The organism is Mesorhizobium sp. M0140 (genome assembly GCF_040322475.1).
GTDB lineage: Bacteria > Pseudomonadota > Alphaproteobacteria > Rhizobiales > Rhizobiaceae > Mesorhizobium.
Genome location: NZ_JAMYTM010000009.1, coordinates 55,991 through 112,940 on the forward strand (window position 1 = coordinate 55,991; position 56,950 = coordinate 112,940).

Below are 56,950 nucleotides of genomic sequence, written 5' to 3' on the forward strand. Positions count from 1 at the left end.
TGGTGCCGCGGGTCGACGTGGTCGAACGCAATGTCCCAGCGGTCTTGCCGGTCGTGATGGCGCGGCTGTCGATCGCGCCTTTTCTATGATCCGTTCCGGGTTTTTTGCTGCAATGCGTCAAAATGGCATGTGCCTGCGCAATTTTGGGCTTGTCAACGGGCCGTGCGTCGACAAGATAGCGCTCCCGCCGCCTGGATTGGCTGGCGAGCATAAAATGCGCCTGTGAAGCGGCGATGACGGGAGCCACCAAAGAATGATCGGACTCGTGCTTGTAACGCACGGTCAACTGGCCACCGAGTTCCGACATGCCGTCGAACATGTCGTCGGGCCACAAGACAATTTCGAAACCGTGGCGATCGGTGCCGACGACGATATGGAGCAGCGTCGCCGCGACATCGTCGACGCTGTTGCCCGTGTCGATACCGGGGCGGGCGTCATCGTGCTGACCGACATGTTCGGCGGCACGCCCTCCAACCTTGCCATTTCGGTGATGGAATCCGGCCGCACCGAGGTGATCGCCGGCATGAACCTGCCGATGCTGATCAAGCTCTCCTCGATCCGCAAGGGCGACAATATGGCCGCCGCGCTCGATGAGGCTCAGGCCGCCGGTCGCAAATACATCAACGTCGCCAGCCAGCTTCTGAGCAGCAAATGAACGCCCTGTCCCCGGAAAAAGATCAGATTGTCCGGGACTTTCCCATCATCAACCAGCGTGGCCTTCATGCCCGCGCTTCGGCGAAGTTCGTCCAGCTGGCCAGCGGCTTCGATGCCTCGGTGCATGTCGAGAAGGATGGCGTCAAGGTCGGCGGCACCTCGATCATGGGCCTGATGATGCTGGCGGCAAGCCCCGGCTATTCGATCCGCGTCACCGCCAGCGGGCCGGAGGCCCGGCAGGTCATCGACGCCCTGGAGCAGCTGGTGGCGTCCCGCTTTGGCGAGGAATGCTGAGTGCAGATGCGCGCCTGAGAGACATGCAGGGATAAAGATTTCTTTATATCCCATTGTCGACCCTGCTCCGATCTGCTAGTCAGGCCGGCAATTCGCGCCCTTCGACGCGCCGACCGGCGCGGGCGTGTCCGCAACAAATTCGCAAGCACAACATTCGCATCGGAGTACTGCCATGACGGGTAGCAAGGACTATGTGGTCGCCGACATCTCGCTTGCCGGCTGGGGCCGCAAGGAACTCGAGATCGCCGAAACCGAAATGCCGGGCCTGATGGCCTGCCGTGAGGAATTCGGTCCCAAGCAGCCGCTCAAGGGCGCGCGCATCACCGGTTCGCTGCACATGACGATCCAGACGGCGGTGCTGATCGAGACGCTGAAGGAGTTGGGCGCCGATATCCGCTGGGCCTCCTGCAACATCTTCTCGACCCAGGACCATGCGGCCGCGGCCATCGCCGAAGCCGGCATCCCGGTGTTCGCCGTCAAGGGCGAGTCGCTCGAGGAGTATTGGGACTACACCGACAAGATCTTCCAGTGGGCCGATGGCGGCCTCTCCAACATGATCCTCGATGATGGCGGCGACGCCACCATGTACATCCTGATCGGCGCCCGCGCCGAGGCCGGCGAGGATGTGCTGTCCAACCCGCAGAGCGAGGAAGAGGAATACTTCTACGCCCAGGTCAAGAAGCGCCTGAAGGCTTCGCCCGGCTTCTTCACCAAGCAAAAGGCGGCGATCCGCGGCGTCACCGAAGAGACGACCACCGGCGTCAACCGGCTCTACCAACTGCAGAAGAAGGGCCTGCTGCCCTTCCCCGCCATCAACGTCAACGACTCGGTCACCAAGTCGAAGTTCGACAACAAATATGGCTGCAAGGAATCGCTGGTCGACGGCATCCGCCGCGGCACCGACACGATGATGGCCGGCAAGGTCGCTGTCGTGTGCGGTTATGGCGACGTCGGCAAGGGCTCGTCGGCCTCGCTCAAGGGCGCCGGCGCCCGCGTCAAGGTCACCGAGGTCGATCCGATATGCGCCCTGCAGGCGGCGATGGACGGTTTTGAAGTCGTCACGCTGGAAGATGCGGCCCCCACCGCCGACATCGTCATCACCACCACCGGCAACAAGGATGTCGTCACCCTCGACCATATGCGCTCGATGAAGGACATGGTCATCGTCGGCAACATCGGCCATTTCGACAATGAGATCCAGGTCGCCGCGCTGCGCAATTTGAAATGGACAAACGTTAAGCCGCAGGTCGACATGATCACCTTCGCGGACGGCAAGCGGATGATCCTTTTGTCGGAAGGGCGGCTGCTCAATCTCGGCAACGCCACCGGCCACCCGAGCTTCGTCATGTCGGCATCCTTCACCAACCAGGTGCTGGCCCAGATCGAGCTCTACACCAAGCCCGGCCAGTACGAGAACCAGGTCTATGTCCTGCCCAAGCATCTCGACGAAAAGGTCGCGCGCCTGCATCTCGACAAGCTCGGCGCCCGCTTGACCGAACTGTCGGGTGAACAAGCCGCCTATATCGGCGTCACGCCGCAGGGTCCGTTCAAGCCGGAACACTACCGCTATTAACCAAAGCTAAAATTACTACCAGATATTGAGGCCGGGCGATTGACTTTTCGCCCGGCCATATTTTTGCGCGCCATCAGCCTTCACGTCGATTCGGCGAGGGGTTATTGTCAGGTGATTCGGCGATGCTTCCAGCCCAAGAGGGTCAAGAGAAGCACGCATCAGGGCGGTCTTGCATTCAGGCGGCGGAGAGGACCAAGACATGCCGGGGCAACACCCGCACAGGGCGGGACGGGCCGTTTCCGGCGGCCATGACGATTCGGGGATTGCTGGCTCCGCCCTGGAAGGCGGGAGCCTGTCCTGGTGCGCCCGCGCGTCGACATTCCTTGCCACCGCCGCGCTCGCGGTCCCCTTGACAGGCGCCGTCGCGCATGCCGAAACCGCTGCTGCCAGCGTGGCTGGACTGTCGCTGAGCGCCATCGAGGTCATGCAGCTTGCCGTGTTCGTCGGCGTGACTGGTGCCGCACTGATATCGGCCATCGTTCTCATCCGCGAAAGAGCCCGCACCTCGGCGGAGAATGTCGAACTCAGGAGCCGCCTCGCCGACATCAACGCGGCGCTCCGCCGCTCGGAGGCGCTGCTCAATCTGCGCGACCAGCGCGTGGTCGTCTGGGCGGCGGAAAACAAGAAGCCCGAGCTCATCGGCACATTGCCCGTCGAAAGCGGCGCTCCCGAGGATAGGGCCGCTTTTCTTGCTTTCGGCCGCTGGCTGATGCCGCGTTCGGCGGCGGCACTCGAACATGCCGTCGCGGGATTGCGCGAGAAGGCCAAACCCTTCGACCTCGTCATCGAATCGCAGGCCGGTGCGCCGCTCGAAGTGCATGGCCGCAAGAGTGCCGCGCATGTGCTCGTGCGTTTTGTCTCGCTCTCGGAGACGCAGCGCAGCCAGGCCAGGCTGAAGATCGAGAACCAGCGGCTGGCCGCCGACCACGACACGATGATCGGCCTGCTCGACGCGCTGAACATGCCGGCATGGCTCCGCGGCGAGGACGGCGGGCTGAAGTGGGTCAACCGCGCCTATGCCGATGCCGTCGAAGCCGAAAATGCCGAAGCCGCGGTTCGGGAGAAAAAGGAGTTCCTCGGCGGTCAGGCGCGCGATGCGATTGCCGCCCAGCACAAGACGCATCCGGTTTTCGAGCAGTCGCTGTCCACGGTGATCGAAGGGGATCGCCGTGTGTTCGCGGTCACCGATTTCGCCGGCAGCGATGGCTCGGCCGGCCTTGCCTGCGACACCAGCGCCATCGAGACCGTTCGCGGCGAATACGAACGGACCGTCAGGAGCCACGCCGACACGCTCGACCAACTCAATACGGCGGTCGCCATTTTCGATACCGACGAGAAGCTGCGGTTCTTCAATCAGGCCTTCCAGAAGCTTTGGGGCCTCGATGCAGGCTTCCTGCACAGCGCTCCCGACAATGCCTTGCTGCTCGACCGGCTGCGCAGCGAAGGCAAGATCGCCGAACAGCCTGAATGGCGCCGCTGGAAGGAAGGCCTGCTCGGCGCCTATCGCGCCGTCGAATCCCAGGAACATTGGTGGCATCTGCCGGATGGCAAGACCATTCGCGTCGTCGCCAATCCGCAGCCCAAGGGCGGCGTGACCTGGGTGTTCGAGAACCTGACCGAGAAGATGGACCTCGAAAGCCGCTACCAGACAGCGGTGCGGGTTCAGGGCGAGACGCTCGACAATCTTGCCGAAGGCGTGGCGGTGTTCGGACCCGACGGCAGGCTCCGGCTGTCGAATCCTGCCTTTGCCACTCTCTGGGGATTGAGCGGTGAAGCGGCCAAGCCCAGCGTCCATGTGTCGGCGATACGTGACCTCTGCGACCGGCAGGCTGCGGACAGCCCCTGGCCCAGCTTCGTTGCCGCCATCACCGGCTTTGACGACGAGCGCCGCGACCGCCACGGACAGACCGAGCTCAACAACGGCAATGTGCTGAGTTACGCCATGATCCCGCTGCCCAACGGGCAGGTGATGATGACCTTCGTCGACGTTACCGACAGCGTCCATGTCGAGCGGGCGCTGAAGGACAAGAACGAGGCGCTGCAAAAATCCGACCAGCTCAAGAATGAATTCGTCCAGCACGTCTCCTATGAACTGCGCTCGCCGCTGACCAACATCATCGGCTTCACCGAACTCCTGTCGCAGCCCACGACCGGTCCGCTGTCGCAGAAGCAGCGCGAATATGTCGAGCATGTCAGCTCGTCCTCCTCGGTCCTGCTCACCATCGTCAACGATATCCTCGACCTGGCGACGGTGGACGCCGGCATCATGCAGCTCGACATTTCCGAGGTGCAGGTCGATCGCACCATCGCCGCTGCGGCCGAACTGGTGGCCGACCGGCTGGAAGAGCATTCGATCAGTCTCCAGGTCGACGCCGTCGCGGCGCCGAAGACGTTTCATGGCGATGAGGTCCGCGTCCGCCAGATCCTCTACAATCTGCTCAGCAACGCCGCCAATTACGCTCCGGAAGCCAGCATCATCCGGCTCACTTGCCGCCATCTGGCGGATGGGGTGGAATTCTCGGTTCATGACGACGGCCCCGGCATGCCGCCGGATGTGCTTGATTCGGTGTTCCGCCGTTTCGAGCCGCGCGCCAATGGCGGCCGCCGGCGCGGCGCCGGCCTCGGCCTGTCGATCGTCAAGAGCTTCGTCGAGCTGCATGGCGGCAGCGTTCGCATCGAAACCGGCAAGGACAAGGGCACGACCGTCATCTGCACCTTTCCAGACATGCCGGGCATCCGCGCCGCGGCCGAGTAGCGCGTTCGATGACCGGATTGCTGCTGGAGCGATTACTCGCCGACGAGACCCACACAGCGCGGCTGGGCGAAGATCTGGCGCTGTCGCTGCGCCCGGGCGACGTGCTCGCCCTCAAGGGCGATCTGGGCGCCGGCAAGTCGACGCTGGCGCGGGCCTTGATCAGGACCCTGGCCGACGATGCCGGCCTCGACGTTCCGAGTCCGACCTTCACATTGGTGCAGAGCTACGACACCCGCATTCCGGTCCATCATTTCGATCTCTACCGCCTGTCCTCGGCGGACGAGCTCGATGAGCTTGGGTTCGACGAAGCCCTGGCGCAGGGTGCTGCTTTGGTCGAATGGCCGGAACGGGCGGAAGCCCATCTGCCGAAAACCACGATCCTGATAGAGCTCGTCCAGCATGGCCACGGCCGGCTGGCGCGATTGTCAGGGCAGGGTGATGCCTTCGATCGGGCGGCACGATCGCTGGCCATGCGCGACTTTCTCGTGAACGCAGGCTGGGGGGAAGCGCAGCGCCGCCATTTCATCGGCGATGCTTCGGCCCGCTCCTACGAGATCGTTTCGCTGCCGGACCAAAAGCCGCGGGTCTTAATGAACTCGCCACGGCTGGTTCTCGGCCCCCCTGTGCGCGACGGCAAGCCCTATGCCGAGATCGCGCATACCGCTCAGTCGGTCTCCGCCTTCGTTGCCATCGACCGCGCCTTGAAGGAAGGCGGCGTCAGCGTTCCGGAAATCCATGCCGAGGACCAGGAGCAAGGTTTCCTGCTTCTCGAACATCTTGGTTCCGAAGGTTTCCTCGGCGGCGATGGCCAGCCGCTGGCCGAGCGTTACGCAGCGGCGGCTGAGCTGCTGGCCATGATGCACGGCAGGGCCTGGCCGCAGCGCCTGGAAACAGGGCAAGGCGGCTTCCACGATGTGCCGCCTTTCGACCGCGACGCCATGATGATCGAAGCCGATTTGCTGGTCAACTGGTACGTGCCGGCGATATCGGGCGGCCCGCCAAGTGACAGCTTGCGCGCCGGTTACCACAGGGAATGGAACGCGCTCCTCGACCGGCTGCAAGGCCGCGAGTACACGCTGATGCTGCGCGACTTCCATTCACCCAACATCATCTGGCGCGGCGACCGTTCAGGGAATGATCGGCTGGGCATTGTCGATTTCCAGGATGCGCTGATCGGCCCTTCGGCCTATGATGTCGCCTCGCTCGCCATGGACGCGCGGGTCACCATCTCGCCCGAGATCGAGAAACAGACGCTGGATGCCTATGTCGCGGCGCGCTACACAGCCGGTGCTTTCGACGAAGCAAGCTTCCTGGAATCCTACGCCATCATGGCGGCGCAGCGAAATTCCAAGATCCTCGGCATCTTCGTCCGTCTCGAAAAACGCGACGGCAAGCCCTACTATCTGAAGCACCTGCCGCGCATCCGCGATTATCTGCGCCGGGCCTTGTCTCATCCGGCGCTGGCAAGCCTGCGCGAGTTCTACGACGCCCACGGTTTGCTGGAGGAGCGAGCGCTGTGACAGCAGGACCCGACACCGCCATCGTACTTGCCGCCGGGCTCGGCAAGCGCATGCGGCCGATTACCGACACCATCCCCAAGCCGCTGGTCAGGATAGCCGGCAAGACGTTGCTCGACTGGAGCCTCGACAGCCTGGCCGCCGCCGGCGTCGGCAAGGCGGTCGTCAACGTCCACTATTTTCCCGAACAGATCGTCGCCCATGTCGCCGCGCGCCGCGCGCCAAACATCGTCATTTCCGACGAGAGCGAACAACTGCTCGATTCCGCCGGCGGCATCGTCAAGGCGTTGCGGGAACTGGGCGATCAGCCCTTCTACATCCTCAACGCCGACACGTTCTGGATCGATGACGGTCCTCTCAATCTCCAGCGCCTCGCCCTTGCATGGGACGCGGCGAAAATGGATATTCTGCTGATGCTGGCGGATCTCCAACAGGCGACCGGACACTGCGGCAGCACCGATTTCCTGGTGGCGCCGGATGGCGGCTTGCGGCGTTCGAAAGGCGACCCGGCGGGGCTGATCTATGCCGGGGCGGCGATCGTCCATCCGCGCCTGTTCGAGGGTGCACCGGCCGGGCCGCACTCGCTCAACGCCTATTTCGATTCCGCCATCGCGGCCGGCCGCCTGTTCGGCATGCCGATGCATGGCCACTGGATCACCGTCGGCACGCCCGATGCCGTACCGCTCGCGGAAGCGGCGGTCGCCGGTGCGCTCATCGAGTCGCAATGAGCGGCTCCAGCCGCGTTTTCTCGATCCCGCCCGGAGCGCCGTTTCTGCCGACGCTTGCCGAGGCGCTGCTTGCCGGCCGTCTTGTCCCGGGGTTTCGATTTGACGGCGACCCGCTCGCTTTGGCCGATGTCACCATCTATGTGCCGACACGCCGTGCTGCGCGCGCTCTGCGGGGTGTCTTCGTCGACAGCCTGGCGGCACGCGGCGGCGGCGGCTCGGCGATCCTGCCGGTCATCCGGCCACTGGGCGAGTTCGACGAGGATGAGGCCGCATTCGAGACGGAGGCATCGGCGGCCATCGATCTCGCGCCGCCGATTTCGGCAACCGAACGCCTGTTGCTGCTGACGCCGCTGGTTCGGGCCTGGAAACGCCGGCTGCCGGCGCATGTCGCCGCCCTTTTCGCCGAGGAGATCGTCATCCCGGCTTCCACCGCCGACGCAATCTGGCTGGCGCGCGATCTCGCCCGGCTGATGGACGAGATCGAGACGGAAGGCACCGACTGGGCCAAGCTCACAGATCTGGTGACCGGCAATCTTGCCGGATGGTGGCAGGTGACGCTCGAATTCCTCGGCATCGTCACCGAAGCCTGGCCGAAATTCCTCGCGGAAAGCGACCGCTCCAATCCGGCCGCGCATCGCAGTGCGCTGATCCGCGCCGAGGCGGCGCGGCTGCTGCGCAATCCGCCCGCCGGCCCCGTTATCGCCGCGGGCTCGACCGGCTCGATACCCGCCACGGCCGAACTGCTTGCCGCCATCGCCGGCCTGCCCGGCGGCGCCATCGTGCTGCCCGGCCTCGACCGTACGCTGGACGAAGCGTCGTTCCAGGCAATCGCCGCGCCAGGCGCGCGTCCAGCCGTGCTCGGCCACCCGCAATATGGCCTGGCCAGATTGATCGCCAAGGTCGGCGGGCTGCGCGGTGACGTCGACGAGCTCGGCGTGGCCGAGCCGCGTCTGGCGCTCCGCGCCGCTCTTGTCGGCGAAGCGCTGCGGCCGGCCGAGACCACCGAACTCTGGGCCGAGACACGTGCGGGCTTCCCGGCCTCCGATATGGCCGGCGCCTTCGCCGGGGTGACCTTGCTCGAAGCTGCAAGCGAACGTGATGAAGCCGTCGCCATCGCCGTCGCGCTCAAGCGCGCGGTTGAACAGCCCGGCCAAAGGGCGGCTCTCGTCACCGGCGACCGCGCGCTGGCGCGGCGCGTCTCGATCGAGCTCCAGCGCTTCGGCGTCGCCGCCGACGATTCCGGTGGCACGCCGCTCGCCAACACCCCCGCGGCCAGCCTGCTCAGGCTGGCGCTCGAGGCATTATTCAGGCCAGGCGATCCGGTCGGCCTGCTGTCGCTGCTCAAGCATCCGCTGCTTGGCCTTGGCCTCGAACGGGCCGATGTGCGCCACGCGGCGGAACTGGTCGAGCTGGTGGCGCTGCGCGGCGGCACCGGCCGCCCCGACATCGTTTCGCTGCCGGAACTGTTTGAGGCCCGCCTCACCGGCCTGGGCGGCGGCAGCCGGCAGCCCTTCTGGTTTTCCCGGCTGACCGTGCGCTCCATCGAAACCGCCCGGAATTTGCTTGAACGTCTCAAGCAGGCGCTGGCGCCGCTCGCAGCCTTCCGCGGCCGGGACGATGCCGACCTTGCCGCGCTTGTCAGGGCCAGTGTCGCCATCCTCGAAAATCTCGGCCGCACCGTCGATGGCGGCCTTGCCGAACTCTATGCCGGTGACGCCGGCGAGAAGCTTGCCGAACTGCTGCGCGGGCTGGTCGCGGCTTCGGCTTCGCTATCCTTCGCGGCGACCGAGTGGCCCGATATCATGGCGGCGCTGATCGCGCCTGAAACGGTCAAGCCGGCACACGGCACCGACCGGAACATCGCCATCTGGGGCGCGCTGGAAGCGCGCTTGCAGACCGTCGATACGCTGGTCATCGGCGGGCTCAACGAGGGCGTGTGGCCGCGCAAGCCAGAGAGCGACCGCTTCATGTCGCGGCTGATGAAGACCGGCATCGACCTCGAACCGCCGGAACGGCGCATCGGCCTTGCCGCGCATGATTTCCAGATGGCCATGGGGGCTGGGAAGGTCGTGCTGTCCCGCTCGGCGCGTGCCGGCGACGCACCCGCCGTGCCATCACGCTGGCTGCAGCGGCTGTTGACCTTCATCGGCAACGATCAGGCAGCAGAGTTGCGCCGGCGTGGCGACGAACTGCTCGCCTGGGCGCGCGCGCTGGATACAGGCCCAAGGCAGGATTTCGCGCCACGGCCGCAGCCGAAGCCGCCCTTGTCGGTGCGCCCGACGCATTTCTCGGTCACCGAGATCGAGACCCTGCGCCGTGACCCCTACGCCGTCTATGCAAGACGCATCCTCGGCCTGATGCCGCTCGGTCCGGTCATTCGCGATCCTGGTGCGGCCGAGCGCGGCACGCTGTTTCACGCCATCCTGCACCTGTTCTCAGGCAGCGTCGCCGATCCGCGCGCGCCCGATGCGCTTGCCGGCCTTATCGCCGCCGGTCACGCCTGCTTTGCCGAAGCCGCCCTTCCTGCCGATGTCGAGGCGGTGTGGTGGCCACGTTTCGAGAAACTCGCCGCAAACATCATCGAGTGGGAGCGCACGCGCGCCGATGCGGTGACAAGGCGCCATGCCGAGGAGCGCGCCGGAAAGACCGTCGTCGGCCAGTCCGGCGTGACGCTGTCCGGCTACGCCGACCGCGTCGATCTGCTGGCCGGCGGCATGGCCGACATACTGGATTACAAGACGGGGTCCTCGCCGTCCAAGGCGCAGGCGCACACACTGCTTGCGCCGCAACTGGCGTTGGAGGGCGCGCTGCTCAGGCGCGGCGCCTTCAAGGATCTGGGCGCGCGCGAGCCCTCTCAACTGGCCTTCATCAGGCTGAAGCCGAATGGCGAGGTGTTCGAGGAATCCATCCTCGAACACAATCGCCAGCCGCGGACCGCGACCGATCTTGCCGAAGAGGCCTGGGCGCGGCTGGAAAAGCTGTTGATCCACTATGCCGATCCTGCGACGGGTTATCTGTCGCGCGCGCTGCCGTTCCGCGAAGGCGAGACCGATGGCGACTACGACCATCTTGCCCGCGTGCTCGAATGGTCGGCAGGCGGCGATGCCGGTGACGAGGGAGGGGAGGCATGAAAAAGGCCTATCCGATCCCCAGCGACACCGCGACCAGCCAGGCCCGCGCCGCCGATCCCGGCAATTCCGCCTGGGTGTCGGCGAATGCCGGATCCGGCAAGACCCATGTGCTGGCCCAGCGCGTCATCCGGCTGCTGCTGCGCGGCACCGATCCGTCAAAGATACTGTGCCTGACCTATACGCGTGCCGCCGCCGCCAACATGTCGAACCGGGTGTTCTCGACGCTGTCGGAGTGGACGACGCTTGGTGACGCGGACCTTGCGGCAAAGGTCGAGGCGCTGGAGGGCCGCCGGCCCGATCTCGAGACCATGCGCCGGGCGCGGCGCCTGTTCGCCGAGGCGCTGGAAACACCCGGCGGGCTGAAGATCCAGACCATCCACGCCTTCTGCGAATCGGTGCTGCACCAGTTCCCGCTGGAAGCCAATATCCCGGCCCATTTCGAGATGCTCGACGGCCAGATGGAGGCATCGCTTTTTGCCGCGGCGCGCCGCGAGATGATTTCGGGCACATCCGCCGGTGACAGGGATCTGGCCGAGGCTTTTGCCGCCATTCTCGATCGGGGCGGCGAAGCCGGGCTAGACGCCTTGCTGGGTGAGATCGTGCGCAAGCGCGACGGCTTGCGCAATTTCATCGACGCCGTCGGGCGTGACGGCACGCGCTTCCAGGCCCTGTTCGACGAATTCCATTTCCACCCAGGCCAGACGGCCGAGGGCATAGCCGCTTCGGTATGGCCGTTGCCGGGTTTCCTGCCCGACTATTTTGCCGGCTTCGCCCACGCAGCCGAGGCCACCGACGCCAGATCGGTGCTGAACAACATCTTGCCCTATGCGCGGCAGGCTTTCGCCGAGGGCGATCCCATTCGGCGCCTGCAACTGCTCGCGCGAGCCTTCCTCAAGACGGATGGCGACGCCTACGACCCGGCAAAGGCCTTCAAGAAGGCCCTGGTCGACCGGCTGCCGGATCTGGCGGAGCGCTATCTCTCGGCCGCCAACGCCATCGTCGAAACCACCGACCGGCTGGCCCTGTTCCGGATGCTGGAGGGCACAGCTGCCGCGCTGACCATCGCCGACTGGCTGATCGCCCGCTACGAAATGCTGAAGCGCAGCCGCGGCTTTCTCGATTTCAACGACCTGATCACCCGCACCGTCAACCTGCTGGCGCGACCAGACGCCGGCCCCTGGGTGCAGTACAAGCTCGACCAGGGCATCGACCATATCCTGCTCGATGAAGCGCAGGACACCAGTCCGGACCAATGGGAAGTGGTGAAACGGCTGGCGGAAGAATTCTTTGCCGGCTTTGGCGCGCGCGACAGGGTCCATCGCACGGTCTTCGCCGTCGGCGACGAGAAGCAGTCGATCTATTCGTTCCAGGGTGCCGCCCCGGACTCCTTCGCCGACAGCCGGCTGTTGTTCGCGGGACGAGTGCGCGACGCAAAGGCGTCCTTTGCCGACCTCAAGCTGACCTGGTCGTTCCGCTCGACCGACGATGTTCTGACCGCGGTCGACCGCGTCTTTGCCGACGCGAGCGTGCGGCGCGGCATCAGCCATGATCCCGATCCGCTGCGCCACCAGGCGATCCGCACCGACGCACCGGGCTATGTCGAGGTGTGGCCGTCAGTCGGCGCCGATGTCGTCGATGAGCCCGACGACTGGACGCAAGCCATCGACCATGCGCACGCGCCGGCGGTGCGCGTGGCCGAGAACGTCGCCGCCACCATAGCCGGCTGGATCGGCACCGGTGAGATCATCGAGGGTCGCGGCAAGCGGCTGCGGCCGGGCGATGTGCTGGTGCTGGTGCGCAAACGCGATCGCTTCGTCCATGCGCTGACCCGCGCACTCAAACGCCGCGACATTCCGGTCGCCGGCGCCGACCGGCTGAGCCTGCCCGGGCACATCGCGGTCAAGGACCTGATTGCGCTCGGTCACCTCCTCATCCAGCCGCAGGACGATTTGTCGCTCGCCGCGGTGCTGCGCAGCCCGATCTTCGATCTGCCGGAAGAGACGCTTTTCACGCTCGCCGCGCAGAGGCCGGCTGGCCTGTCGTTGATCGCATCGCTGCGCCAGCACGCCGGCGAAAGCGAGAGAATGGCGAAGATCGTCGCTCAGGTCGACATCTGGACGAACGAGGCCGCCTTCAAACCGGTGTTCGAGTTTTACGCTTGCCTGCTGGCGCGCGATGGCGTGCGCCGCAAGATGATCGCGCGGCTTGGGCCCGAAGCCGGCGACATTCTCGACGAGTTCCTGAGCTTCTGCCTTGCCGAGGAGCGAACCGGCCTGCCGGGGCTGGAAGCCTTCCTGTCGACGCTGGAAAACGCCGGTCCCGAGATCAAGCGGGAGATGGACCAGACCCGCGACGAGGTCCGGGTCATGACCGTGCACGCTGCCAAGGGGCTGGAAGCGCCGGTCGTGTTCCTGGTCGATGGCGGTTCCGCCCCGTTCAGCGACCAGCATTTGCCGCGCCTGATGCCCTTCGACGGCTCCGGCGCGAATTGGGACGGCAAGGGCTATCTCTGGCGCTCGGCCAGCGACGTCGCCAACGGCTTTTCCAAAGCAGCGGCAGCGCGGGCACGGGAACTCGCCGACGACGAATACCGCCGGCTGCTCTATGTCGGCATGACCCGTGCCGAGGACCGGCTGATCGTCTGCGGCTATCACGGCAAGCGGGCGCCGAACGCCGGCACCTGGCACTCGATCGTCAGCCGCGCGCTGATCGGCGCGCCGGAAAGCGAACAGCGTGCGCATCCCGCCGGCGGCGAGCCGGTGCATCGTTTCCATGTCACCAAGCTGCCGCCGGTCGCACAGGCTTCCAGCGAGCAGGCGCGGCGGACGGATGCTTTCGGACCTTTGCCGGCGACTTTGTTCCGGCCCTTGCCGCCCTTCGAGGATCTGCCGCGTCCGCTGTCGCCATCCGGTGCCTCGGCGCTGATAGACGAAGGCAAGGAAGCTGTGGTCGACAAGACGTCTCCGGTGCTGGACGCCGATGCCGAGCCGGGCTTTGCCGTGCTGCGCGGGCTTGCCCTGCACAAACTGCTGCAGATGTTGCCCGGCATTGCCGAGCCCGAACGCCAGGGCGCGGCGGAACGCTATCTCGCACGAACCGGTGCAGAATGGCCTTCGTCAGAGCGTGAAAAGGCCCTGGCTTCGGTCACATCAATCCTTGCCGACGTCAGCTTCGGTCAGCTGTTTGCACCGACGTCGCGCGCCGAGGTCGCGATCATGGGCAGCCTGGAGGTCAAGGGCAAGAAGCGCTCGATTTCCGGCAAGATCGACCGGTTGGCGGTGACATCGGACAGTGTGTCGATCGTCGACTACAAGACCAATCGGCCGGCGCCCGGCTCTCTGGCCGAGGTTACGCCGGCCTATGTCCTGCAGCTCGCGCTCTATCGCGCCTTGCTGCAACCGCTCTATCCCGGCCGCACGGTCAAGGCGGCCTTGCTGTTCACCGAGGCGCCACGGCTGATCGAACTGCCGGCCAGCGCCATGGACGACGCTCTTGCTCGACTCACGCGAGCGTGACACAACACCTGCTTGAAGAAGGGCGCGATCGCCACCACATTTGGTGGTACAAAAACTTTCAAAAGGATTTTTCCATATGGCAACCGTGAAGGTCGACAAGAGCAACTTCCAGGCTGACGTGCTTGACGCCAACGTACCGGTCGTCGTCGATTTCTGGGCGGAATGGTGCGGCCCCTGCAAGCAGATCGCTCCGGCGCTCGAAGACATCGCCACCGAACTCGGCGCCAAGGTCAAGATCGCCAAGCTGAACATCGACGAGAATCCCGAGCTTGCCGCCCAGTTCGGCGTGCGCTCGATCCCGACGCTGATGATCTTCAAGGGCGGCGAAATGGCCGACATGAAGGTGGGTGCGGCGCCGAAGACCGCGCTGTCGCACTGGATCAATGGCAACCTCGCCTGACCTGTCTGAAATTCCTGATATCAAGCCCGGCCTCGCGCCGGGCTTTTTGTTGGCGTCATTGGTAACAGGCTCTGGCCCTCACATCCGGGCGATCCATGTCTTCTGTTGGCAGCGCAAGCAGGGAGAAATGATATGACCGGATCCGCCAAGGCCACCGTCTTCATCGACAATGAGCGCGTCATCGTCACCGAATACCGCTTCCAGCCGGGCGACAATACCGGCTGGCATCGCCATGGCCATGAATATGTCGTGGTGCCGCTGATGGACGGCAAGGTGAAACTGGTGACCAAGGATGGCGAGAGCTTCGCCGAGATGAAGAAGGGCGCGCCCTATTTCCGCAAGGAAGGCGTCGAGCACGACGTGATCAGCGCCAATGAGGGTGAATACGCCTTCATCGAGATCGAGCTGAAGTGATGGCGTGCCATCATCTGCCATCTAGATGGCAAGGGCAGGAAAGGCTATATCTTTTCAAAAGGGAATTTGAAATGGCCGAACCCCAGCTTTCCGTCCGCAGCGCAAAAGCACGTGAGCTTGCGCATCGACTCGCTCGTCGCGAAAACCGCTCAATAGCTGATATCGTCGAACGCGCGCTTGAATCCTATGAGATTCGCGAGGCCGGGCGAGAACCGGCATCCGCCTTCTACTCCCGCCTGACGGCAAGCGTTGGCGTCGACATCGATCTGGAAGAAATCATACGGGAAAACCGCAAGGTCCATACAGGGCCGGAGCTTTGATTTTCGTCGACACTAATGTGATTTCTGAGAGCCTTAGAAAGGCGCCTGACGCGGCTGTCATGGCTTGGCTGGTTCGCAACGATACCGAACTGGCGCTTCCCACGGTGGCGATTGCCGAAATCGCTTTCGGTATCCAAAAGATACGACCTGACGAGCGTGCCGATCGCCTGGAGCAAGGTCTCTCCCAATGGCGCCATCGCTTTGCCGGTCGCATTTTTGGGCTGACGGAGGAGGCGGCTCTGGCTTATGGCGAGATTATGGGAACGGCGACGCGCAAGGGCCGGGGCATGTCGGCACCCGATGGCATGATTGCAGCGATAGCGCGCGTGAATGGCGGTCGGCTGGCAACGCGTAACCTGAACGACTTCGGCCCGGCCAACCTCGAGCTGATCTCACCTTGGGATTTCTAATGCATGTCGCCCAAAAGTGATCTCGGTTTTGGGAAGACGACATGCATAAAAACAATGGCCTAAAGCGGGTCACCTGAATTCGTTCAGACGCGACACGCGTTAGGGCGTTTCACCGTTTCACGGAAAAGGAGGAATGCTCTACCAATCGGCGATGCGGTCGCCGCCGGCGAACTGTGCGCTTTTGCCGGTGTATTCGAACAGCTCGATCTTCACGCCGTTGGGATCGCGGATCCACGCCTGGAAAGTGTCGTCGCAGGCGTGCTTCTTGGCCGTGACGTCGATGCCCTTCGATTTGATGTGATCGATCGCAGCATCGATGTTTTCCACCTCGAGGCAGAAATGGTTGATCTGGTTCTGCTCGGTGTAGGCCGTGCCGTCCTTCTGGGAACACCTCGATATGGCTGCGCCCGCCGCAATTGAGGTAGAACCCGAAAATCTTGCCGTCGCGCAGGAAATTGAACTGCGTATCCAGGCCCAGCACGTCGCGATAGAAGCTTCGCGTTGCCTCCAGGTCATGCGCGAAGATGCAGACGTGAGCGAGCTGCTTGACCTTGATCATGACGGGTTCCTCGCAACTCCGACCTCAGGTCGGCGGAGTGCCGTTCTCGGCCAGCACCGCGCCGGTCAGATACAACGAACCGCTGATCAGGATGCGTGGCGCCGGGCCGTCCCAGGTGTCGCGCAGCAGCATCAGCGCGCTGGCGACGGAACTCACCGGCTCGGCGGTCAGCCCGGCTTCCGTCGCGCGGATCGCCAGTTCGTCATTAGGCACGCCGGCCTCGCTGAGGCTCACCGGCACCGTGTAGACATGCCGGGCGAGGCCCTTGAAGGCACGGAAATAGCCGCTCTGGTCCTTGGTGTTGATCATGCCCGAGATGAGGAACAGCGGACGCGGGTTCTTCTCTTCCTGCTCGGCCAACGCTTCGGCAACCACCACGCCGGCCCCCGGATTGTGGCCACCGTCGAGCCAGATATCGGCGCCCTTGGGTGCCAGTTCGGCCAGCCGGCCCTGCATCAGCTTCTGCATGCGGCCAGGCCAGGCGACATTGATCATCGCCTTTTCGGCGGCGCGATGGCTGATCTCGAAACCGGCCGCCTTGACCGCGGCAATCGCCGCCGCCGCATTGGCGAACTGGTGGCGGCCGGGCAGCCTGGGCGGCGGCAGGTCCATCAACCCGTCTTCGTCCTGGTAGACCATGCGGCCGTTTTCCTCGAAGGCAAGGAAATCCTGGCCGTAGACGAAGGTTGGGCATTCAAGCCGCTCGGCGGTTTCGATCAGCACCTGCAGCGCAGTCTCGCTCTCCTGCGCGCCGATGACCACCGGACAGCCGGGCTTGATGATGCCGGCCTTTTCGGCCGCGATCAGTTCGACCCGGTCGCCGAGATAGGCCTCGTGGTCGAGCGACACCGGCATGATCACCGACACGGCCGGCTCCTTGACGACATTGGTCGCGTCGAAGCGGCCGCCGAGCCCGACCTCGATGATGGCGGCGTCGGCCTGGTGTTCGGAAAACAAGAGGAAGGTGACTGCGGTGAGGATCTCGAAGACGGTAATCTTCTCGCCCTCATTGGCCCTGGCGGCACGAGCAATAGCATCGGCGAAAACCCTGTCTTCGACCAGCCTGCCGCCGCCATCGGCGGCCAGCCGGTAACGCTCATGCCAGTTGACCAGATGCGGCGAGGTGTGGACATGGACGCGGTAGTCCGCGGCCTCGAGCAGGGCGCGCGAAAAGGCGGCGCACGAGCCCTTGCCGTTGGTGCCGGCGATGTGGATGACCGGGGGCAGCCGGTCCTGCGGATTGTCAAGCCGCTCCAGCAGCCGCGAAATGCGGTCGAGCGAAAGGTCGAAGCCTTTCGGGTGGAGCGCCATCAGGGCTTCGATTTCGCGGTCGGCGGCAAGCGTCGTCATGGCAGAATCCCAGCACATGAGCCTGAAAACCAGAATCGGTCTCGGATGGCCATGGCAATCAAAAAGCTACAGCGCCCCGAAGCCGTCGTGCAATCGCGGTCGCGGCGCTTCGTGTCGCTTCAGGCTTGCGGCCGAGCTTCCGCGGCGACCGCTGCCGGCGGCAGGATTTCCGGCTCCAGCGGCTTTTGCTCCTCCGGCAGCTTGAGCAGCATCTTGAGCAGGCGCGCGATGGTTTCGCGCAGTTCCAGCCGCGACACCACCATGTCGACCATGCCGTGCTCCATCAGATATTCGGAGCGCTGGAAGCCGTCGGGCAATTTCTCGCGGATCGTCTGTTCGATGACGCGCGGTCCGGCAAAGCCGATCAGCGCGCCGGGCTCGGCAATGTGCACGTCGCCCAGCATGGCGTAGGAGGCGGTCACGCCGCCCGTGGTCGGGTTGGTCAAAACGACGATGTAGGGCAGGCCGGCTTCCTTCAGCCGGTCGACACCGACCGTTGTCCGCGGCAATTGCATCAGGGACAAAATACCTTCCTGCATGCGGGCACCGCCGGAAGCAGCGAACAGGATCAGCGGCCGCTTGCGCTGCAGGGCCACTTCGAAGCCATGCACGATGGCGTCGCCGGCGGCCATGCCGAGCGAGCCGCCCATGAAGGCGAAGTCCTGCACCGTGACCACCACCGGCAGACCCTCGACGGTGCCCAGCGCATTGATGATCGCGTCCTCAAGGCCGGTCTTGGCCTTGGCGTCCTTCAACCGGTCGACATAGCGCTTCTCGTCGCGGAATTTCAGCGGATCCTGCATCACCTTGGGGTTGTCCAGGGTCTCGTATTTGCCGCCATCGAAGAAGAATTTCAGCCGCTCCTTGGCCGAGATCTTCATGTGATGGCCGGAGGACGGAATGACGAACTGGTTGGACTCCAGGTCCTTGTGGAACACCATCTCGCCGGTCTCCGGATCCTTGATCCAGAGGTTCTCGGGCATGTCGGTGCGCCGGCCGAGCATCGAATTGATTTTCGGGCGAACGTAATTGGTGATCCAGTTCATCGCTTCGGCTCCTGTCCTGACGAGGATTGGGAAGAGGTAGGAGAACTATTCGGCAGCAGCAAGGCGGGCCGAGCGCACGCCTTGCGCAAGGCCGCTGACCAGCGTGGCGACGGCTTCGGCCGGATCGGCGGTCTTTTCGCCCTTCGGTCCCAGCACATTGGCCACCGCATTGACGATCGCGGTGCCGACGACGACGCCGTCGGCATTGGCGCCGATCACCCGGGCCTGCTCGGCGGTCTTGACGCCGAAGCCGACGCAGACCGGCAGGTCGGTGTGGCCCTTGATGCGCTTGACCGCCGCCGCCACCTTGCCGGTGTCGGCCAGCGCCGAGCCGGTGATGCCGGTCATCGAGACGTAATAGACGAAGCCCGACGTGTTCTGCAGCACTTTCGGCAGGCGCTTGTCGTCGGTGGTCGGCGTCGCCAGCCGGATGAAATTGATGCCGGCCTTGAGCGCCGGAATGCACAGTTCCTCGTCCATCTCGGGCGGCAGGTCAACGACGATCAGCCCGTCGATGCCGCTGGCGATCGCGTCCTTGAGGAAGCGGTCGACGCCATAGATGTAGATCGGATTGTAATAGCCCATCAGCACGATGGGCGTCTCATTGTCGCCAGCACGGAAGTCGGACGCCATCTTCAGCGTCTTGACCAGCGTCTGGCCGCCCTTCAGCGCCCGCAGGCCCGCTGCCTGGATCGCCGGGCCGTCGGCCATCGGATCGGAGAACGGCATGCCGAGCTCGATGATGTCGGCGCCAGCCTTGGGCAGTGCCTTCATGATCGACAAAGAGGTGTCGTAGTCGGGGTCGCCGCCCATGAAATAGGTGACGAGCGCCGGGCGGCCTTCGGCTTTCAGTTTTGCCATGCGGCGGTCGATGCGGGTCACCATGATCAGATCTCCATGCCCAGCATCGAAGCCACCGTGTGCACGTCCTTGTCGCCACGGCCGGACAGGTTGACGATGACGATCTGGTCCTTGTCCATGGCGGGCACGATCTTCACCGCATGCGCAATGGCATGCGCGGATTCCAGCGCCGGGATGATGCCTTCGACGCGCGTCGTCAGCTTGAAGGCCTCCAGCGCTTCGTCGTCGAGGATCGGCACATATTCGACGCGGCCTGAATCACGCAGCCACGAGTGCTCCGGGCCGACACCAGGGTAATCGAGGCCGGCCGAGATCGAATGGCCATCCATGATCTGGCCGTCAGAGTTCTGCAGGAGATAGGTACGGTTGCCGTGCAGCACGCCGGGCGCGCCGGCATTCATCGACGCGCAATGCTCGATGCCGTCGAGACCGCGCCCGCCGGCTTCGATGCCGATGATGCGGACATCCTTGTCGTCGAGGAACGGATGGAACAGGCCGATGGCGTTGGAGCCGCCGCCGACAGCGGCGATGATCGTGTCCGGCAGCCGGCCCTCCTGTTCGAGGATCTGCGCCCGCGCCTCGATGCCGATCACCGACTGGAAATCGCGCACCAGCTCCGGATAGGGATGCGGGCCCGCAGCGGTGCCGATCAAGTAATAGGTGTCCTCGACATTGGTCACCCAGTCGCGCAACGCCTCGTTCATGGCGTCCTTCAGCGTGCCGTGACCGGCGGTCACCGGCCGCACTTCGGCGCCGAGCAGCTTCATGCGGAAGACATTGGGGCTTTGCCGGGCGACGTCGGTGGCGCCCATATAGACGACGCAGGGAAAGCCGAAGCGGGCCGCGACCGTGGCCGACGCCACGCCGTGCTGGCCGGCGCCGGTCTCGGCGATGATGCGCTTCTTGCCCATGCGCTTGGCCAGCAGGATCTGGCCGAGGCAATTGTTGATCTTGTGCGAACCGGTATGGTTCAGATCCTCGCGCTTGAAATAGACCTTTGCGCCGCCGAGATGCTTCGTGAGGCCTTCGGCGAAATAAAGCTTCGACGGCCGTCCGGCATAGTGGGTCGACAGGTCAGTCAGCTCGGCCCTGAAATCCGCATCGTTCTTGACCTCGTTCCAGTGCCGCTCCAGATCGAGGATCAGCGGCATCAACGTTTCGGCAACGAAACGACCGCCGAAAATGCCGAACATGCCCTGTTCGTCGGGTCCGGTGCGGAAGGAATTAAGTGTCGCCGGCTTGTTCATCGCCGATCTCCTGGCTTGTCGTTTACAGCACGCTCAGGCTGCGCGGGTGTTCCGCGCGGCCCTGACGGCCCGGAAAAACTGTTCGATCAGCGCCGGATCCTTGATGCCCGGCGCGCTTTCCACGCCTGAGGAAATGTCTATTCCGGGCGGGTCGGCAAGCCGAAGGGCATCGCCGATATTGGCGGCGTTGAGCCCACCGGAAAGCATGTAATCGACGCTGCCGTCAAGGCCGGCGAGGATGTGCCAGTCGAAGGCCACGCCGTTGCCGCCCGGCAGTTGCGAGCCTTTCGGCGGCTTGGCGTCGAACAGGAACCGGTCGGCTATGCCGATGAACGGCTTTATCCGTTCGAGATCGGCGGCCTCGCTGAGCGGCAGCGCCTTCATCACCGGCAGGCCATAGCGGGCTTTGACCTCGGCGACGCGATCGGGCGTTTCCGCACCATGCAGCTGCAGCATGTCAGGCTGCATTTTGGCAACGATTTCATCAAGGAAGGCGTCGCTGGTATCTACGGTGACGGCAACCGCCATCGCCTTGCCGCGCGCAGTCTCGCGCAGACGGCCAGCCTCGGCAGGTTCGACATAGCGCGGGCTTTTGGCGAAGAAGATAAACCCGACATGGCTGGCGCCGCCGGCCAGCGCCGCGGCCATTGCCCCGTCGGTCTTCAAGCCGCAGATCTTGATGTCGAGTGCCATGGCGCGGGAATTGGCATGAAAAGCGAAAAGAGTCGAGAAAAAGCATGCTGTTTGCCGACACGGCCAAAGGCGCTACCTATGGATGAACAGGACACGGCGGGAGCACGATCATGACCGACAGGACAATTGCCGAACTCAGGCAGAAGGTCGCGCAGGCGCGCGAGGTCATCGCGCACCTGATCGACAAGGCTGCCTTCAACGGCGCCGAAGCGCACCGGGCGCTCGACTATTTCGGCGGCGATGAATTCGACGGCAATTTCCTGCCGTGGCCGCATCATGGCGATGAGGGGTTGCGGCCTGAGGACTTGAACGCCGCAAACGACGACTGAGCGATCTACTCGAACATGATCGCCTGCAGCGCACCGCCATTGCGCTTCAGCCAGTCCTTGCAGCGATCGGTGTCGGGGCAGAGCTTTTCGCACAATTTCCAGAATTTCGGACCATGGTTCATCTCCTTGAGATGCGCCACTTCATGCGCGACGAGATAGTTGATGACCGGCGACGGCGCCATCATGATGCGCCAGGAGAAGGACAGATTGCCTTCGGAGGTGCAGGAGCCCCAGCGGCTCGACGTGTCCTTGAAGCGGACGGCCTTGGCGCGTTTGCCTAACGCCTGGGTGTGCTTGAGCACCAGCTTCTCGATGTCCTTCTTGGCCTCGCGCTTGAGGAAGTCGGCGATGCGGCGCGGTAGGTGTATGCGATCGCCGTGCACGATCAGCAGCGGGCCGCGCTCATCGCTCGACACCGTCACGGTCCCGCGCTTTGATGGCTCATGGACGATGCGGTGCGCCACGCCACGCACCGGGATCCTGATGCCGGGCCGCACCTGCGGCCGCGTCGGCACCTTGGCCAGTCGCTGCTCCAGCCAGTCCTGGTGCCGCTCGAGGAACCTGTCTACCTCGCCGCGGCGCAGGCCTGGCGGCACGGTGATGCGCAGACCCTGGCCGCCTGAATCGATGCGCAGCGTCATTCGGCGCGCCCTGGCGCTCTCGACGATCTTGAGCGGCAGCGTGCGGCCGGCGATGCAATATTCGCGTTCCACGACAGGCGTGGGCTTGGGCTTTGTCAGATTGCGAAAGAAGCCGAGAGTCATGGCGGGACGATACGCGATTCGAGAAAAACGACTAGAACAAAAAAGAAACGGCGCCGCTCGCGCGACGCCGTCGTCATACCTTGGCCTGTCCTACAGCGCCGCGCGTCCTCTGGGACGCGCAAAGGACGCTGTAGCACTTTAAGTTGGCGCATGACCCGAAAACCGGTTCCGGTTTTCGGGGTTATGCGTCGGGCCTCAGTCGTCAAGCAGGTTCGAACCCTTGCCACGCTTGGTGGTCGTCGTTCCGGCGCCCGGATCGGTCTTCGTCGGAGCCGTCGACTTGTTGCGGTTGGCCATGAACCGGTCGAACTCGTCCTGATCCTTGGCGCGGCGCAATTCGCGGGCATACTCGTCGAACTGGGTCAGCATCTCGTCGAGCTTGCGACGCTCTTCGTTCAGGCGCTCCAGTTCCTTTTCGCGCCAGTCGTCGAAAGCGACGTTGCCGGTGCGGGCGGAGCCATTGCCCCAGCGCGCGGCCTTGTCGGAACCGCGGCGGCATCCGGCGAAGATGCCGTCGGTCGCGCGGTTGACGTCACGCTTTAAGCCATCGAGGCGGTCGCCCCAGATGATGTAGGCGAGCATGGCGAAGCCGAGTGGCCAGAACACCATGAAACCCACAACCATCAACGCGATGGTTGCGGGCGTCCAGGCCGGACGGATCAATGCGGATGTGTTCATTTTCTCCCATTCCTTCGGTTGGAGACAGCCAAACCCGGCTGCGTGGAATCGAAATGGGAAGAGAAAAACGGCGATTCAAGACAATGTCCGCCAAATCCGGACAAGCATCTGAAATGATTACCGCTTTTTGATCATATCGAGGGAAAGCACGACCAACCCGGCAATCAGGCCCCAGAATGCGGCGCCAACGCCGAACAGCGTCAGGCCCGACGCGGTGACGACAAAGGTGACGGTGGCGGCCATGCGATCCGCCTCTTCCTTCAGCGCGATAGACAGCGCGTTGGCGAGCGACGCCATCAGCGCCAGGCCTGCCACCAGCACGATCAGGCTCTGCGGCAGCACCGCGAAGATCGCCACCAGCGAAGCGCCGAAAATAGCAAAGATGAGATAGGCGAGCGCATAAAACGGCCCGGTCTTCCAGCGCTCGGCGGGATCGGGGTGGACGTCCGGCCCGGTGCAGATCGCCGCCGAGATCGCCGCCAGATTGGTCGTCGAGCCGCCGAACGGCGCCGACAGCAGCGAAAACAGGCCCGTGACACCGATCAGCGGGCCGGGCTCCGGGTGATAGCCGGCGGCGCGCAGCACGGCGAGGCCGGACAGGTTTTGCGACGCCATGGTGACGAGGTAGAGCGGCAGTGCCAGGCCAATCACCGCCTTGGTGGTGAAGTCAGGCGCAATCAGCGTCAGCGTCGACAGTTCCGGTGTCGGCAGGCCACCGACACGGCCGGTGAGGAAAGCGGCGAGGCCACCGCCGATCAGAACCGCCAGCACCGACAGCGCCGGGTTGAACAGCCTGATAACGAAGAAGACGGCGATCAGCGGCAGGATCAGCCACGGGTCGATCGGAATGGTCTTCACCGCATTGAGCGCGAAGGTGACGACGATGCCGGCCAGCATGCCCGAGGCGACGGAGGGCGGTATCCTCGAGATAAGCTTGGTCAGGGGCCGAAACAGCCCTGTGGCGATCAGAAGGACGCCGGTGACGATGAAGGCGGCGACGGCCTCGCTCATCGAAAAGCCGCTCGATGCCGCGATCAGCGCCAGGCCCGGCGTCGACCAGGCGGTGATGACAGGCATTTTCGTGCGCCATGACAGCCACAGGCTCTCGATCGCCATGGCCAGGCAGATCGTCGTCACCCAGCTTGCCGTCTCGATCTGCGTCGCACCGACTGCGGTGGCGGCTGCGATGACGATGGCCAGCGTGCCGCCGAAGCCGACGATCGCCGCGACGAAGGCGGATATCGGGATGGAAAGGCGCATCAGTTTCCCCTCTGCGCCATCGCATCGACGGCCCGCACCAGCATGTCGAGATCTTGGGGTCGCGACAAGCGATGGTCGCCGTCGGGGATCAATGACAGTGTCACGTCGTCGGCGGGCAGCAAGCTGACCAGCTTCAGTGCGTGGCTTGCAGGCACGTCCGCATCGGCCAGGCCCTGCAGGATGTGCACCGGGCAATGGGTGTCGATCGGGCCTGTCATAACCCGGTTGTAGCGCCCGTCCTCGATCAGGGCGCGGGTGTAGATGTAGGGTTCCGTGGAATAGTCCGACGGCTCTTCGAAGAAACCTTTTTTGGCGAGATCGCGCTTCTGCGCCTTGGTCAGCACCGGTTCGACCAGGTCGGCGGTGAAATCCGGGGCTGGCGCCAGCAGCACCATGCCGGCGACGTTGCTATCGCCTGCCTTGCGCAATTCCTGCACCATGCGCAGCGCGATCCAGGCGCCCATCGAGGAGCCGACCAGGATCTGGCTGCCCCGGGTGAAATGCCGGAACACGGCAAGGCTCTGCGCAAGCCATGTCGAAATCGTGCCGTCGGCAAAGGCGCCGCCGGATTCGCCATGGCCAGAATAATCGTGGCGCAGGAAGGCGCGGCCTTCTTTCGCCGCCCAGTCCGTCAGCGTCTGCGCCTTCGTGCCCAGCATGTCCGACTTGTAGCCGCCGAGCCAGACGATGCCTGGCGCAGAGCCAGCAGTATGGCGCACCGCGATGCGCGATCCATCTACATCCAGAAAGATTGGGGGCGTAGCAGTCATGGCTTTTCCTCAACGCGGGTCTTGTGACACAGCCGGTGGCGTGGCGAAAAGTGCTCACGATGTTGTTTGTTTGGTGCAGAGCAGCGATCAGGGTGATTTTCTGTCAATGCTGTGCTATTGACTCCGCCCGCGCGCTCACCACATTGCGCGTCCACGCATCAACACTGACGAACCTGAACGAAACGGCCAAGGAGACCACGACCATTCGCAGACCTTTCAAAGCAGCGGCGCCGACCAAGGATGGCCCGCGCTCCAACCGTGACATCCGGGTTCCCCGGGTCCAGCTTATCGACGCCGATGGCCAGAACCGCGGCGATATTTCCATCAACGATGCGTTGCTGCTCGCCGAAGAGGCTGGGCTCGATCTCGTCGAGATATCGCCCAATGCGGTGCCCCCCGTCGTCAAGATCCTCGATCTCGGCAAGTTGAAATACGCCAACCAGAAGAAGGCGGCCGAGGCGCGCAAGAACCAGAAGGTCATCGAGATCAAGGAGATCAAGATGCGCCCGAACATCGACAGCCATGACTACGAGACCAAGATGAAGGCGGTTCGCCGCTTCTTCGAGGAAGGCGACAAGGTCAAGCTGACGCTGCGCTTCCGTGGCCGCGAGATGGCGCATATGGAACTCGGCATGCAGCTTCTGAACAAGGTCCGCGAGGAAGTGGCGACGATTGCCAAGGTCGAAGCGGAACCGAAGCTCGAAGGCCGCCAGATGATGATGGTGCTGTCGCCGCGCTAGAGCGATCCCCGTCAAAAGCAAAGGCCGCTTCGGCGGCTTTTGTTTTGTTTTGCCTCCGCCATGATTTCTCCGCAAGTTGCTTCGACAAGGATTCTGGTTGCCGGTCCTCGCGGCGAAAGGATTCTCCCATGACCGCTGCGGCACGTTCTACAAGTGAAATGGGTCGCTATCAGCGGCGCCGGCGCGTCCTGCTGGCGCTGCTAATCGGCGCTTTTTGCGCTTTGCTGATCTTCGGCGGCTCCCCGCACGATGAACTGACCCACGAACGCATAGAGGCGCACGGGATCGCCCTGATACTGATCGGAATCGGCGGCCGGCTCTGGTCGATCCTCTATATCGGCGGCCGCAAGTCGGCCGAAGTGGTTGCAACCGGCCCATATTCGGTGATGCGCAACCCGCTGTATTTTTTCTCCACCGTAGCGGCCGTCGGCATCGGCACCCAGACCGGCAGCGCGATCGTCGCGGTAGCGTCGGCGGTTTTGTGCGCGGCCGCGTTCCACATCGTCACGCTGCGCGAGGAACGGCATTTGACGACCGTGCTCGGGGCGCCGTACAAGGACTACGTTGCACGGGTGCCGCGTTTTTTTCCCAATCCCCGGCTTTATCGCGATCAGGCCGAGGTCACCTTCACACCGCGCATCTTCAATCACACGCTGCGCGACGGCTTGATGTTTCTGGTTTCCATACCGTTTTTCGAACTCATCGAGTCCGGACAGGAAAGCGGTGTAATTCCCGTCCTCTTCTGGCTGTATTGAGCTGCGGTAGGCAGTCAAAAGAGGCGACATGCATTAAATCCGCCTGAATTATCCTGCAAGCCGTCCCAACGATCGGCGGGGCCCTGTTTTCTTGGCCAGAAGCTGCGATCGCCGGCAAGTTTTTCGACGATCGGATTCCGCCATGGTCAATGAAATCAAGTCTGCGCCCGTCGAGGCACACGGGCTGGGCAACTACCAGCATATGCGCCGCATGGTGCTTGCGGTGCTGGTGGTGGTGCTGTTTCTGGCACTGCTGTTCGGCCAATCGACGTTTCCGCCTGAAACCTGGGTGCATGAGTCGATCGAAATGTTCGGCGTGCTGCTGATTTTCCTCGGCATCGTCGGGCGCCTTTGGGCGACGCTCTACATAGGCGGGCGCAAATCTTCCGAGGTGGTGACCGGCGGGCCTTACTCGATCACCCGCAACCCACTTTATGTGTTCTCGACCGTGGCCGCGGCGGGCGTCGGCGCCCAGATCGGCTCGTTCTCCGGCATCATCCTCTTTGCGCTGCTGTGCGCGGGTGCCTTCCACATCGTCATCCTGCGCGAAGAGAAGTTCCTCAAGGAAGCGCTCGGCGCGCCGTACCAGGCCTATCTGGAGAAGGTGCCGCGCTTCTTCCCGAAGCTGTCGCTCTACCAGGAGGGCGATACGGGCAGCTTCAAGCCCCGCCTGTTGCTGACCACGCTGCTCGACGGCCTGGTCTTCCTCGTCGCCCTGCCGGCCTTCGAGCTGATAGACGGAGCCCAGCTGTCAGGCATGTTGCCGGTCTGGTTCACGCTGCCCTGACCAAGGACACAGCGCCGCATCTCCACAGGTGTTGCACGCGGGCCGTCTTTGACGTATAGCACCGCCGTTCAAGAAAACCGCCCGGCAGGGCATGCCGTGGCGGTTTCATTTGCTTTTCGGGCTTTGGTCGGCCCGAAGCGAACAAGAAGCGCGATAGTGCGCCAACAATACGGAGTAGCAAAATGCCCAAGATGAAGACCAAATCGGCCGCCAAGAAGCGGTTCAAGATCACAGGTACGGGTAAAGTCCTGTCGGCTGCGGCCGGCAAGCGTCACGGCATGATCAAGCGTTCCAACAAGTTCATTCGAAATGCCCGCGGCACGATGGTTCTGGCTGAACCGGATGGCAAGAAGGTCATCAAGAATTTTCTGCCGAACGGTCTCTAGGGAATGATGCCAAAAAGTTGCAGACTTTTTGGAAAACATCATTCGCCAAAATAAGATCATTCGGTCCGGACACGCATTTGTTTTACGCAATTCCGAACGGAAAACCGCAAGGCACTTTTCCTGGAATTGCTTTTAAGGAGATCATGACATGGCACGCGTAAAAAGAGGCGTCACTTCGCACGCCAAGCACAAGAAGGTCCTGAAAGCCGCCAAAGGCTTCTACGGCCGCCGCAAGAACACCATCCGCATCGCCAAGCAGGCGGTGGAAAAGTCGATGCAGTACGCGTATCGCGACCGCAAGAACCGCAAGCGCTCGTTCCGCGCGCTGTGGATCCAGCGCATCAACGCCGCGACGCACGAGCATGGCCTGACCTATGGCCGCTTCATCGACGGCCTCAACAAGTCGGGCATCGAGATCGACCGCAAGATCCTGTCGGACATGGCCATCCATGAGCCGCAGGCTTTCGCAGCCCTGGTCGCCAAGGCCAAGGTGGCGCTCGAATATCTGAAGAACACCACGCCGAACGCTTTTGAAAGCGCTGTCGCCTAAGACCAGCGCTTCCCAAGCATTCGCAATTCTGATTTGGGGAACCCGCGCTGGCACGGCTGGCGCGGGTTTTTCTTTTGCCTGAACTTTCAACTTAAAAGTGACTTTCACTTTGAGCTGATTTCCAACGTAGCGAGTTTGACCGTGAACGACGCAACCACTGGCCTGGATACGCTTGAAAACTCACTTCTGGCCGAAATCGCCTCGGCCGCCGATGAGCCGGCCATCGAGGCCGTGCGCATCGCTGCTTTCGGCAAGAAGGGCGCCGTGTCCGAGATGCTGAAGACCCTTGGCGCCATGACCGCTGAGGAGCGTCAGGTCAAAGGCCCCGCAATCAACGGACTCAAGAACCGCGTCACAGATGCGCTGACGGTGCGCAAGGCCGAGTTGAAAGATGTGGCGATCACCGCCCGCCTCGCCGCCGAAAGGGTCGATGTGACGCTGCCGGTGCGGCAGTCGCCGGCCGAGCGCGGCCGTATCCACCCGATCAGCCAGGTCATCGATGAGATCGCGGCGATCTTCGGCGACCTCGGGTTTTCCATCGCGGAAGGTCCCGATATCGAGACCGATTACTACAATTTCACTGCGCTGAATTTCCCCGAAGGCCATCCGGCGCGCGAGATGCACGACACCTTCTTCTTCCAGCCGGACGAGAAGGGCGAGCGCAAGCTTCTGCGCACCCACACTTCGCCGGTGCAGATCCGCACCATGGAGACGAAGAAGCCGCCGATCCGCATCGTCATTCCGGGCAAGACCTACCGCCAGGATTCGGACGCCACTCACTCGCCGATGTTCCATCAGGTCGAGGGGCTGGTGATCGACAAGACGGCCAACGTCGCCAACATGAAGTGGGTGCTGGAGGAGTTCTGCAAGGCCTTCTTCGAGGTGCCGCAGGTCAAGATGCGCTTCCGGCCGTCCTTCTTCCCGTTCACCGAGCCGAGCCTCGAGGTCGACATCCAGTGCGACCGCTCCAGGCCCGGCGAAGTGCGCTTCGGCGAAGGCTCCGACTGGATGGAGATCCTCGGCTGCGGCATGGTCCATCCCAACGTGCTGCGCCATGGCGGGCTTGATCCGGACGAATATCAGGGCTTTGCCTGGGGCATGGGCATCGACCGCATCGCCATGCTGAAATATGGCATGCCGGACCTGCGCGCCTTCTTCGACGCGGACGTCCGCTGGCTGTCGCATTACGGCTTCAGGCCGCTCGACATGCCGACGTTGTTCGGAGGCCTGAGCGCATGACAGCGCCCTACGCCGGCGGCTGCCGCTGCGGCGCCGTGCGGTTCGAAGCTTCCGTCGAACCGCATCACGTCAGCTATTGCCATTGCGGCGATTGCCGGCGGGCCAGCGGCGCGCCGGTGTCGGCCTTTGTCGGCTTCCTGGTCGATCAGGTCGCGTTCACCGGCAAGGCGCTGAAGATGTATGAGAACGGCCCGGTGACGCGCTCGTTCTGCGGCACTTGCGGCTCGCCCATCGCCTATGTCGACGAGCGGCTGGAAGACGACATCTACTTCATGCTCGGCGCCATGGACATGCCGGCCGATTTTGAGCCGACGCAGCATGCCTATGTCGGCGAACAGCTTGCCTTCCTGCATATATCCGACGACCTGCCGAGACATCTGAAAACAAGCGTCAAAAGACCAGACGGAACAGTCCCATGAAATTCACCCTCTCCTGGCTCAAGGACCACCTAGAGACCGACGCCACGCTCGACGAGATCGTCGAGCGACTGACCTCGATCGGCCTCGAAGTCGAGCATGTCGACGACAAGTCGAGCCTGAAGCCCTTCGTCATCGCCAGGGTGCTGACGGCGGTCCAGCATCCCGATGCCGACCGGCTGCGCGTGCTGACCGTCGATACGGGCGACGGCAAGTCACCCGTGCAGGTCGTCTGCGGCGCGCCAAACGCCCGCGCTGGCCTGATCGGCGCCTTTGCTGCGCCCGGCACCTATGTGCCCGGCATCGACGTGACGCTGGCGGTCGGCAAGATCAGGGGGGTCGAGAGCCACGGCATGATGTGTTCCGAGCGCGAGCTGGAACTGTCAGACGAACACAACGGCATCATCGACCTGCCCGAGGATGCGCCGGTCGGCACCAGCTTCGCCGCTTATGCGCATATCGACGATCCGGTCATCGAGATCAATTTGACGCCGAACCGGCCGGACGCCACCAGCGTCTATGGCGTCGCCAGGGATCTGGCGGCGAGCGGGCTTGGCCGCCTCGTCGGCGGCGCCATCATGCCGCATGTCGGCAACGGCATGTGTCCGGTCAAGGTAACGATCGAAGCGCCGGAGCTTTGCCCTGGCTTCGCGCTCAACCTGGTCAAGGGCGTCAAGAATGGGCCGTCGCCGAAATGGCTGCAGCAGCGGCTGATCGCCATTGACCTGAGACCCATCAGCGCGCTGGTCGACATCACCAATTACGTCACCTTCGACCGCGGCCGCCCGCTGCATGTGTTCGACGCCAGCAAGGTTGCCGGCAATCTCGTCGTGCGCCGCGCGCGCGATGGTGAAAAGGTGCAGGCGCTCGACGGCCGCGAATACACGCTGACGCCGGAAATGTGTGTCATCGCTGATGACAATGGCGTCGAGTCCATCGCCGGCATCATGGGCGGCGAGCATTCGGGCTGCGACGAGAACACGACCGACGTGCTGATCGAATCCGCCCTTTGGGATCCGATCACCACGGCGCGCACCGGCCGCACGCTCGGCATCATCACCGACGCGCGCTACCGCTTCGAGCGCGGCGTGGACCCCGAATTCATGGTTCCCGGCGTCGAGTTGGCAACGAAACTGGTGCTCGATTTCTGCGGCGGCACGCCGACCGAAATGGAAGTCGTCGGTTATGCCGACTATCAGCCGAAGATCGTTTCCTTCCCGCTGGCGGAAGTGAAGCGGCTGACCGGCATCGAGGTCGACGAGGATGAGAGCCTATCTATCCTTGAGCGCCTGGGTTTCAGTGCAGAGCCAACCTATCGACCCCATGCCAACTATGTTGCTCCGCCGCCCGGCACACGAGATTTCTCGTCTCAAGAAAAGATATCGGGCGTCTTCGACGTCGCCGTGCCGTCCTGGCGCCCCGACGTCGATGGCAAGGCAGATCTGGTCGAGGAAGTCATGCGCATCCACGGCGTCGACAACATCGCGCCGCAGCCGCTCGGTGCGCATGACGCGGTCAACGCCAGGATACTCACCACGCTGCAGGTCCGTACCCGCACCGCCAAGCGCGCGCTTGCCGTGCGCGGCATGATGGAAGCCGTCACCTGGTCGTTCATTCCGGCCAAGCATGCCGAGCTGTTCGGCGGTGGCCAGACCGCGCTGAAGCTCGCCAACCCGATCGCCGCCGACATGTCCGACATGCGGCCGTCGCTGCTGCCCGGGCTGATCGCCGCTGCACAGCGCAATGCCGACAAGGGTATTGGCGACGTGGCGCTGTTCGAAGTGTCGGGCACCTATGAGGGCGACGGCGCCGACCAACAGCGGCGCGTCGCCGCCGGTGTGCGTCGCGGCACCGCCAAGCTCGACGGCTCCGGCCGCAACTGGGCCGGCAATTCGGGTGCGGTCGGCGTGTTCGACGCCAAGGCCGACGCGATCGCCGCGCTCGAAGCCTGCGGTGCGCCGGTCGAGCGGCTGCAGATCGAGGCCGGCGGTCCAGCCTGGTACCATCCCGGCCGTTCCGGCACCATCAAGCTCGGCCCGAAAACCGTGCTCGGCACCTTTGGCGAATTCCACCCGAAGACGCTGGAGGGGCTCGATGTTTCCGGGCCGCTGTGCGGCTTCGAGGTGTTCGTCGATGCGGTGCCCGAACCGAAGGCCAAGCCGACGAAAACCAAGCCGAAACTGGAACTGTCCCCCTTCCAGGCGGTCAAGCGCGACTTCGCTTTCGTCGTCGACAAAACGGTCGAGGCCGGCACGCTGGTCCGCGCGGCGCTCGCCGCCGACAAGAAGCTCATCACGGGCGTTTCGGTCTTCGACATCTTCGAAGGCGCTTCGCTCGGCGAGGGCAGGAAGTCTATTGCCATCGAAGTGTCGATCCAGCCGGTCGAAAAGACGCTGACCGACGAGGATTTCGAGGCACTGGCCAAGCGTATCGTCGAGAATGTCGGCAAGCAGACGGGCGGCGTTCTGCGCGGCTAAGACTTGCGAGCAGATGGCGAATCGCCCTCCAAAGGGCGATGGACCATCTGCGGTATTCCGGACTTCCTTTCGAAGAACAGCGCGCGGCGTTTCTCGCCATCGTGCCTGCCGACCCGCTGGTCCGCGACGCGCTGGCGCGGGCTCGCACGCTCGACCTGCCGGGCTGGCTGGTGGTGTCCGGCGCGCTCTACAACAGTGTCTGGAACCACCTGACCGGCAAGCCTTCGGGTTACGGCATCAAGGACGTTGATCTCTTCTACTTCGATGACAGCGACCTGTCCTACGAGGCCGAGGACGCGGTGATCCGCCGGGCGGCGCGGCATTTCGAGGGGCTAGCGTTGCCGGTCGAGGTGCGCAACCAGGCGCGGGTGCATCTATGGTATCCGCAGAAGTTCTGCCAACCCTGCCCGCGCTATTCGAGCGCCAGCGAATCCGTCAGCTATTTTGCGTCGAAGACCCATGCGGTGGGTGTGCGATACGATGCGGATGGGCAGCTCGAGATCGTGGCTCCATTTGGTCTTGACGATATTTTTTCGTTCCGCATCACACCGAACCGGGTGATGGACAATCAGCGCACGCATGAGGTGAAGGGCAGACGCGCCCAGGAGTATTGGCCGGAGACCACTGTCGTGCCTTGGTAGGGAGTTGCCGGAATGTTGGCGCGAGGCACCCCCCTCTGGCCTGCCGGCCATCTCCCCCGCAAGGAGGGAGATTGGCAACTTCATCGGCGGCACCCTTCTTGCAACGTTGGTGATTGGCGAAAGCCGGCGTGACATCCGATCTCCCCCCTTGCGGGGGAGATGTCCGGCAGGACAGAGGGGGGTGCCTCGCGCCAACGTCACGCAACCTTCTGCACCATCGCGCATGAAAAGGGGCGCCGAAGCACCCCTTCCGCTTACTCACCAGCTTTCACCCATTCACCAGCGCCAACTCCTTCTGCGCATAGCGCCTACCGACCACCTTGTCGGGCGACAGCGCATCGCCAATCGCCTGCACCTCGACAGCGCTAAGTGCAATGTCCGCCGCCGCCGTGTTCTGCTCGAGATGGCGGATTTTGCGCGCACCGGGGATCGGTACGATGAAATCGCCCTGGTGCAGCACCCAGGCCAGCGCCAGCTGCGCCGAGGTTGCGCCCTTTTCAGCCGCCAGCTTTTCCAGCGTGGCGATGACGGCGGCATTGGCTTCCATCGCCTCGGCCTGGAAGCGCGGCAAGGTCCGGCGCCAGTCGTCGTCGCTCAAGGCCTCGGGCTTGGCGATCGTGCCGGTCAGCAGCCCACGGCCGAGCGGGCTATAGGGAACGAAGCCGATGCCGAGCTCGCGGCAGACGGCGAACACCTCGTCTTCCGGGTCGCGGCTCCACAGCGAATACTCGCTCTGCACGGCCGATATCGGATGAACGGCATGGGCCCGGCGGATGGTCGCGGCACTCGCCTCGGACAGGCCAAGCGCGCGCACCTTGCCCTCGCGCACCAGTTCGGCCATGGCGCCGACCGTATCCTCGATCGGCACGTTGGGGTCGACACGGTGCTGATAGTAGAGGTCGATCACATCGGTGCCCAGCCGTTTCAGCGAGGCCTCGGCGACCGCCTTGACGTGCTCGGGGCGGCTGTCGACGCCCGCCATGCGGTCGAGGCCTGTACCTTCCTCCAAAATCTTGAAGCCGAATTTTGTCGCGATCGTCACCTTGTCACGCACCGACTTCAGCGCCTTGCCGAGCAGGATCTCGTTCTCGTAAGGGCCATAGACTTCCGCCGTGTCGAAGAAATTGACGCCGATGTCGACGGCGCGGTGCAGCGTGGCGATCGCATCGGCTTCCGCTTGGCCGCCATAGGCGAAGCTCATGCCCATGCAGCCGAGGCCGACGGGGTAGACGTTCAATTCAGTTCCTAGCTTGCGGGTTTGCATAACGCGTCTCCTTGTTGCGATGTGGGAGAAATAGCGCCTTGCCTTGTGTTCGATAATCGGTTTTCATCCGCACGGGCTGTACTAAAAGATAGATCAATGAATCGAGCGCATCTTTCACAACTGGCGGTGCTGGCGACTGTCGCTCAATGCGGCAGCTTTCGCGGCGCTGCCAGGGAATTGGCCATCGCGCCTTCGGCGGTTAGCCACGCGGTATCCAGCCTCGAAGCCCGGCTTGGCGTGCGCCTGTTGGCACGCAGCACGCGCAGCGTTGCCCCGACCGAGGAGGGCGCGCAACTGCTCGAGCGATTGCGGCCGGCGCTTTCCGAGATCGACCTGGCGCTGGAGACGGCAATCGAAGCGCGCGACCGGCCGGCCGGCAATCTGCGGCTGACCGTGCCGCGCACGGCGGCCCATTTGGCGCTGACGCCACGGCTGGGCGCCTTTGCGTCGGCCTATCCCGACATCGTGCTGGAGATCGTCATCGAGGACCGCTTCACCGACGTGGTGGAAGGCGGCTTCGATGCTGGAGTCAGGCTAGGCGAGAGCCTGCAGCGCGACATGATCGCGGTGCGCATCGGGCCGGACCTTCGCGGCGCGGTGGTCGGCGCCCCGGTCTATTTCGAGGTGAGCCCCAAGCCGCTCCACCCGCGCGACCTAGCCGGCCACCGCTGCATCCGCTTCCGCTTCTCCAGCGGCATCCTCTACCGCTGGGAATTCGAGAAAGGCCGCGAGAGGATCGAGATGGCGGTGGAGGGACCGCTGATCCTCGACGAGGACCATCTGATCGCCCAGGCGGCGGTCGACGGCGCCGGGCTTGCCTTCGTCTTTGAGGATTATGTCCGCGCACCGCTCGCCGACGGCAGGCTGATCCGCGTGCTGGAGGACTGGTGCCCGCCCTTCGACGGCTTCTTTGTCTATTATCCGAGCCGCCGTCAGATGCGGCCAGCGCTTAGGGCGTTTGTCGATTTCTTCAAGGTGAGTGGATAGAGCGGGCTCGCCCCTCCCCCTGGTGGAAGAAAACCGGCATCGCGGTCGTTCACCAACGATGCAAACATCGATCACCAATAGCACGACCCGCTATGGCTGGGGCGCGATCATTCTCCACTGGCTGATTGCGCTGATCTTCATCGGTCAGTTCGGGCTCGGCTTCGTCATGGTTCGGCTGACCAGTCAGCGCACCGCCTTCGAACTGATCCAACTGCACAAATCCTTCGGCTTTCTGCTGCTCGGTCTGGTGGTGCTGCGCGTCGCCTGGCGCCTCGGCAATGCAACGCCGCCGCTGCCGCGCTCGGTCGGAACCCTGGAGCGTCGGGCCGCCCCGCTGGTCCATTTTGCGCTCTACGCGTTCCAGCTTGCCTTGCCCTTGTCCGGCTGGGCGCTGGTGTCGGTGTCGATGCTGGAGATCCCCAGCCTGCCGTTCAACCTGTTCGTCATGCCGAACCTGCCGCTGGCTGAATCGGATGGCGCCGAAAGCTTCTGGGCGGCAACGCATTGGTATCTCGCCTATGCCGGCATGGCGCTGGTCGCTCTCCATGTCCTGGCGGCGCTGCGTCATCATTTCCAGCTCAGGGATGGCGTGCTTACGCGCATGATCACGCCTTCGTCAGATGCGGAATAGATCGGACGGCTCATTCGTTGACGGGGCGAGGACGCACACAGCGCCGCCTCCAAAAAGGAACACCTCCATGTACACGCGCATCCTCGGATTTGCGGCGGTCGCCGCTTGCCTTGCCATGCCTGTTTCAGCGGCCGTCGCGCTTGGTGACGCCGCCGGCAGCTATTCGATCAGCCCGGCCAACTCCAGCATCCGCTTTTCCATCGGCAAGGTCGGCGGCGGCGGCCTTGATGGCGCCTTCGCCCGCTTCAAGGGCTCGATCCGCATCGACAACAGCGATGTCGCGCGCTCGCAGGTCAATTTCACCATCTTTCCCGAAAGCGTCAGCACCGGCCAAGGCCGTATCGATGCCTTCCTGCGCTCCGACGCGGTGTTCGATGCCGCCAAGAACCCGGAAATCCAGTTCCGCTCGACCAGCGTGACCCGAACCAGCGACACCACGGCCCTCGTCAGCGGCCGGCTGACGGCGCGCGGCAAGACGTTCCCGGAAAAATTCACGGCCGAGCTTGGCGGTCTCAAGGCTGGCACCATAAAATTCCATGTCACCGGCAAGGTGTTGAGGTCACGCTACGGCATGGATGTCGGCACGCCGATCTATTCCAACATCGTCGACTTCGACATGACGCTGACCGGCAAAAGGGGCTGACCTTGTCATTGGCTTTTCCGGCGATTTCGGGCAAACCTCGTCGCCTGTAATCGAGAGGAGAAGCCTGATGTTCCGATGGGGTGTGTTGTCGACGGCCAAGATCGGCCGCGAGCATTTGTTGCCGGCCATGGTCGAGGCGGAGAATGGCGTGCTGTCGGCGATCGCCAGCCGCGACCTGTCGAAGGCCAAGGCGCTCGCCGACCGCTTCGGCGCGCGGCATGCCTTCGGCTCCTATGAGGAACTGCTCGCCTCGAAAGAAGTAGACGGCGTCTACATCCCGCTGCCGACTTCGCAGCATGTCGAATGGACGGCAAAGGCCATCGAAGCCGGCAAGCACGTGCTGGTCGAAAAGCCGCTGGCGCTCGACGCCAACGACATTCTTCCGCTGATCAAGCTGCGCGACCAGAAAAAGGTGCTGGTCTGCGAGGCCTTCATGGTCATCTACCACCCGCAATGGATCAAGGTACGCGACCTGATCGCCAGCGGCGCCATCGGCCGGCTGCGCCATGTGCAGGGTGCCTTCTCCTACTACAATGTCGACCCCAGCAACATGCGCAACCAGCTCGACCTCGGCGGCGGCGCGCTGCCCGACATCGGCGTCTACCCGACCGTGTCGACGCGCTTTTCGACCGGCAAGGAGCCGCTGCGCGTGCAGGCGACGATCGAGCGCGACCAGAAATTCGGCACCGACATCTATTCCTCGATCCGCGCCGATTTCGGTGACTTCGAACTGTCCTTCTACCTGTCGACGCAGATGGCGGCGCGCCAGGTCATGGTGTTCCACGGTGAGAAGGGTTTCATCGAGTTGTTCTCGCCTTTCAATGCCGGGCTCTACGACCACCACCGCGTCGAACTGCACAACCAGAACCACTCCGAGGCGCAGGTGTTCCGCTTTCCCGGCACGCAGCAGTACCGGCTGGAGGTCGAGACCTTCGCGCGTGCGGCACAGGGCGGCAAGGAGCGCGTCTTCACGCTGGAGGAATCTGTGCTCAATCAGAAAGTCATCGATGCCATCTTCCGCGCCGGCGGCAAAGAAGGCTGGGAGGCCGTCTGACCCCTTGCGTTGAATTAGCCGGCTAATTCTGGGAGGAAAGATGGCTGACGATGCGGACGTGATCATTGTCGGCGCTGGCCTTGCAGGGCTGGTTGCCGCCGCCGAGCTTGCCGAGGCCGGCAAGAAAATCATCATCGTCGACCAGGAGCCGGAGCAGTCGCTCGGCGGCCAGGCGTTCTGGTCGTTCGGCGGCCTTTTCCTCGTCGATTCGCCCGAGCAGCGGCGCATGCGCATCCGCGATTCGCATGACCTGGCGCTGGAAGACTGGCTGGGCACCGCGGCTTTCGATCGGCCCGAGGATTTCTGGCCGCGCAGATGGGCGGAAGCCTATGTCGGCTTCGCCGCCGGCGAAAAACGCTCCTGGCTGATGCAGCGCGGCCTGAAATTCTTTCCGGTGGTCGGCTGGGCCGAGCGCGGCGGCGGCAATGCCATCGGCCACGGCAATTCGGTGCCGCGCTTCCACATCACCTGGGGCACCGGCCCCGGCGTTCTCGAACCGTTCGTGCAGCGCGTGCGCGAGGCACAAAAACGCGGATTGATAAGCTTCAAGTTCCGTCATCGGGTCAATGAACTGACGCGGACGGGTGCTGTTGTGACCGGTGTGCGTGGCGACATCCTGCAGCCCAGCGCTGTCGAGCGCGGCCACAAGAGTTCGCGCGAAATATCAGGTGATTTCGAGCTTCACGCCCAAGCGGTGATCGTCGCCTCCGGCGGCATCGGCGCCAACCATCAACTGGTGCGGGAGAATTGGCCCAAGCGGCTTGGCGCGGCGCCCAAGCGCATGATCACCGGTGTGCCCGACCATGTCGACGGCCGCATGCTGGCGATCACCGAACGGGCCGGCGGCTCGATCGTCAACCGCGACCGCATGTGGCACTATGTCGAGGGCATCAAGAACTGGGCGCCGATCTGGACCGACCATGCGATACGCATCCTGCCCGGCCCGTCATCGCTGTGGCTCGATGCGCGCGGCAAGCGCTTGCCGGTGCCGCTCTATCCCGGTTTCGACACGCTGGGCACGCTCTCCCACATCATGAGCACAGGCTTTGACTATTCCTGGTTCATCCTGACCAAAAAGATCATCCAGAAGGAGTTCGCGCTGTCGGGCTCCGAGCAGAACCCTGATTTGACCGGCAAGAGCTGGCGCCAGGTGCTCGGCCGCGCCACATCTGGCATTCCGGGTCCGGTCAAGGCGTTCATGGAGAAGGGCGAGGATTTCATCGTCGAGGCTGATTTGCCGGCGCTGGTCGCGCGCATGAACGCGCTTGCCGGCGGTGAGCCGCTTCTTGAGGTGGCCCAGGTCGAGCGCGAAATCCGCGCCCGCGACCGGCAGCTCGACAATCCGTTCTCCAAGGACATGCAGATCACCGCTTTGCGCGGCGCCCGTGCCTATCTCGGCGACCGGCTGATCCGCACGGCAAAGCCGCACAAGATGCTCGACCCGGCAAACGGCCCGCTGATCGCGGTGCGGCTCAACATCCTGACCCGCAAGACGCTGGGTGGCCTGCAGACCGACCTCGACAGCCGCGTGCTGGATGCCGATGGCCTGCCGGTCGCCGGGCTCTATGCGGTCGGCGAAGCCGCCGGCTTCGGCGGCGGCGGCGTGCATGGCTATGCGGCGCTCGAAGGCACCTTCCTCGGCGGCTGCATCTTTTCCGGCCGCAGCGCCGGCCGGTCGGCGGCTGCCTCGGTGTAATAAGGTTTCAGGCGGCGAGGCGAAAAGACCGCTCACCAGTGCCAGGCACCCTGTCCAAGGGCAGCAACCGCGTCAACGATCCGGGTAAAACTCGCGCGGGCGCGGCCGACCGTGTGCCGGGCCCTGAGATAGCCGTGCACCAGGCCCGGTTCCTCGAACCAGTATGCCCGTCCGCCGGCCGCGACGATGCGGTCGCGATAGGCTTCGCCGTCGGACGACAGGGGATCGCATTGCGCGGTGATCAGCACTGTCGGCGGCAGGTAGGCGAAATCGGCGTCGGCAAGCGGCGACTGCGTGATGTCGCCGGTGCCGTCTTGCCCGCCGGTGCGGATGTTCTTGTAGAATTCGAGATCGCGCGTGGTCAGCATCGGCGCTTCGGCATGCGTTATGTACGATCCTTGCGACCGGTCGCCGCCGAGGCCGGGATAGATCAGCACCTGGCCAACCGGCCTTTTCGAATGGCCGCGCGTGGCGTGACTGACGGCGGCGCATAGATTGCCGCCGGCGCTGTCGCCGCACAGCAGAATTGGGTGGTTGCGGGTGGAGGTGGCCCATTCGAAGGCGCTCATCGCATCGTCGAAGGCGGCCGGATGCAGATGTTCCGGCGCCAGCCGGTAGTCGACCGAAACCACCTCATAGCCGGTGCGGGCACAGAGTTCAGCGCAGACATCGTCGTGGCTGTCCAACCCACCAAGGATAAAGCCGCCACCATGGACATAGAGCACCGTCACCGCAGCCTCGCGTGTGCTTCGGTAGATGCGGATCGGGATGTCGTGCGTGGGCGTTGCAATGGCGGATGTTTCAACCGTGACCCCCTCGGGGTAGCCGGCAAAGAATTCCCGGCACATGCGATCGTAAATCTCGCGCTGCTGCGCGATCGTGTAGTCGATCGTGTCCGGTGGATAGTAAGAGTTGGTCCGCTCGATGAAGGCCCAGGTCTCGGCGTCGATGAGGGTTTTGTAGTCGGTCATGAGTGAGGCTGCCGAAGTCGAACCTGGGCACCCCCCTCTGGCCTGCCGGCCATCTCCCCCGCAAGAGGGGAGATTGGCAGTTTCGATCGCGGTGCTCTTCTTGCAGCGTCGACTATTGGCGAAAGCAGAAACGACGTCCGATCTCCCCCCTTGCGGGGGAGATGCCCGGCAGGGCAGAGGGGGGTGTGACGGAACGCCATCGTTCCTGCTACTTCCCCTTCCAAACCGGCTCACGCTTCTCCGCAAAAGCGCGAAAACCCTCCATGCCGTCCTCGGAGCCGTAGAGCGCATCGACCGTCGGCAGCTGCCGCCGCGTCACCCTGTTCATCGCGTCCTGGAAGGTCAGCGCCTCGGCCACCCGCGCCGTTTCCTTGATCGCGGCAAACACCAGCGGCGGGCCGCCGGCCAGCAGCCGGGCGATCTCCCAGACGCGATCTTCCAGCCTTTCCTTTGGCAGCACTTCGTTGACCAGGCCCCAGCGATGCGCCTCGGCCACATCCATCCAGCGGCCGGTCAGCAGAAGGTCCATGGCGACATGGTAGGGGATGCGCTTCGGCAGCTTGATCGTCGCGGCGTCGGCCAGCGTGCCGGCGCGAATCTCGGGCAGCGCGAAGGAGGAATGATCGGAGGCGTAGATGAGGTCGCAGGACAGCGCCAGCTCGAAGCCGCCTCCGACCGCCATACCGTTGACGCAAGCGATCACCGGCTTGTTGAGGTCGCGCAACTCCTGCAGCCCGGCAAAGCCGCCGACGCCATAGTCGCCATCGACCGCATCGCCGCCGGCGGCCGCCTTCAAATCCCAGCCGGCACAGAAGAACTTGTCGCCGGCGGTCTTGACGATGGCGACGCGAAGCTCCGGATCGTCTCGGAATGCCTTGAACGTCTCGCCCATCAGCCGCGAGGTCTTCAGGTCGATGGCGTTGGCCTTGGGCCGGTCGAGCGTGACTTCGAGGATGGTGCCCTCGCGGCGGGTCGAAATGACGTCAGACATTCTTCTTGTCTCCCAGCACCAGCAGTGCGTCGGCGATCCAGGCGCCTTTGCCCTCCGCGCAGACGATCAGCGGGTTGATATCGAGTTCCTCGATCTCGCCGGCATTCTGCTGCACGAAGGCGGCAATGCCCGAAATGGCGTCGATGGCGGCCTGGACATCGGCCTTCGGCCGGCCGCGATAGCCTTCGAGCAGCGGGAACAGCTTCAGGCCGCGCAACGCCGCCTCGATGTCGTCGCGGGTTGCCGGCAGCATCAGCGTGACGCTGTCGCGCAACAGCTCGACCAGCACGCCGCCTGTGCCCAAGGTCATCACCGCGCCGAACATCGGATCGCGGGTGAAGCCGACGATCAGTTCAGCGACACCGTCGCGCACCATGCGCTCGACATAGAGCCCGGTGCCGAGCGGCAGCAGGTCATGCGCTGCGGTGCTGACGGATTCGGCATCCCTGAGATTGAGCCTGACAGCGCCAACTTCGGATTTGTGAGTGACGCCGAGCGCCTTCAACGCCACCGGGAAGCCGAGCGCCATGGAAGAGATCACCGCCTCGACCGCATTGGCGGCGCGTTCGCCCTTCGGCACCGGCAGGCCAGCCTTGATCAGCCGTGACTTCGCCTCGGCCTCATCGGGCGTGACGTGGTCGCCGCCAGGCGCACCGGATGCGGACGTGTCGATCGGCTGCGCCTGCGGTTCAGCCCAAGCCCAGCCGATGAAGGCCGCCGCCCCGGCGGCATCCATGGCTTCCGAAATGCCGAACAACGGCACCATGCCGCGCGCCATCAACTCGGCCGTGTATTCCTCCGGCAGGTTCTCCGGCAACGAGGAGACGATCGCGCCATGCGCCTTGTTGGTCTTCAGCGCCGATTCGAAGGCGCGCAGCGTCGCCCACCAGTCGGTGACCGAGCAGCGGTCGGGGCGCGGAAAATCGAGCACCAGCATGTTGAGGTCGAAGCCGCCCGACACCATGGCGGTGAAGGTGGCGGTCATCGCCGGCTCGTTGTTCCAGATGAAGGTGTGATAGTCCAAGGGATTGGCGACCGCGACCAGCGGCCCGAGCGTCGATTTGACATGGGCGCGGTGGCTGTCGATCAGCACAGGGAAATTGACCCAGCGCCCTTCGGCGCTGTCGGCCATGACGGAGGCCTCGCCGCCGGAGCAGCTCATCGACGACAGCCTATAGCCTGGCAGCGGGCCGGTGATGTGCAGCAGCTTCAGCGCCTCGATGAAGGCGGGGATCGAATCGACTCTCGCAATGCCGAGCCGCCGCAGGAACGCACCCGAGGCCGCGTCCGAGCCGGCCAGCGAGGCGGTATGCGAGACAGTCGCCTGCCTGGCCTGTTCGGAACGGCCGACCTTCATGGCGATGATCGGCTTCTTCAGCTCGCGCGCCCGTGCCGCCAGCCGCTCGAAGCCGGCTACCGAATCGAAAGCCTCGATATGCAGGCCGAGCGACGTGACCCGCTCGTCCTCGATCAGGCCGAGCGCCATTTCGGACAGGCCGGTCTGCGCCTGGTTGCCGGCGGTCATCAGGAAGGCGATCGGCAGGCCGCGCCTTTGCATCGTCATGTTGATGGCGATGTTGGAGGACTGGGTGATGATGGCGACGCCCTTGCCGCCCTCGGCCAGTCTTATCCCGCCATGCTGGTCGGGCCACAGAAGCGCGCCGTCGGCATAATTGATCAGGCCGTAGCAATTCGGCCCGATGATCGGCATCGAGCCGGCCGCCCCGACCAGCTCGGCCTGCAGCCGCTCGCCGTCGTCGTCATAGGCCTCGGTTTCGAGGAAGCCGGCGGCAAAGCAGACGGCGCCGCCGGCGCCGCGTTCGGCCAGCGCCTTGACCACCTCTATGGTCAAATGCCGGTTGACGCCGACAAAGGCGGCGTCCGGCGCGGCCGGCAGGTCGGCGACCGAGCGATAGGCCTTGCGGCCGGCGACCTCGTCCTTGGTCGGATGCACCGGCCAGATCTCGCCGGCAAAGCCCATCTTGATCGATTGCGCGACGACGGCTGCAGCCTGCGCACCGCCGAATACGGCAATCGACTTCGGCCGCAGGAGACGCTCAAGTTTATGCATATGTTATGCCCCAAACGGACGCAGCAGCGCCCGTGAAATGATGTGGCGCTGGATTTCCGACGTGCCCTCCCAGATGCGCTCGACGCGGGCGTCGCGCCAGATGCGCTCCAGCGGCAAATCGTCCATCAGCCCCATGCCGCCATGGATCTGGATCGCTTCATCGGCAACGTATGCAAGCATTTCGGTGGCCTTCAGTTTGGCCATGGCCATGTCCTGGTCGGTGACTGTGCCCTGATCGTACTTCCAGCCGGCTTCGAACACCATCAGGTCGGCGGCCTTCAGTTCGGTCGCCATGTCGGCAAGCTTGAACGATACGCCCTGGAACTTGCCGATCTGCTGGCCGAACTGCTGGCGCTGCGCGGCATATTCCACCGCATGGCCAAGCGCCCGCTCGGCACGGCCGAGACAGGTCGCGCCGACCTGCAGGCGGGTGGCGCCGAGCCATGAATTGGCGACGTCGAACCCTTTATGGACTTCGCCCAACACTTGGGCGGCGGGAAGCCGGCAATCGTCGAATTCGAGGATGGCGTTGGTGTAGCCGCGATGCGAGACGTTGCGGTAGCCATCGCGAACGGTGAAGCCTTTGGTGCCCTTATCGACAAAAAAGGCGGTGATCTTCTTGCGCTTGCCGCGCGGCGAATCCTCTTCGCCGGAAGCCATGAACACGATAGCAAAGTCGGCGAGGTCGGCGTGGGAGATAAAATGCTTGGTGCCGTTGAGCACCCAGTCGTCGCCATCCTGCACGGCCGTCGCCTTCATGCCGCGCAGGTCGGAGCCGGCGCCCGGCTCGGTCATCGCCAGGCAGTCCCATTTCTCGCCGCGGATGCAGGGGAACAGATACTTCTCGCGCTGCTCGGGCGTGCCGGCCAAGAGGATGTTGGAGGGCCGCGCCACGCAGGTCCAGTGCAGCGCATAGTTGGCGCGGCCGAGTTCCTTTTCGTAGAGCAGCCAGGTCACCGTATCCAGGCCAGCGCCGCCGACATCGGCCGGCATGTTGGCGGCATAGAGCCCGGCTTCGATCGCCTTGACCTTGATCTCCTCGATCAGGTCGCGGCGCAGCACGCCGGTGCGCTCGACCTCGCGCTCATGCGGGTATAGCTCGTTCTCGACGAACGCCTTCGTCGTCTCGACGATGAGCCTCTGTTCTTCCGACAGCCCGAAATCCATGCTTCAGCCCTTCTTCTTGCCGGTCTTTTTCTTCGGCTTCTCGGCTTTTTTCACCGGCTTCAACGCCTTGGCCTTCTCGGCCGCCTTGGAGGCCGTGGGCTTCTTCGCCGCCAGTTTGGCCAGCTGCCTAGTATAGTCCTTGTGCAGGGCGCCGGCGCCCCAGCCCTTGCCTTTGTTCTGCTTCGACAGCGCGTCCATGATGGCGACCAGATTATCGTCGCGGATCTTTTCCAGTTCGCGGATCGACAGGCCATGCGCCTGGTCGTCCGACTGCGTGGCGATCAGGTCGACCAACTCGTCGTTGAACTCCGGCACATCCATCAGCTTGGTCCATGGCCATTTCAGGCAGGGCCCGAACTGCGCCATGAAGTGGCGCATGCCGGCCTCGCCGCCGGCGACGCGATAGACCTGGAACATGCCCATCTGCGCCCAGCGCAGGCCGAAGCCGTAGCGCATGATGTCGTCGAGTTCCTCGACCGTGCAGATGCCGTCCTTGATCAGCCACAGCGCCTCGCGCCATGCCGCTTCGAGCAGGCGGTCGCCGACGAAGGCCTCGATCTCCTTGCGGATGACGACCGGCTTCATGCCGATCGAGGCATACATCTCCTTGGCGACCTCGATCGCCTCGGGAAAGGTCTGCTCGCCACCGACGATCTCGACCAGCGGCAGGAGATAGACCGGGTTGAACGGATGGCCGACGACCAGCCGCTCCGGATGCTTCTTCATCGCCACCTGCATGTCGGTCGGCTTGATGCCGGAGGTCGATGAGCCGACAATCGCATTGGCCGGCGCGTGGGTATCGATCTCGGCGAGCACCCGGTGCTTGAGGTCGAGCCGTTCCGGCACGCTTTCCTGAATGAAATCGGCATCGGCCACTGCCTCGGCGATGGTCTTGGCGAAGGTCAGCTTGCCCTCCTTGGGCAGGCCGCCGGGCACCATCTGCTTGTAGGCGCGGCGCGCGCCCTTCATCACTTCGCCGACCTTGCGCGACGCCTCGGGATCGGGATCGAAGATCGACACGTCGATGCCGTTGAGCAGCAGCCGCGCCACCCAGCCGGCGCCGATGACGCCGCCACCGATGGCGGCTGCCTTGTTGATGATGCTCATGCGGAAGCTCCGGTTCTGGTCATGGCGGTTGTGGGATCTATGAGCGGCACGCGTTCGCCGGCGCGGATCACGGACGGGTCGTAGGCCTTGCGGGCAAAGGCTTCGAGCACGAAGGGCCGGAAGAATTCGATCGGCAGGGTGTCATAGTCGGGGTCGAAGCTCGACTGGTCCCAGCGTTCGCAAAACTGGTCGCAATCGTCGAAATAGGCGTGGCCGGCAAAGCGGTCGCGCGCATGGCGGTTACCGCCCAGATGATGGGCATAGTAGAGCCGCTGGAAGTCGCCATGCTTTTCCACCACCCAGGTGCATTGTTCGCGCACGAAGGGTTTCAGGATCGAAGCGGCATATTCGTCGTGATTGTATGGCGCGTAAATGTCGCCGATGTCGTGCAGCAGCGCGCAGGCGATCCAGTCGGTGTCGGCGCCGTCGCGCCAGGCACGCGTCGCCGCCTGCAGCGAATGGCCGAGCCGGGTGATCTTGTAGCCCGACAGGCCCGCGTCGAGCTGCACCAGCGCATCGAGCAGCCGCTCGCCTGTCCTTGCCGCATAGTCGATCTCATGCGCGGTCAGGAACTCGTAGTCGTCCCGGTCGCCATCCTTCATCGCGGTGAATTTTACGGTAGTCATGCCGACCCTCCCGATGAATAATTTATGCCGCGATCGGCGCCCGCTTGGTGAGGTTGAGCTTTTGCCGCACCTCTTCCGGCCCAAGAATCCTGGCGCCGAGATTGGTGACGATGCTGGCGGCACGCTCGACCAGCTGCGCATTGGTCGCCAGCACGCCCTTGTCGAGCCACAGATTGTCTTCGAGACCTACCCTGACATTGCCGCCAGCCAGCACCGCCGCCGCGGCATAGGCCATCTGGTTGCGGCCGATGGCGAAGGCCGACCAGTTCCAGGTGGACGGGACATTGTTGACCATGGCCATGAAGGTGTTGAGGTCGTCAGGCGCACCCCACGGCACGCCCATGCAGAGCTGCACCAGCGCATCAGGGTTGAGTACTTTTTCCTCGACCAGCTGCTTGGCGAACCACAGATGACCGGTGTCGAAAGCCTCGATCTCCGGCTTGACGCCGAGCGCCGTCATCATGCCGCCCATGGCGCGCAGCATGCCGGGCGTGTTGGTCATGACATAGTCGGCTTCGGCGAAATTCATGGTGCCGCAGTCGAGCGTGCAGATTTCCGGCAGGCACTGGCGCACATGTTCCATGCGGTTGGTGGCGCCGCCCATGTCGGTGCCTTTTTCGTTGAGCGGCAGCGGCGCTTCCGGCGATCCGAACACCATGTCGCCGCCCATGCCGGCGGTCAGGTTCAGGATGACGTCGACTTCCGCCGCGCGGATGCGCTCGGTCACTTCGCGGTAGAGATGCACATCGCGCCTCGGCTTGCCGGTTTCGGGATCGCGCACATGGCAGTGCACGATCGCCGCACCCGCCTTGGCTGCGTCGATGGCGGAATCGGCGATCTGCTTGGGCGAGCGTGGCACATGCGGGCTGCGGTCCTGCGACCCGCCGGACCCGGTCACGGCACAGGTAATGAAGACCTCACGGTTCATCGCAAGCGGCATGGAACTCTCCTCCGATAGAAACAGACCACAACAATGCCCGACTTGCCGGAAACTGTTTTGCGCTTTACGAAGCTTCCATGACAAAAAGCGAAAAACCGACGATCTTTCGCGCCGAGCGTCTGCCGCTCAAGGTGACGCTGCTGGTGTTTTCCGGCTCGTCGATCATGTGCGTGGCCTCGGCCGTCGATCCGCTGCGCGCCGCCAACCGTATCTCCGGCGAGACCCTGTTCGATTTTCGGCTGGTCTCGGTGACCGGCGAGGCTCCGGTCACCACATGCGGCCTGCCGGTGGCGGTCAGTGGCCGTTTCGACGCGGGCGAGCCAACCGACGTCCTTGTCGTCGTCGCCGGCTTCGGCACCCAGAACTATGCAACTTCGGCTTTGTTGTCCGGACTGCGCCGGGCCGCACGCACGGCGCGTGCTTGCGGCGGTGTCGAGGCGGGCACTTGGCTGGTGGCACGCGCCGGCCTGCTGGAAGGGCGCAGCGCCACCACCCACTGGGAGGACATGGAGGATTTTTCCTCGGCCTTCCCTGGCGTCGATGTCCGCCCGGATCGCTACGTCATCGACGGGCCGGTGTTCACCTCGGGCGGCGCTTCGCCGACCTTCGACCTGATGCTGCATCTCATCCGCACGCGGCTCGGCATGGCGGTGGCGCTCGATGTCGCCAGCGTCTTCATCTATGACCAGGCGCGCGCCGCCACCGACGCACAGCCGCTGGTCTCGCTCGGCCGGCTCGACGGCTACGATCCGCGGCTGGCGCATGCGATCCGGCTGATGGAAGCGCATGTCGACCAGCCTCTGACCATAGAGGCGGTGGCAAAGCGTGCCGGGGTGACGGCACGGACGCTGGAAAGCATCTTTCGCAAATCTATCGGCGAGACACCGGGCGCCTATTACCTCAGGCTGCGCCTCGGCGCCGCGCGCCGGCTGGTGGTCGATACGAGGGTTGCCATGGCCGATATTGCCGGGCGGACCGGGTTCTCGTCCGCCGCCGCATTTTCGAGAGCGTTTTCAAGGACTTTCGGCGAAGCGCCGGTCAGATTGCGGAGGGGGTAGGTTTCAACGGGCGATCACGCCGCGTTCTGACGGTCGCCGTCGATCTGCGAGCGCATCTGCCTGGCCAGACGGGTCTCGAAGCGGCTGGCGACAGCGCGATCCCATTCGTTCGCAATCTTGGCGTCGTCGGATTTCCTCGGCATCGCCATCAGCCGGTCGATGATCGATCCGGCCTCGCCAGGTGAGAGCAGGGCGTCGATTTCACGTTCGTTCTGCATATCGGTTCGCCTCCTTCTTCCTCTCCCGCCACGAGCCAGTCTTATACGAGATTCGTGACGGCAGTTTGAAGGCAAGAGCGAGGTCATTGAAGGGCGTCGAAGGGCAAAACCATGTCGCGGGACCGGGCAATGCGCAAAGCTGTTCCTGCGCCTTGGCAGGTCAGGTCAAGGAGAGATCTACAGCCGCTTTTCGAACAGCACCGTGGTGAAGCCACTGTCCCATTCGTCGTCTGGATAGCGGTTTTTCTCGATATAGCCGACCGCCTTGTAGAGTGCTTGGGCAGATTGAACGTGTCGGTTTCCAGCCGCGCCTGCGCCAATCCGGCGGCGCCGATCGCCTGTTCGGCGTGGGAAAGCAGCTTGCGGCCGACACCTTGCCCTTGACGGGATGCCGTCACGTGCAGGGCCTCGATGAAATCCGCGCGCCAATGGATCAGGCCGGCGACCTCGCCATCGATCTCGGCAACGGCGAATTCAGGCCAGCTCTGGTCGACATAGCGCCCGCCAATATCCGTCTCGACATAGCGCCGCGCCGCTGCTTCGGTGATGTTCGGCAGCCATGTGCCTTCGAAGGTTTCATGCAGCACCTGCTTCAACGCCGGAATATCGCTCGCCTGCGCCGGGCGCACGATGATTCGATCCTCTGCCATTTTCCGTCTCCCGCCAATGCATGTCGCCCAAAAGCGCACAGCGATTTTGGGATGGCGACATGCATAAAATAAAGGCTGCCGCACGGGCCCTCTTTCGGCGGCACGCGTGGCATCTTGATCACACGCTGGCTGCCGAAGATCTGTGCGATCCTCGGCAGCCTCGTGCGAAGTGGGCTGACTAGCAGATGGCGATGGCGGCGGCTTTCAGCCAGTGGTGTCGGATGTCGGTCCAGAGATGGAGCGGCGCGCGCCTTACACGTAGCGGTTGACGATATTTTCCAGCAGTTCCTGGCGACCGGACCTCGGCTGCGGCTCGATCTTCTTCTTGACGACGCGCTCGGCGATATCCTCCAGCGTGCGCTTGCCGGCGAGCATCGCCTTGCCCTCGGCCGTGTTCCAGCCGGCATAACGTTCGGCCAGCGGCGCCGATAGCGCCTTGTCCTCGACCATGCCGGCCGCGGCTTTCAGGCCGCGTGCGCAAGAATCCATGCCGCCGATATGGCCGATCAGCAGGTCCTGCGGATCGAGCGACTGGCGGCGCAGCTTGGCGTCGAAATTGGTGCCGCCGGTCTTGAAGCCGCCGGCCTGCAGGACCTGATAGTAGGCCAGCGCCATTTCCGGCACGTTGTTGGGGAACTGGTCGGTGTCCCAGCCCGACTGGTAGTCGTTGCGGTTCATATCGATCGAACCGAAAATGCCGAGCGCATTGGCCAGAGCCAGTTCGTGCTCAAAGGAATGGCCGGCCAGGATGGCGTGGCCCTGCTCGATATTGACCTTGACCTCCTTCTCCAGCCCGAAGCGCTTGAGGAAGCCGTAGACGGTGGCGACATCGTAATCGTACTGATGCTTGGTCGGCTCCTGCGGCTTCGGCTCGATCAGGATCGTGCCCTTGAAACCGATCTTGTGCTTGTAGTCGACGACCATGCTGAGGAACCGGCCGGCCTGTTCCTGCTCGCGCGCGAGGTCGGTGTTGAGCAGCGTCTCATAGCCTTCGCGCCCGCCCCACAGCACGTAGTTTTCGCCCTTCAGCCGCTTGGTGACGTCGATGCAGCTTTTTACCGTCGCCGCCGCGTAGGCAAAGACGTCCGGATCGGGATTGGTGGCCGCACCCGACATGAAGCGGCGATTGGAGAACAGATTGGCGGTGCCCCAAAGCAGCTTGACGCCGGTCTGCTTCATCTTGCCCGCGAAGTAATCGGCGATCTCGTCGAGGCGCGCGGCACTTTCGGAAAAGTCCTTGCCCTCCGGCCGCACATCGGCGTCATGGAAGCAGAAATAGGGCGCGCCGAGCAGCGAGAACATCTCGAAGGCGACGTCCGCTTTCAGTTTTGCCAGCTCCATCGTGTCGGTGCCGCCTGCCTTGGGAAACCACGGCCGGTCGAAGGTCTGGCCGCCGAACGGATCGCCGCCCGGCCAGGCAAAGGAGTGCCAGTAGGCCACGGCGAAGCGCAGATGATCTTCCAACCGCTTGCCGGCGACGACCTCGTCGGGATTGTAGAACCTATAGGCCAGCGGATTGGTCGAATCCGGCCCTTCATATTTGATTTTCTTGATGTCGCCGAAGAATCCGCTGCTCATGATTTCTGTCCTCTCACAAAGTTCTGCCGCCATTACCTCAGGCGTAATTGGTTTCAGGCCAGCGCTGGTCGAAAAAGGTCATGTCAAAGCCACCAAACGAAGGAGACAGACCATGACCGACCTCACCAAGATCGCTGAAAACTACATCACCGCCTGGAACGAAAGCGATGCCGGCCGCCGGGCCGAATTGCTCAAGGCAACCTTCACGGAAGACGTCAGCTATCGTGATCCGCTCATGCAGGGCGACGGCCATGAAGGCGTCACGGCTCTGATCGACGGCGTGCAGCAGCGCTTTGCCGGCTTCCGGTTCTCGCTGAAGGGCACGCCGGATGGTTTTGCCGACAAGATCCGCTTCTCGTGGAACCTCGGACCTGAGGGGACGCCTTCGGTGATCGAAGGTACCGACATCGGAATCATCGAGAACGGCCGCCTGAGGAGCGTCACCGGCTTTCTCGACAAGGTGCCTGCGCAGTAAGGACTTCTGGGGGAGGCGGGCGTGAAGCGCCCCCCTCTGGCCTACCGGCCATCTCCCCCGCAAGGGGGGAGATTGGTTGGCATCCGCGCCTTCGCCAATCACCCACCTTGCAGGACTGGCATACCCGCCAACGCTGCTAATCTCCCCCCCCGCGGGGGAGATGCCCGGCAGGGCAGAGGGGGGTGCCTCGCGCTCACTCACGCGGTCACGCTCTTAATTGCCGGGTACAGCGACCGGTAGCGCTGATATGCATCCGCATACGCCCCAGCGAGCGCAGCGTCCGGTTCAACGGTAGCATCCGTCCTGGGCGCCGTGCACACAGCCAGCGGATCGGCATCCGTTGCCGCAATCAGACCGAGCCGTGCGGCACCAAAGGCGGCGCCGAAATCGCCGTCGGCGGGAATGTCGACAGGCAGTTGAAGCGCGGTGGCAATCGCCTTCAACCAGTAGTGCGAGCGCGAGCCGCCGCCGATCGCCGTCACCCGCGTCAAGGTCGTGCCGGCCGTGGCCAGGGCTTCGAGGCTGTCGCGGAAGGCAAAGGCCACACCCTCCAGCACGGCCTGGGTCAGCACGGCACGGCTCGATTCATGCGCCAGCCCGGTGAACGCGCCGCGAATGGCGGCATCATTGTAGGGTGTGCGCTCACCCGAAAGATAAGGCAGGAAGGACACGCCGCTGGGCGCCTTCAATGTGTCGCCGAGCTGAGCGGTCAATTCGCCGGCGCTCTTCCCGGTGATTTCGGACAGCCAGTTGAGCGAATCCGTCGCCGACAGGATGACCCCCATCTGATGCCAGGTGTTCGGCAGGGCGTGGCAGAAGGTGTGAACCGCGCTAGCCGGGTTGGGCAGGTAGGAAGCGTTGGCGGCAAACAGCACGCCCGATGTGCCGAGCGAGACGAAAGCGTGGCCGGCGCCGACCGTGCCCATGCCGCAGGCCGAGGCCGCATTGTCGCCGGCGCCGCCGGCGATCGGAATGCCGGCCTGGACGCCCCATTTCGATGCCAATTCGCTGCGCAGTGCGCCTGCCTTGTGCGTACCCTCAACCAGCGACGGCATCTGCCTCTCGTCGAGCGACGTCGCTGCGAGCAGGTCCGTACTCCAGCGCCGCTTGCCGACATCGAGCCAGGAGGTACCGGCAGAATCCGACATTTCCGAAATGTGTTCGCCCGAAAGCCAGAGCCGCAGGAAGTCCTTGGGCAGCAGCACTTTTGCGACCTTGGCGAAGAGAGCGGGTTCGTTGTTTTTCACCCAGGCAAGTTTCGGCGCGGTGAAACCGGGAAAGACGATGTTGCCGGTCAGGGCGCGGAAGCGCGGATCGGCGTCGAGCACGGCCGCCTCGGCATGGCTGCGCGTGTCGTTCCACAGGATGCAGGGACGCAGCACCTTGTCGGCGGCGTCGAGCAGCGTGGCGCCATGCATCTGCCCGGACAGGCCAATGCCCTTGACTGCCGCGAGTTCATCCGGATGGGAGGATCTGAGTTCGGCGATTGCGTCTTCGCAGGCCCGGATCCAGTGCTCGGGATTCTGTTCCGACCAGCCGGGATGCGGCCGTGAAACATCAAGCGAACCGTGGCCGGAACCGATGACGGTTTGCCCGGCATCGATCAGCAGCGCCTTGACGCCCGACGTCCCGAGATCGAGGCCCAGATACATGTCTTCCTCCCACGCCAGTTAATTTTTTCGGGTCTCGAAAAAATCTGGCTTGGTCAGTTTTTAAAACAAGATCCGCTTCGGGTCAATTCTCCGACAAATCGGCGGCGCGTCGCACAAACAGCGCTGACAGCGGACTGTCGGGCCGCGCCATCGAACGCTCCGCCGTGAGCGCCCTGGCCAGCGCACCGTCACCGGCGCGCAACGCTGCCTCGATCAGCGTCAGGTCGATAACATCGCGCTGAGCGTGGCTGCCGCCGAAGCGATGGGAGATCGAGCGGATCGGCCGGATCAGGCGCACGGCCTCGGTGTAGCTGCCCTCACCGAATGCCTTGATGGCGAGCGTCAGCGGATGGCCGACATCCCGCGTGAAAGCCGCATTGTCGTCGCTGCCACGCATGGCCTCGCGCTGCGCCTCGAGCAAAGCGAGGGCCGGCGCATCGAACCCTGCACCGACAAAGGCCATCATCGCGTGGGCATCGTTGAAGGCATAAAGGCCCGCTCCGGCCTTGCGCCAATTGGCGGCAAGCGCTGCCCAGCGGTCGCCGACATCGACGCTGCCCAGGGCGAGCCGCCACAGGACTGCCGAGGCATCGACCATGTTGAGCGCCATCGTCGATTGCACGCTGTAGATAGGGCCGTCATAGAGGGCCAGCACCGCGTCGGTTTCGCCGAGATCGTAATGGAACAGCGCCAGGTGCCACCAATTGTGCACCTGCAGGAAGCTCTCCCTTGTCCACGCTTCCGGGTTGGCCTGCATCCAGGCGATGCCATCCCTTTGCCGGCTCTGCATTTCCATGACATGGGCGACGGCGTGCTGGGCCCATCGCGCGGCTCCATGTCGACCGCCGCGCGGCCAAGCTGCTCGGCCCTGGCATAATCACCCATTTCCTCCAGCCCGAAGGCCTGCATGCCGAGCATGGCGTGGTAGCCGGGCATGCCGCTTTGCCATGACGGCAGGGCGCGTGCGATGCGGTCGCGCAGCATGCGTGCATTGCCGGTGAAGAAATCGATCTGGTGGCCGACCTGCAGCGCCAGCCCGTCGCGGGGCGTCTCGATGGTGATGTCCTCGAGAATGCGGCTGGCTTGATGCCATCGTCCGCTGGCGAGATGCCCGAGGGCCGAGACATGCGCCCGCTCGCGCGTGGTCGCGGCAAGCGGCAGTGCGGCCTCATGGCAGGCCTTGGCCACGGCCGTCGCCTCCCGCTCGGTGGCGAGGCCGAACAGATATCCCTTGAAGACATGCGCCATGACGAAGCCGGGATCTTCCGCGATGGCGCGGTCGACGGAGGCTACGGGATCGCCGATGAAGCACTGCAGTTCACGCACTGCCTGGCTGTAGGGGGTGAATCCCGCCTCCGTGGCGCCCGAAAATGCCAGGCCGAATGCGTCCCTGGTTGCCATGCGATGTCCTTCTGTCGACCCGTGACAGGCCCTCGATCCTTCGGCCCAAACCGATCCTAAAGCATGGGCCACGGCAACGCCAACCGCGCGCTACGCCAGGTCATTTGAGTAGTCTTTGCAGTTTAGCAACCATGCGGGGCAGATCAGGCTTTGTAAAACCGAATGAATTGTGTCTTCATTACGGCGACTGGCGGGGGCTGGAAATCGCGAATCGAGAGGGGACGCGATGCGGCATATGAAGAACTCACTTCCGAACAGTCATTCGGAGGATGTGCAGGTGGCAGTTGCTTCGCTACGGCGAAAGCCGCATCCGCTACACCCGTGGCTTATTAGCATCCTCTCAACTACGGCTTTTGCGTTGCTGCCCAACTCCGCCGCGTTTGCCGCATGCGTGCTGGGTCCATCCGCCGGAAACACCGTTTACACCTGCGACAGCGGCGATTCAGGCGGCAGCCTCGCCGATCCCGATGGCGACAACACGCTCAATTTTCCCGCCGGGGGCACCGGGCAGATATCAGGCAATGTCACCTTTGGTGTCGGCACGGACCGCATCGATATGCAGTCAGGCGCCATCACCGGCACCGTCGATCAGGGTGGCGGCACCGATTTTTTCACCATCGGCGCGGGTACCGTCGCCGGCAATGTCCAGCAGGGCGCCGGCATCGACGACTTCAACATGAGCGGCGGCCAGATCGGTTCGCTCAACCAGGGCGATGGCCTGGACACGTTCACCATGACCGGCGGGCGCATCGTCGATTTCTTCGACGATGGCGACCGTGCCGTGATGACCGGTGGCCGCATCGGCCGCGTCAACATGAAGCTCGATCAGAATTACTTCAACATGTCCGGCGGCACCATCGACCGCAACCTCGTCACCGGCTTCGACAAGGACACGATCATCCTGTCGGGCGGCACCATCGGCGGCAACATCAGCGTCAGCGGCGCCGACGACAGCGTCACGGTCACCGGCGGTACGGTCGGTGGCGATATACTGATGAGCTTTGGCGCCGACAGTTTCGTCTGGAACGGTGGCGGCATCATCTATGGCGCCGTCGACCTCGGCGGCGACAACGACACCGCCGAACTCAGCAACCTCACCAACGCCAATCTCGGTGCCACGAATACCATATCGGGTGGTCTCGGCACCGACGCGCTCACCCTGGACAACGTCAAACTGGATGGGATCAGCCGGCTCCAGAACTGGGAAAGCATCGACGCCACCAATGACACCGAGCTGACGCTCGACGGCAATCTGGTGCTCGGCGACAGCGGCACCGGCACAGGTTCGCTCAGTGTCGATGCCGCAAGCACGCTCTATGGCGGCGGTTTCAACGCGGCGATCCAGGCGTTTACGGCGGGTCAGTTGGCGCAGGTCACCAATGCCGGACGCATCGACCTGACCAATGGCAGCACCGGTGCCACCGACAGCCTGACGATTTCGGGCAATTATGTCGGCCTGGGTGGCCTGCTGCTTATCCAGACCGAGCTCGGTGACGATTCCTCCGCATCCGACAAGTTGGTCCTGTCGAGCGGAACGGCTTCCGGTTCGACCGGCATCTCCGTGGTCAATCTCGGCGGCGCGGGGGCTGCGACCACGCAGGACGGCATCATGGTCGTCCAGGCAATCAACGGCGCCACCTCGGGCGCCACGACATTTGCGCTCGACGCCCCGGTCGCCGCCGGTGCCTTCGAATATTACCTGTTCAAGGGCGGCGTCAGCGCCGGCAGCGAGGAGAACTGGTACCTGCGCTCGACGCTGAACACGCCGGCCCCGCCGGCCGCAGCCCCGCCGGTGCTGGAACCTGCTCCGCCGCCGGAACCTGAGCCGCCGGCGGCCGAACCGCCGCCGCCGCCGCCCATCGACCCTGCACCGCCGCCGCCGCCGGAATCCACCCCCGGCGACCCCGATCCGGTTGATCCGGCGCCGCCGGTCGTGCCGACCGATCCGCCGCCCGCGACACCACCGGCACCACCGCCGGCACCAGTGGCAGATCCGCCCCCGCCGCCGCCGGTGGTGCCAACGGAGGTGCCCGACCTACCGACACCAGCGGCGGGCGAGGAGATCCTGCTCTATCGCATCGAGGTTCCGGTCTATTCGGCCTTGCCGCCGGTCGCCGAACATCTGGCGATGACGACGCTCGGCACCTTCCACGAACGGCGCGGCGAGCAGAGCCTGTTGTCGAACACCGAGCTGTCGCCGGTCTGGGGCCGCATCTTCGGTCAGGACAGCAAGATGGCGTATTCGGGAACGGTATCGCCGTCCTTCGACGGCACCCTGTTCGGCCTTCAGGCGGGCTTCGATCTGTTCGGCCGCGAAACCGCGTCGGGCCAGACCGATCGCGCCGGCCTGTTCGTCGCCTATGCCAGCATGAATGGCGACGTGCGCGGCCAGGCGCTGGGCTGGGACAATCTGTCCGTCGGCAGCATGGATATCAACGGCACCAGCGTCGGCGGCTACTGGACCCGGATCGGCCAGGGTGGCTGGTACCTGGACGGCGTCCTCATGGCTAC

53 protein-coding genes and 2 pseudogenes (2 of these 55 cut by a window edge) are annotated in these 56,950 nt (G+C 64.0%); 31 read left to right on the forward strand and 24 right to left on the reverse strand.

Going from position 1 to position 56,950, the window contains the following annotated elements:
• The 13 genes from NKJ37_RS11525 to NKJ37_RS11585 form a co-directional block, all read left to right on the forward strand.
• Positions 1–89, forward strand: the final stretch of a protein-coding gene (locus NKJ37_RS11525; protein ID WP_023810631.1) for an HPr kinase/phosphorylase. It extends 358 nt beyond the left edge of the window; only the last 89 of its 447 coding nucleotides appear in the window; its start codon lies off the left edge, out of view; the stop codon is at positions 87–89.
• A gap of 164 nt (positions 90–253) precedes the next feature.
• Positions 254–655, forward strand: a complete 402-nt coding sequence (locus NKJ37_RS11530; RefSeq protein ID WP_010912939.1) for a PTS sugar transporter subunit IIA — start codon at positions 254–256, stop codon at positions 653–655.
• Complete coding sequence (locus tag NKJ37_RS11535; protein ID WP_023810630.1) at positions 652–948, forward strand: HPr family phosphocarrier protein; 297 nt, start codon at positions 652–654, stop codon at positions 946–948. Before NKJ37_RS11530 ends, NKJ37_RS11535 begins: the two co-directional genes overlap by 4 nt.
• Before the next feature lie 172 nt (positions 949–1,120).
• Positions 1,121–2,521 carry an adenosylhomocysteinase gene (gene ahcY / locus NKJ37_RS11540; protein WP_023810629.1) on the forward strand — a complete coding sequence of 467 codons (1,401 nt, stop codon included), beginning with the start codon at positions 1,121–1,123 and terminating at the stop codon, positions 2,519–2,521.
• A gap of 199 nt (positions 2,522–2,720) precedes the next feature.
• Positions 2,721–5,276 (forward strand): sensor histidine kinase, encoded by a 2,556-nt coding sequence (locus NKJ37_RS11545; protein WP_352753063.1) that lies wholly within the window; start codon positions 2,721–2,723, stop codon positions 5,274–5,276.
• A gap of 8 nt (positions 5,277–5,284) precedes the next feature.
• Positions 5,285–6,796, forward strand: coding sequence for a tRNA (adenosine(37)-N6)-threonylcarbamoyltransferase complex ATPase subunit type 1 TsaE (gene tsaE / locus NKJ37_RS11550; protein WP_352753065.1), 1,512 nt, complete (start codon positions 5,285–5,287; stop codon positions 6,794–6,796).
• Positions 6,793–7,521 carry a nucleotidyltransferase family protein gene (locus NKJ37_RS11555; protein ID WP_352611034.1) on the forward strand — a complete coding sequence of 243 codons (729 nt, stop codon included), beginning with the start codon at positions 6,793–6,795 and terminating at the stop codon, positions 7,519–7,521. Before tsaE ends, NKJ37_RS11555 begins: the two co-directional genes overlap by 4 nt.
• The gene (addB, locus tag NKJ37_RS11560) at positions 7,518–10,652 is read left to right on the forward strand and encodes a double-strand break repair protein AddB (protein WP_352773858.1); all 3,135 of its coding nucleotides are present in this window, start codon (positions 7,518–7,520) and stop codon (positions 10,650–10,652) included. The genes NKJ37_RS11555 and addB overlap by 4 nt, the downstream gene beginning before the upstream one ends.
• The gene (gene addA / locus NKJ37_RS11565) at positions 10,649–14,167 is read left to right on the forward strand and encodes a double-strand break repair helicase AddA (RefSeq protein WP_352773859.1); all 3,519 of its coding nucleotides are present in this window, start codon (positions 10,649–10,651) and stop codon (positions 14,165–14,167) included. Before addB ends, addA begins: the two co-directional genes overlap by 4 nt.
• A 76-nt stretch (positions 14,168–14,243) precedes the next feature.
• Positions 14,244–14,567, forward strand: coding sequence for a thioredoxin (gene trxA / locus NKJ37_RS11570; protein WP_023810623.1), 324 nt, complete (start codon positions 14,244–14,246; stop codon positions 14,565–14,567).
• Between the two features lie 132 nt (positions 14,568–14,699).
• The gene (locus NKJ37_RS11575; protein WP_352773860.1) at positions 14,700–14,981 is read left to right on the forward strand and encodes a cupin domain-containing protein; all 282 of its coding nucleotides are present in this window, start codon (positions 14,700–14,702) and stop codon (positions 14,979–14,981) included.
• 71 nt (positions 14,982–15,052) lie between these two features.
• A complete protein-coding gene (locus NKJ37_RS11580) occupies positions 15,053–15,301 on the forward strand; it encodes a plasmid stabilization protein (protein WP_352773861.1) in 249 nt (82 codons plus the stop codon).
• Entirely contained in the window at positions 15,298–15,711 is a 414-nt protein-coding gene (locus NKJ37_RS11585; RefSeq protein WP_023810620.1) for a type II toxin-antitoxin system VapC family toxin, read from the forward strand. Before NKJ37_RS11580 ends, NKJ37_RS11585 begins: the two co-directional genes overlap by 4 nt.
• A gap of 138 nt (positions 15,712–15,849) precedes the next feature.
• Here NKJ37_RS11585 and NKJ37_RS11590 read toward each other — a convergent pair whose 3' ends face one another.
• The 7 genes and pseudogenes from NKJ37_RS11590 to NKJ37_RS11620 form a co-directional block, all read right to left on the reverse strand.
• Positions 15,850–16,038 carry a VOC family protein gene (locus NKJ37_RS11590; protein WP_352773895.1) on the reverse strand — a complete coding sequence of 63 codons (189 nt, stop codon included), beginning with the start codon at positions 16,036–16,038 and terminating at the stop codon, positions 15,850–15,852.
• 130 nt (positions 16,039–16,168) lie between these two features.
• Positions 16,169–16,270: pseudogene (locus NKJ37_RS11595) on the reverse strand (VOC family protein); the annotation flags it as partial.
• A gap of 24 nt (positions 16,271–16,294) precedes the next feature.
• Positions 16,295–17,620, reverse strand: coding sequence for a bifunctional folylpolyglutamate synthase/dihydrofolate synthase (locus tag NKJ37_RS11600; protein ID WP_352440510.1), 1,326 nt, complete (start codon positions 17,618–17,620; stop codon positions 16,295–16,297).
• A 119-nt stretch (positions 17,621–17,739) separates the two neighbouring features.
• Positions 17,740–18,666, reverse strand: coding sequence for an acetyl-CoA carboxylase, carboxyltransferase subunit beta (gene accD / locus NKJ37_RS11605; protein ID WP_352773862.1), 927 nt, complete (start codon positions 18,664–18,666; stop codon positions 17,740–17,742).
• Positions 18,667–18,711: 45 nt separating this feature from the next.
• Positions 18,712–19,551: a tryptophan synthase subunit alpha gene (gene trpA, locus NKJ37_RS11610; RefSeq protein WP_352440508.1), complete on the reverse strand. Its 840-nt coding sequence runs from the start codon at positions 19,549–19,551 to the stop codon at positions 18,712–18,714.
• A 2-nt stretch (positions 19,552–19,553) separates the two neighbouring features.
• On the reverse strand, positions 19,554–20,774 hold the full coding sequence (gene trpB / locus NKJ37_RS11615; RefSeq protein ID WP_352773863.1) for a tryptophan synthase subunit beta: 1,221 nt from the start codon (positions 20,772–20,774) through the stop codon (positions 19,554–19,556).
• A gap of 33 nt (positions 20,775–20,807) precedes the next feature.
• Positions 20,808–21,467 carry a phosphoribosylanthranilate isomerase gene (locus tag NKJ37_RS11620; protein WP_023810614.1) on the reverse strand — a complete coding sequence of 220 codons (660 nt, stop codon included), beginning with the start codon at positions 21,465–21,467 and terminating at the stop codon, positions 20,808–20,810.
• A 110-nt stretch (positions 21,468–21,577) separates the two neighbouring features.
• Here NKJ37_RS11620 and NKJ37_RS11625 point away from each other — a divergent pair, with 110 nt between their 5' ends.
• Positions 21,578–21,796 carry a hypothetical protein gene (locus tag NKJ37_RS11625; RefSeq protein WP_023810613.1) on the forward strand — a complete coding sequence of 73 codons (219 nt, stop codon included), beginning with the start codon at positions 21,578–21,580 and terminating at the stop codon, positions 21,794–21,796.
• A gap of 5 nt (positions 21,797–21,801) precedes the next feature.
• Here the strand turns inward: NKJ37_RS11625 and NKJ37_RS11630 are convergent, their stop codons facing one another.
• The 4 genes from NKJ37_RS11630 to NKJ37_RS11645 form a co-directional block, all read right to left on the reverse strand.
• A complete protein-coding gene (locus tag NKJ37_RS11630; protein ID WP_023810612.1) occupies positions 21,802–22,560 on the reverse strand; it encodes a M48 family metallopeptidase in 759 nt (252 codons plus the stop codon).
• 195 nt (positions 22,561–22,755) lie between these two features.
• Positions 22,756–23,238, reverse strand: a complete 483-nt coding sequence (locus NKJ37_RS11635) for a DUF2852 domain-containing protein (RefSeq protein ID WP_352773864.1) — start codon at positions 23,236–23,238, stop codon at positions 22,756–22,758.
• 117 nt (positions 23,239–23,355) lie between these two features.
• Entirely contained in the window at positions 23,356–24,498 is a 1,143-nt protein-coding gene (locus tag NKJ37_RS11640; protein WP_023810610.1) for a benzoate/H(+) symporter BenE family transporter, read from the reverse strand.
• Positions 24,498–25,268, reverse strand: coding sequence for an alpha/beta hydrolase (locus tag NKJ37_RS11645; RefSeq protein WP_023810609.1), 771 nt, complete (start codon positions 25,266–25,268; stop codon positions 24,498–24,500). Before NKJ37_RS11645 ends, NKJ37_RS11640 begins: the two co-directional genes overlap by 1 nt.
• A 203-nt stretch (positions 25,269–25,471) precedes the next feature.
• On the opposite strand from NKJ37_RS11645, the gene infC reads away from it, so the two are divergent.
• From infC to NKJ37_RS11690, 9 genes are all read left to right on the forward strand, one after another.
• Positions 25,472–26,008, forward strand: a complete 537-nt coding sequence (infC, locus tag NKJ37_RS11650) for a translation initiation factor IF-3 (protein ID WP_023810608.1) — start codon at positions 25,472–25,474, stop codon at positions 26,006–26,008.
• A 128-nt stretch (positions 26,009–26,136) separates the two neighbouring features.
• Entirely contained in the window at positions 26,137–26,763 is a 627-nt protein-coding gene (locus tag NKJ37_RS11655; protein ID WP_023810607.1) for a methyltransferase family protein, read from the forward strand.
• A 142-nt stretch (positions 26,764–26,905) separates the two neighbouring features.
• Positions 26,906–27,550: a methyltransferase family protein gene (locus NKJ37_RS11660; protein ID WP_023810606.1), complete on the forward strand. Its 645-nt coding sequence runs from the start codon at positions 26,906–26,908 to the stop codon at positions 27,548–27,550.
• 182 nt (positions 27,551–27,732) lie between these two features.
• Positions 27,733–27,936, forward strand: a complete 204-nt coding sequence (gene rpmI / locus NKJ37_RS11665) for a 50S ribosomal protein L35 (RefSeq protein ID WP_006201248.1) — start codon at positions 27,733–27,735, stop codon at positions 27,934–27,936.
• Between the two features lie 148 nt (positions 27,937–28,084).
• A complete protein-coding gene (gene rplT, locus NKJ37_RS11670) occupies positions 28,085–28,486 on the forward strand; it encodes a 50S ribosomal protein L20 (protein ID WP_023672281.1) in 402 nt (133 codons plus the stop codon).
• A gap of 141 nt (positions 28,487–28,627) precedes the next feature.
• A complete protein-coding gene (gene pheS / locus NKJ37_RS11675; protein WP_352554632.1) occupies positions 28,628–29,725 on the forward strand; it encodes a phenylalanine--tRNA ligase subunit alpha in 1,098 nt (365 codons plus the stop codon).
• Entirely contained in the window at positions 29,722–30,144 is a 423-nt protein-coding gene (locus NKJ37_RS11680) for a GFA family protein (RefSeq protein ID WP_352773865.1), read from the forward strand. The genes pheS and NKJ37_RS11680 overlap by 4 nt, the downstream gene beginning before the upstream one ends.
• Positions 30,141–32,618 carry a phenylalanine--tRNA ligase subunit beta gene (gene pheT / locus NKJ37_RS11685; protein ID WP_352773866.1) on the forward strand — a complete coding sequence of 826 codons (2,478 nt, stop codon included), beginning with the start codon at positions 30,141–30,143 and terminating at the stop codon, positions 32,616–32,618. The genes NKJ37_RS11680 and pheT overlap by 4 nt, the downstream gene beginning before the upstream one ends.
• Before the next feature lie 38 nt (positions 32,619–32,656).
• Positions 32,657–33,259, forward strand: a complete 603-nt coding sequence (locus NKJ37_RS11690; RefSeq protein WP_352611044.1) for a nucleotidyltransferase family protein — start codon at positions 32,657–32,659, stop codon at positions 33,257–33,259.
• Between the two features lie 268 nt (positions 33,260–33,527).
• Here the strand turns inward: NKJ37_RS11690 and NKJ37_RS11695 are convergent, their stop codons facing one another.
• Positions 33,528–34,523, reverse strand: coding sequence for an aldo/keto reductase (locus tag NKJ37_RS11695; protein ID WP_352440499.1), 996 nt, complete (start codon positions 34,521–34,523; stop codon positions 33,528–33,530).
• Between the two features lie 96 nt (positions 34,524–34,619).
• Between NKJ37_RS11695 and NKJ37_RS11700 the strand changes: the two genes are divergently transcribed.
• The 5 genes from NKJ37_RS11700 (at position 34,620) to NKJ37_RS11720 (ending at position 39,534) form a co-directional block, all read left to right on the forward strand.
• Positions 34,620–35,510, forward strand: a complete 891-nt coding sequence (locus tag NKJ37_RS11700) for a LysR family transcriptional regulator (protein WP_352440498.1) — start codon at positions 34,620–34,622, stop codon at positions 35,508–35,510.
• A 58-nt stretch (positions 35,511–35,568) separates the two neighbouring features.
• On the forward strand, positions 35,569–36,141 hold the full coding sequence (locus NKJ37_RS11705) for a cytochrome b (RefSeq protein ID WP_352440497.1): 573 nt from the start codon (positions 35,569–35,571) through the stop codon (positions 36,139–36,141).
• A gap of 67 nt (positions 36,142–36,208) precedes the next feature.
• Complete coding sequence (locus NKJ37_RS11710; RefSeq protein WP_352440496.1) at positions 36,209–36,784, forward strand: YceI family protein; 576 nt, start codon at positions 36,209–36,211, stop codon at positions 36,782–36,784.
• 67 nt (positions 36,785–36,851) lie between these two features.
• Entirely contained in the window at positions 36,852–37,838 is a 987-nt protein-coding gene (locus NKJ37_RS11715; RefSeq protein WP_352440495.1) for a Gfo/Idh/MocA family protein, read from the forward strand.
• A gap of 40 nt (positions 37,839–37,878) precedes the next feature.
• Entirely contained in the window at positions 37,879–39,534 is a 1,656-nt protein-coding gene (locus NKJ37_RS11720; RefSeq protein WP_352773867.1) for an FAD-binding dehydrogenase, read from the forward strand.
• A 32-nt stretch (positions 39,535–39,566) separates the two neighbouring features.
• On the opposite strand, the gene NKJ37_RS11725 is transcribed toward NKJ37_RS11720, so the two are convergent.
• The 7 genes from NKJ37_RS11725 to bcoG all read right to left on the reverse strand — a co-directional run bounded on the left by NKJ37_RS11725 (position 39,567) and on the right by bcoG (position 47,407).
• Entirely contained in the window at positions 39,567–40,505 is a 939-nt protein-coding gene (locus NKJ37_RS11725; protein WP_352440493.1) for an alpha/beta hydrolase, read from the reverse strand.
• A 208-nt stretch (positions 40,506–40,713) separates the two neighbouring features.
• On the reverse strand, positions 40,714–41,496 hold the full coding sequence (locus NKJ37_RS11730; protein ID WP_352440492.1) for a carnitinyl-CoA dehydratase: 783 nt from the start codon (positions 41,494–41,496) through the stop codon (positions 40,714–40,716).
• Positions 41,489–43,567 (reverse strand): acetate--CoA ligase family protein, encoded by a 2,079-nt coding sequence (locus NKJ37_RS11735; RefSeq protein WP_352440491.1) that lies wholly within the window; start codon positions 43,565–43,567, stop codon positions 41,489–41,491. Before NKJ37_RS11735 ends, NKJ37_RS11730 begins: the two co-directional genes overlap by 8 nt.
• A 3-nt stretch (positions 43,568–43,570) precedes the next feature.
• Positions 43,571–44,734, reverse strand: coding sequence for an acyl-CoA dehydrogenase family protein (locus NKJ37_RS11740; RefSeq protein WP_352440490.1), 1,164 nt, complete (start codon positions 44,732–44,734; stop codon positions 43,571–43,573).
• Between the two features lie 3 nt (positions 44,735–44,737).
• Entirely contained in the window at positions 44,738–45,841 is a 1,104-nt protein-coding gene (locus tag NKJ37_RS11745; protein ID WP_127322329.1) for a carnitine 3-dehydrogenase, read from the reverse strand.
• On the reverse strand, positions 45,838–46,467 hold the full coding sequence (locus tag NKJ37_RS11750) for an HD domain-containing protein (protein WP_023810590.1): 630 nt from the start codon (positions 46,465–46,467) through the stop codon (positions 45,838–45,840). The genes NKJ37_RS11745 and NKJ37_RS11750 overlap by 4 nt, the downstream gene beginning before the upstream one ends.
• A gap of 22 nt (positions 46,468–46,489) precedes the next feature.
• Complete coding sequence (gene bcoG, locus NKJ37_RS11755; protein WP_023810589.1) at positions 46,490–47,407, reverse strand: 3-dehydrocarnitine:acetyl-CoA trimethylamine transferase BcoG; 918 nt, start codon at positions 47,405–47,407, stop codon at positions 46,490–46,492.
• Between the two features lie 77 nt (positions 47,408–47,484).
• On the opposite strand from bcoG, the gene NKJ37_RS11760 reads away from it, so the two are divergent.
• The gene (locus tag NKJ37_RS11760; RefSeq protein ID WP_023810588.1) at positions 47,485–48,465 is read left to right on the forward strand and encodes a GlxA family transcriptional regulator; all 981 of its coding nucleotides are present in this window, start codon (positions 47,485–47,487) and stop codon (positions 48,463–48,465) included.
• A gap of 14 nt (positions 48,466–48,479) precedes the next feature.
• Here NKJ37_RS11760 and NKJ37_RS11765 read toward each other — a convergent pair whose 3' ends face one another.
• The 3 genes from NKJ37_RS11765 to xylA form a co-directional block, all read right to left on the reverse strand.
• Complete coding sequence (locus NKJ37_RS11765) at positions 48,480–48,683, reverse strand: hypothetical protein (RefSeq protein ID WP_023810587.1); 204 nt, start codon at positions 48,681–48,683, stop codon at positions 48,480–48,482.
• Positions 48,684–48,766: 83 nt separating this feature from the next.
• Positions 48,767–49,333 (reverse strand): GNAT family N-acetyltransferase, encoded by a 567-nt coding sequence (locus NKJ37_RS11770; RefSeq protein WP_352773868.1) that lies wholly within the window; start codon positions 49,331–49,333, stop codon positions 48,767–48,769.
• Positions 49,334–49,585: 252 nt separating this feature from the next.
• Positions 49,586–50,911, reverse strand: a complete 1,326-nt coding sequence (gene xylA / locus NKJ37_RS11775) for a xylose isomerase (protein WP_023810585.1) — start codon at positions 50,909–50,911, stop codon at positions 49,586–49,588.
• Positions 50,912–51,023: 112 nt separating this feature from the next.
• Between xylA and NKJ37_RS11780 the strand changes: the two genes are divergently transcribed.
• Complete coding sequence (locus NKJ37_RS11780; RefSeq protein WP_023810584.1) at positions 51,024–51,386, forward strand: nuclear transport factor 2 family protein; 363 nt, start codon at positions 51,024–51,026, stop codon at positions 51,384–51,386.
• Between the two features lie 197 nt (positions 51,387–51,583).
• Here NKJ37_RS11780 and xylB read toward each other — a convergent pair whose 3' ends face one another.
• Together xylB and NKJ37_RS11790 are read right to left on the reverse strand one after the other, a co-directional pair.
• Positions 51,584–53,038: a xylulokinase gene (gene xylB, locus NKJ37_RS11785; RefSeq protein ID WP_352722541.1), complete on the reverse strand. Its 1,455-nt coding sequence runs from the start codon at positions 53,036–53,038 to the stop codon at positions 51,584–51,586.
• 82 nt (positions 53,039–53,120) lie between these two features.
• Positions 53,121–54,439: pseudogene (locus tag NKJ37_RS11790) on the reverse strand (tetratricopeptide repeat protein).
• 226 nt (positions 54,440–54,665) lie between these two features.
• On the opposite strand from NKJ37_RS11790, the gene NKJ37_RS11795 reads away from it, so the two are divergent.
• On the forward strand, positions 54,666–56,950 hold the 5' portion of the coding sequence (locus NKJ37_RS11795) for an autotransporter family protein (protein WP_352773869.1). Its footprint extends 505 nt past the window's final position; the window shows 2,285 of its 2,790 coding nt (coding positions 1–2,285); the start codon lies at positions 54,666–54,668; its stop codon lies beyond the right edge, outside the window.

Coding starts and splice junctions, on each gene's coding strand:
- NKJ37_RS11530 (WP_010912939.1), top strand. CDS start 254: ATGATCGGACTCGTGCTTGTAACGCACGGTCAACTGGCCACCGAGTTC.
- NKJ37_RS11535 (WP_023810630.1), top strand. CDS start 652: ATGAACGCCCTGTCCCCGGAAAAAGATCAGATTGTCCGGGACTTTCCC.
- ahcY (WP_023810629.1), top strand. CDS start 1,121: ATGACGGGTAGCAAGGACTATGTGGTCGCCGACATCTCGCTTGCCGGC.
- NKJ37_RS11545 (WP_352753063.1), top strand. CDS start 2,721: ATGCCGGGGCAACACCCGCACAGGGCGGGACGGGCCGTTTCCGGCGGC.
- tsaE (WP_352753065.1), top strand. CDS start 5,285: ATGACCGGATTGCTGCTGGAGCGATTACTCGCCGACGAGACCCACACA.
- addB (WP_352773858.1), top strand. CDS start 7,518: ATGAGCGGCTCCAGCCGCGTTTTCTCGATCCCGCCCGGAGCGCCGTTT.
- addA (WP_352773859.1), top strand. CDS start 10,649: ATGAAAAAGGCCTATCCGATCCCCAGCGACACCGCGACCAGCCAGGCC.
- trxA (WP_023810623.1), top strand. CDS start 14,244: ATGGCAACCGTGAAGGTCGACAAGAGCAACTTCCAGGCTGACGTGCTT.
- NKJ37_RS11575 (WP_352773860.1), top strand. CDS start 14,700: ATGACCGGATCCGCCAAGGCCACCGTCTTCATCGACAATGAGCGCGTC.
- NKJ37_RS11580 (WP_352773861.1), top strand. CDS start 15,053: ATGGCCGAACCCCAGCTTTCCGTCCGCAGCGCAAAAGCACGTGAGCTT.
- NKJ37_RS11600 (WP_352440510.1), bottom strand. CDS start 17,620: ATGACGACGCTTGCCGCCGACCGCGAAATCGAAGCCCTGATGGCGCTC.
- accD (WP_352773862.1), bottom strand. CDS start 18,666: ATGAACTGGATCACCAATTACGTTCGCCCGAAAATCAATTCGATGCTC.
- trpA (WP_352440508.1), bottom strand. CDS start 19,551: ATGGTGACCCGCATCGACCGCCGCATGGCAAAACTGAAAGCCGAAGGC.
- trpB (WP_352773863.1), bottom strand. CDS start 20,774: ATGAACAAGCCGGCGACACTTAATTCCTTCCGCACCGGACCCGACGAA.
- NKJ37_RS11620 (WP_023810614.1), bottom strand. CDS start 21,467: ATGGCACTCGACATCAAGATCTGCGGCTTGAAGACCGACGGGGCAATG.
- NKJ37_RS11625 (WP_023810613.1), top strand. CDS start 21,578: ATGACCGACAGGACAATTGCCGAACTCAGGCAGAAGGTCGCGCAGGCG.
- NKJ37_RS11630 (WP_023810612.1), bottom strand. CDS start 22,560: ATGACTCTCGGCTTCTTTCGCAATCTGACAAAGCCCAAGCCCACGCCT.
- NKJ37_RS11635 (WP_352773864.1), bottom strand. CDS start 23,238: ATGAACACATCCGCATTGATCCGTCCGGCCTGGACGCCCGCAACCATC.
- NKJ37_RS11640 (WP_023810610.1), bottom strand. CDS start 24,498: ATGCGCCTTTCCATCCCGATATCCGCCTTCGTCGCGGCGATCGTCGGC.
- NKJ37_RS11645 (WP_023810609.1), bottom strand. CDS start 25,268: ATGACTGCTACGCCCCCAATCTTTCTGGATGTAGATGGATCGCGCATC.
- NKJ37_RS11655 (WP_023810607.1), top strand. CDS start 26,137: ATGACCGCTGCGGCACGTTCTACAAGTGAAATGGGTCGCTATCAGCGG.
- NKJ37_RS11660 (WP_023810606.1), top strand. CDS start 26,906: ATGGTCAATGAAATCAAGTCTGCGCCCGTCGAGGCACACGGGCTGGGC.
- rpmI (WP_006201248.1), top strand. CDS start 27,733: ATGCCCAAGATGAAGACCAAATCGGCCGCCAAGAAGCGGTTCAAGATC.
- rplT (WP_023672281.1), top strand. CDS start 28,085: ATGGCACGCGTAAAAAGAGGCGTCACTTCGCACGCCAAGCACAAGAAG.
- NKJ37_RS11680 (WP_352773865.1), top strand. CDS start 29,722: ATGACAGCGCCCTACGCCGGCGGCTGCCGCTGCGGCGCCGTGCGGTTC.
- pheT (WP_352773866.1), top strand. CDS start 30,141: ATGAAATTCACCCTCTCCTGGCTCAAGGACCACCTAGAGACCGACGCC.
- NKJ37_RS11690 (WP_352611044.1), top strand. CDS start 32,657: ATGGACCATCTGCGGTATTCCGGACTTCCTTTCGAAGAACAGCGCGCG.
- NKJ37_RS11695 (WP_352440499.1), bottom strand. CDS start 34,523: ATGCAAACCCGCAAGCTAGGAACTGAATTGAACGTCTACCCCGTCGGC.
- NKJ37_RS11700 (WP_352440498.1), top strand. CDS start 34,620: ATGAATCGAGCGCATCTTTCACAACTGGCGGTGCTGGCGACTGTCGCT.
- NKJ37_RS11705 (WP_352440497.1), top strand. CDS start 35,569: ATGCAAACATCGATCACCAATAGCACGACCCGCTATGGCTGGGGCGCG.
- NKJ37_RS11710 (WP_352440496.1), top strand. CDS start 36,209: ATGTACACGCGCATCCTCGGATTTGCGGCGGTCGCCGCTTGCCTTGCC.
- NKJ37_RS11715 (WP_352440495.1), top strand. CDS start 36,852: ATGTTCCGATGGGGTGTGTTGTCGACGGCCAAGATCGGCCGCGAGCAT.
- NKJ37_RS11720 (WP_352773867.1), top strand. CDS start 37,879: ATGGCTGACGATGCGGACGTGATCATTGTCGGCGCTGGCCTTGCAGGG.
- NKJ37_RS11725 (WP_352440493.1), bottom strand. CDS start 40,505: ATGACCGACTACAAAACCCTCATCGACGCCGAGACCTGGGCCTTCATC.
- NKJ37_RS11730 (WP_352440492.1), bottom strand. CDS start 41,496: ATGTCTGACGTCATTTCGACCCGCCGCGAGGGCACCATCCTCGAAGTC.
- NKJ37_RS11735 (WP_352440491.1), bottom strand. CDS start 43,567: ATGCATAAACTTGAGCGTCTCCTGCGGCCGAAGTCGATTGCCGTATTC.
- NKJ37_RS11740 (WP_352440490.1), bottom strand. CDS start 44,734: ATGGATTTCGGGCTGTCGGAAGAACAGAGGCTCATCGTCGAGACGACG.
- NKJ37_RS11745 (WP_127322329.1), bottom strand. CDS start 45,841: ATGAGCATCATCAACAAGGCAGCCGCCATCGGTGGCGGCGTCATCGGC.
- NKJ37_RS11750 (WP_023810590.1), bottom strand. CDS start 46,467: ATGACTACCGTAAAATTCACCGCGATGAAGGATGGCGACCGGGACGAC.
- bcoG (WP_023810589.1), bottom strand. CDS start 47,407: ATGCCGCTTGCGATGAACCGTGAGGTCTTCATTACCTGTGCCGTGACC.
- NKJ37_RS11760 (WP_023810588.1), top strand. CDS start 47,485: ATGACAAAAAGCGAAAAACCGACGATCTTTCGCGCCGAGCGTCTGCCG.
- NKJ37_RS11765 (WP_023810587.1), bottom strand. CDS start 48,683: ATGCAGAACGAACGTGAAATCGACGCCCTGCTCTCACCTGGCGAGGCC.
- NKJ37_RS11770 (WP_352773868.1), bottom strand. CDS start 49,333: ATGGCAGAGGATCGAATCATCGTGCGCCCGGCGCAGGCGAGCGATATT.
- xylA (WP_023810585.1), bottom strand. CDS start 50,911: ATGAGCAGCGGATTCTTCGGCGACATCAAGAAAATCAAATATGAAGGG.
- NKJ37_RS11780 (WP_023810584.1), top strand. CDS start 51,024: ATGACCGACCTCACCAAGATCGCTGAAAACTACATCACCGCCTGGAAC.
- xylB (WP_352722541.1), bottom strand. CDS start 53,038: ATGTATCTGGGCCTCGATCTCGGGACGTCGGGCGTCAAGGCGCTGCTG.